38 protein-coding genes, 9 tRNA genes, 8 pseudogenes, 1 CRISPR repeat array and 1 riboswitch (2 of these 57 cut by a window edge) are annotated in these 57,671 nt (G+C 36.4%); of the genes and pseudogenes, 47 read left to right on the forward strand and 8 right to left on the reverse strand.

Annotation, left to right across the window (positions count from 1 at the left end; translation table 11 throughout):
- The 10 genes from NSQ41_RS01025 to NSQ41_RS01070 all read left to right on the forward strand — a co-directional run.
- Positions 1 to 14, forward strand: a tRNA-Asn gene (locus NSQ41_RS01025); it begins 61 nt to the left of the window's first position.
- Position 15: 1 nt separating this feature from the next.
- Positions 16 to 88 (forward strand) — tRNA-Thr (locus NSQ41_RS01030).
- Between the two features lie 88 nt (positions 89 to 176).
- Positions 177 to 251, forward strand: a tRNA-Glu gene (locus NSQ41_RS01035).
- A 1-nt stretch (position 252) separates the two neighbouring features.
- A tRNA-Val gene (locus NSQ41_RS01040) sits at positions 253 to 328 on the forward strand.
- 95 nt (positions 329 to 423) lie between these two features.
- Positions 424 to 496, forward strand: a tRNA-Thr gene (locus tag NSQ41_RS01045).
- A 12-nt stretch (positions 497 to 508) separates the two neighbouring features.
- Positions 509 to 593, forward strand: a tRNA-Tyr gene (locus NSQ41_RS01050).
- A gap of 108 nt (positions 594 to 701) precedes the next feature.
- Positions 702 to 776, forward strand: a tRNA-Gln gene (locus NSQ41_RS01055).
- A 351-nt stretch (positions 777 to 1,127) separates the two neighbouring features.
- Positions 1,128 to 1,203: transfer RNA gene (locus NSQ41_RS01060), tRNA-Lys, on the forward strand.
- A gap of 5 nt (positions 1,204 to 1,208) precedes the next feature.
- Positions 1,209 to 1,280 (forward strand) — tRNA-Gly (locus NSQ41_RS01065).
- A gap of 509 nt (positions 1,281 to 1,789) precedes the next feature.
- Positions 1,790 to 2,008 carry a 2-hydroxymuconate tautomerase family protein gene (locus NSQ41_RS01070; RefSeq protein ID WP_066251730.1) on the forward strand — a complete coding sequence of 73 codons (219 nt, stop codon included), beginning with the start codon at positions 1,790 to 1,792 and terminating at the stop codon, positions 2,006 to 2,008.
- A 77-nt stretch (positions 2,009 to 2,085) separates the two neighbouring features.
- Here the strand turns inward: NSQ41_RS01070 and NSQ41_RS01075 are convergent, their stop codons facing one another.
- Positions 2,086 to 2,871, reverse strand: coding sequence for a MerR family transcriptional regulator (locus NSQ41_RS01075; protein WP_339198323.1), 786 nt, complete (start codon positions 2,869 to 2,871; stop codon positions 2,086 to 2,088).
- Between the two features lie 304 nt (positions 2,872 to 3,175).
- Here NSQ41_RS01075 and sigW point away from each other — a divergent pair, with 304 nt between their 5' ends.
- From sigW to NSQ41_RS01150, 15 genes and pseudogenes are all read left to right on the forward strand, one after another.
- Complete coding sequence (gene sigW, locus NSQ41_RS01080) at positions 3,176 to 3,739, forward strand: RNA polymerase sigma factor SigW (RefSeq protein WP_063388712.1); 564 nt, start codon at positions 3,176 to 3,178, stop codon at positions 3,737 to 3,739.
- Between the two features lie 14 nt (positions 3,740 to 3,753).
- Positions 3,754 to 4,356: an anti-sigma factor gene (locus NSQ41_RS01085; protein WP_311066747.1), complete on the forward strand. Its 603-nt coding sequence runs from the start codon at positions 3,754 to 3,756 to the stop codon at positions 4,354 to 4,356.
- A 156-nt stretch (positions 4,357 to 4,512) separates the two neighbouring features.
- The gene (gene cdaA / locus NSQ41_RS01090; protein WP_063388714.1) at positions 4,513 to 5,331 is read left to right on the forward strand and encodes a diadenylate cyclase CdaA; all 819 of its coding nucleotides are present in this window, start codon (positions 4,513 to 4,515) and stop codon (positions 5,329 to 5,331) included.
- On the forward strand, positions 5,324 to 6,682 hold the full coding sequence (locus tag NSQ41_RS01095; RefSeq protein WP_339210777.1) for a CdaR family protein: 1,359 nt from the start codon (positions 5,324 to 5,326) through the stop codon (positions 6,680 to 6,682). Before cdaA ends, NSQ41_RS01095 begins: the two co-directional genes overlap by 8 nt.
- A gap of 29 nt (positions 6,683 to 6,711) precedes the next feature.
- Complete coding sequence (gene glmM / locus NSQ41_RS01100; RefSeq protein ID WP_339198328.1) at positions 6,712 to 8,058, forward strand: phosphoglucosamine mutase; 1,347 nt, start codon at positions 6,712 to 6,714, stop codon at positions 8,056 to 8,058.
- Between the two features lie 597 nt (positions 8,059 to 8,655).
- The gene (glmS, locus tag NSQ41_RS01105) at positions 8,656 to 10,458 is read left to right on the forward strand and encodes a glutamine--fructose-6-phosphate transaminase (isomerizing) (protein ID WP_130158663.1); all 1,803 of its coding nucleotides are present in this window, start codon (positions 8,656 to 8,658) and stop codon (positions 10,456 to 10,458) included.
- Positions 10,459 to 10,636: 178 nt separating this feature from the next.
- Complete coding sequence (locus tag NSQ41_RS01110) at positions 10,637 to 11,683, forward strand: YaaC family protein (protein ID WP_339210778.1); 1,047 nt, start codon at positions 10,637 to 10,639, stop codon at positions 11,681 to 11,683.
- A 56-nt stretch (positions 11,684 to 11,739) separates the two neighbouring features.
- On the forward strand, positions 11,740 to 12,561 hold the full coding sequence (locus NSQ41_RS01115; protein WP_339210780.1) for a TnsA endonuclease N-terminal domain-containing protein: 822 nt from the start codon (positions 11,740 to 11,742) through the stop codon (positions 12,559 to 12,561).
- The gene (locus NSQ41_RS01120) at positions 12,558 to 14,405 is read left to right on the forward strand and encodes a Mu transposase C-terminal domain-containing protein (protein WP_339210783.1); all 1,848 of its coding nucleotides are present in this window, start codon (positions 12,558 to 12,560) and stop codon (positions 14,403 to 14,405) included. Before NSQ41_RS01115 ends, NSQ41_RS01120 begins: the two co-directional genes overlap by 4 nt.
- A 36-nt stretch (positions 14,406 to 14,441) precedes the next feature.
- A complete protein-coding gene (locus NSQ41_RS01125) occupies positions 14,442 to 14,705 on the forward strand; it encodes a hypothetical protein (RefSeq protein ID WP_339210785.1) in 264 nt (87 codons plus the stop codon).
- Positions 14,698 to 16,302 carry an ATP-binding protein gene (locus NSQ41_RS01130; RefSeq protein WP_339210787.1) on the forward strand — a complete coding sequence of 535 codons (1,605 nt, stop codon included), beginning with the start codon at positions 14,698 to 14,700 and terminating at the stop codon, positions 16,300 to 16,302. Before NSQ41_RS01125 ends, NSQ41_RS01130 begins: the two co-directional genes overlap by 8 nt.
- Positions 16,303 to 16,313: 11 nt before the next feature.
- Positions 16,314 to 18,217 (forward strand): annotated as a pseudogene (locus tag NSQ41_RS01135) (TnsD family transposase).
- A complete protein-coding gene (locus tag NSQ41_RS01140) occupies positions 18,189 to 19,751 on the forward strand; it encodes a Tn7-like element transposition protein TnsE (protein WP_339210789.1) in 1,563 nt (520 codons plus the stop codon). Before NSQ41_RS01135 ends, NSQ41_RS01140 begins: the two are co-directional and overlap by 29 nt.
- A gap of 235 nt (positions 19,752 to 19,986) precedes the next feature.
- On the forward strand, positions 19,987 to 21,921 hold the full coding sequence (locus NSQ41_RS01145) for a DUF87 domain-containing protein (RefSeq protein WP_339210791.1): 1,935 nt from the start codon (positions 19,987 to 19,989) through the stop codon (positions 21,919 to 21,921).
- A gap of 3 nt (positions 21,922 to 21,924) precedes the next feature.
- Complete coding sequence (locus NSQ41_RS01150; protein WP_339210793.1) at positions 21,925 to 23,307, forward strand: hypothetical protein; 1,383 nt, start codon at positions 21,925 to 21,927, stop codon at positions 23,305 to 23,307.
- Between the two features lie 169 nt (positions 23,308 to 23,476).
- Here the strand turns inward: NSQ41_RS01150 and NSQ41_RS01155 are convergent, their stop codons facing one another.
- Entirely contained in the window at positions 23,477 to 24,319 is an 843-nt protein-coding gene (locus tag NSQ41_RS01155) for a DNA adenine methylase (protein ID WP_339210794.1), read from the reverse strand.
- Positions 24,320 to 26,176: 1,857 nt separating this feature from the next.
- On the opposite strand from NSQ41_RS01155, the gene NSQ41_RS01160 reads away from it, so the two are divergent.
- The 16 genes and pseudogenes from NSQ41_RS01160 (at position 26,177) to NSQ41_RS01235 (ending at position 42,528) form a co-directional block, all read left to right on the forward strand.
- Complete coding sequence (locus NSQ41_RS01160; RefSeq protein ID WP_063389610.1) at positions 26,177 to 26,500, forward strand: hypothetical protein; 324 nt, start codon at positions 26,177 to 26,179, stop codon at positions 26,498 to 26,500.
- Positions 26,497 to 26,853 carry an IS66 family insertion sequence element accessory protein TnpB gene (gene tnpB, locus NSQ41_RS01165; protein ID WP_063389611.1) on the forward strand — a complete coding sequence of 119 codons (357 nt, stop codon included), beginning with the start codon at positions 26,497 to 26,499 and terminating at the stop codon, positions 26,851 to 26,853. The genes NSQ41_RS01160 and tnpB overlap by 4 nt, the downstream gene beginning before the upstream one ends.
- Before the next feature lie 59 nt (positions 26,854 to 26,912).
- Positions 26,913 to 28,490 (forward strand): IS66 family transposase, encoded by a 1,578-nt coding sequence (locus tag NSQ41_RS01170; RefSeq protein ID WP_339211585.1) that lies wholly within the window; start codon positions 26,913 to 26,915, stop codon positions 28,488 to 28,490.
- 69 nt (positions 28,491 to 28,559) lie between these two features.
- Positions 28,560 to 29,050: direct repeats of the CRISPR family, unit length 28 nt; unit sequence TTCAATTCCTCATAGTTAAGATAAAAAC.
- Positions 29,051 to 29,580: 530 nt separating this feature from the next.
- Positions 29,581 to 31,344 carry a DNA/RNA non-specific endonuclease gene (locus NSQ41_RS01175; RefSeq protein ID WP_339210796.1) on the forward strand — a complete coding sequence of 588 codons (1,764 nt, stop codon included), beginning with the start codon at positions 29,581 to 29,583 and terminating at the stop codon, positions 31,342 to 31,344.
- A 1-nt stretch (position 31,345) separates the two neighbouring features.
- Positions 31,346 to 31,756, forward strand: a complete 411-nt coding sequence (locus NSQ41_RS01180; protein ID WP_144598442.1) for an immunity protein YezG family protein — start codon at positions 31,346 to 31,348, stop codon at positions 31,754 to 31,756.
- Positions 31,757 to 32,317: 561 nt separating this feature from the next.
- The gene (locus tag NSQ41_RS01185; protein WP_094244858.1) at positions 32,318 to 33,445 is read left to right on the forward strand and encodes an IS110 family transposase; all 1,128 of its coding nucleotides are present in this window, start codon (positions 32,318 to 32,320) and stop codon (positions 33,443 to 33,445) included.
- 623 nt (positions 33,446 to 34,068) lie between these two features.
- Positions 34,069 to 34,845 (forward strand): annotated as a pseudogene (locus NSQ41_RS01190) (recombinase family protein).
- Between the two features lie 158 nt (positions 34,846 to 35,003).
- Complete coding sequence (locus NSQ41_RS01195; RefSeq protein WP_339210798.1) at positions 35,004 to 36,239, forward strand: IS110 family transposase; 1,236 nt, start codon at positions 35,004 to 35,006, stop codon at positions 36,237 to 36,239.
- 65 nt (positions 36,240 to 36,304) lie between these two features.
- Positions 36,305 to 36,655 (forward strand): annotated as a pseudogene (locus NSQ41_RS01200) (hypothetical protein); the annotation flags it as partial.
- Positions 36,656 to 36,664: 9 nt separating this feature from the next.
- A pseudogene (locus NSQ41_RS01205) lies at positions 36,665 to 37,155 on the forward strand (SMI1/KNR4 family protein).
- Positions 37,156 to 37,313: 158 nt separating this feature from the next.
- Positions 37,314 to 37,769, forward strand: a pseudogene (locus NSQ41_RS01210) (transposase); the annotation flags it as partial.
- A 64-nt stretch (positions 37,770 to 37,833) separates the two neighbouring features.
- A complete protein-coding gene (locus NSQ41_RS01215; protein WP_327856369.1) occupies positions 37,834 to 38,121 on the forward strand; it encodes a polymorphic toxin type 35 domain-containing protein in 288 nt (95 codons plus the stop codon).
- Between the two features lie 2 nt (positions 38,122 to 38,123).
- Complete coding sequence (locus NSQ41_RS01220) at positions 38,124 to 38,558, forward strand: hypothetical protein (RefSeq protein ID WP_339210800.1); 435 nt, start codon at positions 38,124 to 38,126, stop codon at positions 38,556 to 38,558.
- Between the two features lie 445 nt (positions 38,559 to 39,003).
- Positions 39,004 to 39,165, forward strand: a pseudogene (locus NSQ41_RS01225) (IS110 family transposase); the annotation flags it as partial.
- A 520-nt stretch (positions 39,166 to 39,685) separates the two neighbouring features.
- Entirely contained in the window at positions 39,686 to 40,060 is a 375-nt protein-coding gene (locus NSQ41_RS01230) for an immunity 22 family protein (RefSeq protein WP_339210801.1), read from the forward strand.
- Between the two features lie 344 nt (positions 40,061 to 40,404).
- A riboswitch (cyclic di-AMP (ydaO/yuaA leader) is annotated at positions 40,405 to 40,548 on the forward strand.
- 144 nt (positions 40,549 to 40,692) lie between these two features.
- On the forward strand, positions 40,693 to 42,528 hold the full coding sequence (locus NSQ41_RS01235) for an APC family permease (RefSeq protein ID WP_339210802.1): 1,836 nt from the start codon (positions 40,693 to 40,695) through the stop codon (positions 42,526 to 42,528).
- Between the two features lie 1,712 nt (positions 42,529 to 44,240).
- Here NSQ41_RS01235 and NSQ41_RS01240 read toward each other — a convergent pair.
- The 4 genes and pseudogenes from NSQ41_RS01240 to NSQ41_RS01255 form a co-directional block, all read right to left on the reverse strand.
- Positions 44,241 to 44,429, reverse strand: coding sequence for a hypothetical protein (locus NSQ41_RS01240; RefSeq protein WP_339210803.1), 189 nt, complete (start codon positions 44,427 to 44,429; stop codon positions 44,241 to 44,243).
- Between the two features lie 329 nt (positions 44,430 to 44,758).
- The gene (locus NSQ41_RS01245; protein ID WP_165381913.1) at positions 44,759 to 44,929 is read right to left on the reverse strand and encodes a hypothetical protein; all 171 of its coding nucleotides are present in this window, start codon (positions 44,927 to 44,929) and stop codon (positions 44,759 to 44,761) included.
- A complete protein-coding gene (locus NSQ41_RS01250; RefSeq protein WP_327856013.1) occupies positions 44,922 to 45,194 on the reverse strand; it encodes a hypothetical protein in 273 nt (90 codons plus the stop codon). The genes NSQ41_RS01245 and NSQ41_RS01250 overlap by 8 nt, the downstream gene beginning before the upstream one ends.
- Positions 45,195 to 45,321: 127 nt before the next feature.
- A pseudogene (locus tag NSQ41_RS01255) lies at positions 45,322 to 45,820 on the reverse strand (DUF4372 domain-containing protein); the annotation flags it as partial.
- A 259-nt stretch (positions 45,821 to 46,079) separates the two neighbouring features.
- Between NSQ41_RS01255 and NSQ41_RS01260 the strand changes: the two are divergent.
- From NSQ41_RS01260 to ssuD, 6 genes and pseudogenes are all read left to right on the forward strand, one after another.
- A pseudogene (locus NSQ41_RS01260) lies at positions 46,080 to 46,502 on the forward strand (transposase); the annotation flags it as partial.
- 151 nt (positions 46,503 to 46,653) lie between these two features.
- Positions 46,654 to 47,079: a MerR family transcriptional regulator gene (locus NSQ41_RS01265; protein WP_063386472.1), complete on the forward strand. Its 426-nt coding sequence runs from the start codon at positions 46,654 to 46,656 to the stop codon at positions 47,077 to 47,079.
- A 106-nt stretch (positions 47,080 to 47,185) separates the two neighbouring features.
- Positions 47,186 to 48,511, forward strand: coding sequence for a hemolysin family protein (locus tag NSQ41_RS01270; protein WP_339210805.1), 1,326 nt, complete (start codon positions 47,186 to 47,188; stop codon positions 48,509 to 48,511).
- 303 nt (positions 48,512 to 48,814) lie between these two features.
- Complete coding sequence (locus tag NSQ41_RS01275) at positions 48,815 to 49,777, forward strand: sporulation protein (protein WP_063386548.1); 963 nt, start codon at positions 48,815 to 48,817, stop codon at positions 49,775 to 49,777.
- Between the two features lie 1,862 nt (positions 49,778 to 51,639).
- Positions 51,640 to 52,281 carry a LysE family transporter gene (locus NSQ41_RS01280; protein ID WP_311066759.1) on the forward strand — a complete coding sequence of 214 codons (642 nt, stop codon included), beginning with the start codon at positions 51,640 to 51,642 and terminating at the stop codon, positions 52,279 to 52,281.
- 900 nt (positions 52,282 to 53,181) lie between these two features.
- Positions 53,182 to 54,306, forward strand: a complete 1,125-nt coding sequence (gene ssuD, locus NSQ41_RS01285; protein WP_063386476.1) for an FMNH2-dependent alkanesulfonate monooxygenase — start codon at positions 53,182 to 53,184, stop codon at positions 54,304 to 54,306.
- A 458-nt stretch (positions 54,307 to 54,764) separates the two neighbouring features.
- On the opposite strand, the gene NSQ41_RS01290 is transcribed toward ssuD, so the two are convergent.
- Complete coding sequence (locus NSQ41_RS01290; RefSeq protein WP_339210808.1) at positions 54,765 to 56,141, reverse strand: amino acid permease; 1,377 nt, start codon at positions 56,139 to 56,141, stop codon at positions 54,765 to 54,767.
- 1,469 nt (positions 56,142 to 57,610) lie between these two features.
- Positions 57,611 to 57,671: the 3' portion of a LysR family transcriptional regulator gene (locus NSQ41_RS01295; RefSeq protein WP_339210810.1), read on the reverse strand. Its footprint extends 782 nt past the window's final position; only the last 61 of its 843 coding nucleotides appear in the window; its start codon lies beyond the right edge, outside the window; its stop codon occupies positions 57,611 to 57,613.

Consider the following 57,671-nt stretch of genomic DNA (forward strand, 5'->3'; position numbering starts at 1 on the left):
TGCCTGCGGAGCCATGCTTCCATAGCTCAGTTGGTAGAGCACTTCCATGGTAAGGAAGAGGTCACCGGTTCGAGCCCGGTTGGAAGCTTTTCAAAAGCAAATCTTTTCTTGATTTCTATCTATGCCATGTGCTAAAATGTCGAATGTCGGTTGTCATTAAGTTATGAAAATGAAATGGCCCGTTGGTCAAGTGGTTAAGACACCGCCCTTTCACGGCGGTAACACGGGTTCGAATCCCGTACGGGTCACCATGGAGGATTAGCTCAGCTGGGAGAGCACTTGCCTTACAAGCAAGGGGTCGGCGGTTCGATCCCGTCATCCTCCACCATGTACTAAACAAGCTTTTCTTAAGCAAGTTTAATGAGGCTGGCATAACAATTTAAACAAAGGTAAAAACTGAGTGTGATTTAAAGTATTTATTGCGCCGGTGTAGCTCAATTGGTAGAGCAACTGACTTGTAATCAGTAGGTTGGGGGTTCGATTCCTCTCGCCGGCATTTTTAATAATCGGAGGGGTAGCGAAGTGGCTAAACGCGGCGGACTGTAAATCCGCTCCCTTAGGGTTCGGCGGTTCGAATCCGTCCCCCTCCACCATGCCGAAGAATGTTATGAAACATTGAAATCACATTAAACAACAAATTGTTGTATAAAGTGATTTTTTTATTGGTACAATATAATTAGTCAAGAGATGAATGGTGATATTGGGCTATAGCCAAGCGGTAAGGCAACGGACTTTGACTCCGTGATGCGCTGGTTCGAATCCAGCTAGCCCAGCCATTTATTATAAAAAGACAGTTCATGTCTGTTCTTTTTTTTGTAAAAATATTAGATAGAAAGTAAGATTTAACTAGATTTTACAAAGGGCGAAGCCTCGTCGAATAGGCGACGAGTTGTCCCGACGCATCTAACATCCTCGAAAAATCAGGAAGAGGAAGGGACATCTGACAAATGAAAAATGGATTAGAAGAAAAAAATTTTATGAGCCATTAGCTCAGTCGGTAGAGCAACGAGCAAGGCTTCATCGAATAGGCGACGAGTTGTCCCGACGTATCTAACATCCTCGAAAAGACCGGAAAAGGAAGGGACATCTGACAAATTTTAAAATGGATTAGAAGAAAAAAATTTTATGAGCCATTAGCTCAGTCGGTAGAGCATCTGACTTTTAATCAGAGGGTCGGAGGTTCGAATCCTCCATGGCTCACCATTTGTGCGGAAGTAGTTCAGTGGTAGAACACCACCTTGCCAAGGTGGGGGTCGCGGGTTCGAGTCCCGTCTTCCGCTTTTAAATTCAATAGGGAAAATTTTATAAAATGAGATGAACTTAATTCCTGACAAGAAATTGTCAGGATTTTTTTATTTGAAATGTTACTAATTCTTCGATTATATCTAATCCTCGCTTTTGAATCTCAAAATAATGATATGTAGGAGCATTCTCCTTTTTAGTCCCATAACAGCCTTTTAAATTTGGATATACCATTGAAGGCGAATTGTATTTTTCCTTTTAGTATTGGTAATGCGGTTGTTCCGAAATGGAACCATGACCTAAATGATTTTTTGGTTGATTTTAAAAATTAGTCTCTTTTCCAGAAGATTGTTGCTGTAGAGGATGATTTGTGTAAAACATTTTGCATACAATGACTGCCCAGCAAAGGTTTTTACGGGTGTTGTGACGAAGTATATCGACAAACTTCTGTCTTGTTTCATTTTTTGAAATAGCACAGATCCGGATGAGGACGAATAAATTTCGACACCATTTATAAATTCAAACGGCTTAAAGGAGTTGTGATTCGATGCCTTTTATCAACGTAAAGCTGGCTAAAGGAAGAACCGCAGAACAGAAACAGCAGTTTACTGAGGCAATAACAAAAGCAGCAGCGCAAATACTAAACGTGAAAGAAGAATGGGTTACAGTAGTTTTCGATGAATATGAAAGAGATAATTGGGCTTCCGGTGGAACACTTCACTCGATAAAATTTGGGGAAGGTTTCGGGAAAATGGGAGCTGAATGAATATCCATCATCCTGTAATTCAAAGATAAAAAATGACCTCCCCAATTGGAAAAGGGGAGGTGAAGTTTTTTTATTTGCTAAAGTCGGTCAATATTTTCATCTTGGAGAAGCCCAGCTTTCATCGCATAATGTTCCATCACTTGTTGAAGCCACTCCTCTTCCTCCTGTGTAAATGGAGATGGCAATTTATTTTCAATAGTTTTAATTTCAGCTTCATCTAAATTCCCGATAGCACTAATTAATTCTTTTCCGATAAATTCTAATATTGTTTTCATATATTTTTCGACTAACGCTTCTACCTCAGGATCATCGACAGGTCTTCCTGCCAATCTTTTTGTTTCTTGGGATAATTGGATGTATTCTTTGTCAAGGGAGATCATTACCTCTTCAGGCTGATCAAAAAGCTTTTCAGCTACTTCTTTTGACGTATAATGTTCTAACCATTTGCGCTGTTCTTTTTCTGTTTGTATGCTCTGAATAAGACTCATTAAAACATTGCTATCCACTTCTTTTTCTTCTTCTAAAATCGTGAGAATTCGTTTAATGGCTTTGAGCACTTCTTCAATATGTTCCTTTCGTTCTTCAAGCGCTTCTTTTTGGAACTGTAAAGTTTCCTTTAAGTTTAAATCGAAGTTGGTTTCATTCATTAACTCTTTGATTTGTTCTAAACTGTATCCTAAAAATTTAAGACTGACTATTTTTTGAAGTGTCAATACATCATGAGCAGAGTATAATCGGTGTCCAGAACGAGGATTTTTTTTCGGTTTGAGCAGTCCAATTTGATCATAATAATGCAATGTTCGGATTGTTGTTCCCGTCTTTTTAGAAAATTCGCCAATCGTAAAGTAAGACTCTTCCTTCACTTTAACATCGCCCCCAAAACACTTATCTTTATAAACCTATTGTGATCATAATACCTAACGCGGCGTGAGGTGCAACCCCTCTGAAAAAATTTGTAATGTCATTTTTCATTATGACAAGTTGGACGTTTCTTTATAAAAAGCCCAGAAATGGGAATAAGAAAGGTTTTTGCTACAAAAGGAAAAAATTTTTCTTGCAGATGAAAACATAAATTCCTAAAATTTGCTAGAATAGATTTATAAAAAAATGAAACCTTTGGGGAACGAATTCGTATCATGATGTACCCGCAACTGCGGAGGTAGAAAAATGGAAGAATTTATAAATAAAAAGATCAAACAAATTAAAAAAGGCGACCAAAATGCATTTGCAGAAGTTGTTGAATTATATAAAGATAAAATTTTTCAACTTTGTTATCGAATGCTGGGAAACGTCCATGAAGCTGAGGACATAGCACAGGAAGCATTTATAAGAGTGTATATGAACATCCATTCATTTGATATGAACAAAAAATTTTCTACATGGATTTATCGGATTGCAACCAATTTATCGATTGATCGTATTCGGAAAAAGAAGCCGGACTATTATTTAGATGCAGAAGTTGCGGGGACTGATGGCTTAACAATGTACTCCCAAGTATCATCTGATATTGCAATGCCTGAAAAAGAAGTTGAAGCAATTGAACTGCAAGAAACGATTCAAAAAGAAATTTTAAAACTGCCGGATAAATATCGATCAGTCATCGTATTGAGATATATTGAGGAGCTATCCTTGCAAGAAATCGCAGAGATATTGGAACTTCCAGTCGGAACAGTTAAAACAAGAATACACCGGGGACGGGAGGCTTTACGCAAACAATTAAGGCATTTGTGATTGGGGTGAGTAAGATGAAATGTCCTAAGCATGTAGAGGAGATGATCCATAAGTATTTGGACGGGGATTTGCATGAGGATGAAGGCCGTGAGTTAAAAAAACACTTGCAATCTTGTGAGGATTGCAAGGCACATTATCAAGAATTGGAAAAAGCTGTAGCGTTTGTCAAGAGTATCTCACATGTTGAAGCACCGACAGATTTTACGCAAAAGGTGTTAGAAAAACTGCCGAAAGAAAAGCGTACGGTCTCAACTAGACGCTGGTTCCGAAATCATCCTTTCTTTTCAGCCGCTGCACTATTTGTTATTCTAATGACTGGAAGTTTATTTGCTTCTTATGAAGAAAGCCAATTCAGCGTAACAAAGTATGATAATTTGGTTGTTGACAACCGTACTGTTATTGTGCCTGAAGGAGAAACGGTGAAAGGTGATATTACTGTTAAAAACGGTGATATTAAAATAGAAGGAAAAGTTGAAGGAAATGTAACGGTGATTAACGGAGACCAATATTTGGCTTCTGCCGGTCAAGTTACCGGAGAGGTTGAGGAAATAAACGAATTGTTTGAGTGGCTGTGGTATGAAGTAAAATCGACTCTGTCAGAGGTTTTTAAACAATAGGCCATCTTTAGTAGGATGGTCTATTTTTATGTTTAAGTGCATTTAGGAAAAGTTATGATATAATAAAGTGGAATTTTGATTAGAGAGATTTTCAAACCTAGAAGTTTGATTAGAATAGATCAATCGCGATTTGATGAACTATTGGAGGAAAACAATATGACCTTAGGGGATTTTTCTCTTTTGCATTACCTCATAGATGTCATTGATATTCTCCTCGTTTGGTTCGTTATCTATAAATTGATTATGGTGATTCGTGGAACGAAAGCTGTTCAGCTTTTAAAAGGAATTATCGTAATCATTATCGTTAGAGTGTTAAGCCAATATTTAGGCTTGAATACTTTGCAATGGTTAATGGACCAAGTGTTGATTTGGGGTTTTTTGGCTATCATCATTATTTTCCAGCCGGAGTTTCGCAGAGCCCTTGAGCAATTAGGAAGGGGACGTCTATTTGCAAGGGCAGCTAGCCAGGAAGATGATGGGCAAACAAACATGACCGAAGCAATAGCAAAAGCTGTTGAGTATATGGCGAAAAGGAGAATCGGTGCTCTCATTTCGATTGAACGAAAAATAGGAATGGAGGATTATGTTGAGACCGGTATACCACTAAATGCCCATATTTCTGCTGAACTATTAATTAATATTTTTATCCCCAATACCCCTTTACATGATGGTGCAGTTATTATACAAAAAGATCAAGTGTCCGCTGCTGCCTGTTATTTGCCGCTTTCCGAAAGCCCGTTTATATCGAAGGAGCTGGGCACACGCCATCGCGCTGCAGTGGGAATTAGTGAAGTAACCGATAGTATAACTATCATTGTTTCTGAAGAAACAGGCGGTATATCGATTGCCAAGGATGGTGAGCTGCATAGACATTTAACTCCAGAAACGTTAAAGGAGATGCTCTTGGCTGAGTTTAACCGTACGAAAGCTGCTTCCTCTAGCCGCTGGCAATGGAGGGTGAAAAAGAATGGATAAATTAATGAATAGCAACTGGTTTATGCGCATCATTGCATTGTTGCTAGCGCTCATGCTATATGCTTCAGTGAATATAGAATCGCCTGCTTCGAATAATGAAGAAAAATACAATATATTTCGGTCGCCATCCACAACCGAAACAGCTACAATTACAGATGTGCCCGTAAACGTATACTATGACGACCGTGCATTTGTTGTCACCGGTATTCCCCAAACCGTCACCGTTACGATTGAAGGGCCCAAAAGTATTGTCACTACGACAAAACAAGTCAAGGACTTTGAAATTTTTGCAGATTTAACGGATTTATCCGTTGGCACGCACAGTGTCCGTTTGAAACATAAAAACTTGTCTGACCAATTGGAGGTTGACATTGATCCGGCTGTCATTACAGTAGGTATTCATGAAAAGGTATCTGAAAATTTTCCGGTTGAAGTGGATGTTATTAATAAAAACAAAATGAAGGAAGGCTACATTGCGGAGCGTCCGATTGTTAAACCGGACAGTGTAAAAATTACAGGCGCAAAAGAGCATATTGATGCTGTAGCTGTTGTGAAAGCAACAGTAAGTTTGGAAGGTGCTGATGGAACAGTTGTACAGAAGTCAAAAGTGACAGTATACGATGCAAATGGGAACATCCTGCCTGTTACAATCGAACCGTCAGCGGTTACCGTAACAGTGCCGGTAGAAAGCCCAACGAAATCGAAATCTGTACCCTTAAAAATCAAAACAACAGGAAAGCTTTCTGATGGACTGAGCATATCATCGATTCAATCGATCCCTAGCCAAGTGACAATTTATGGTCCAAAGGATGTGCTAGAGCAAATAGAGTCTATTGATGATGTATCTGTCGACTTAAGCAAAATCAAAGAAAATGCGACAGTTGAAGCTGATGTTCCTGCTCCGGATGGAGTGACAAACGTTGTCCCGAATAAAGTTCAAATTAAAATAGATATTGAAAAACGAGAAGAAAAGACGTTTAAACAGGTGCCGATCAAAGTCATCGGTTTAGGAAACGATCAGGAAATTGAATTTATTGATCCGGACACAGGAAAGCTGGATGTTGTTGTGCGAGGAAAAGACAGTGTTTTGAAAAACGTAAAAGAATCTGATATCGAATTGTATGTGAATGTTGCGGGGTTAGATGAAGGAGAACATGAAGTAAATGTGGAGGCCAAAAACCGTTACAACCTCTCGACAGTTTTATCGAGTGAAAAAGTGAAGATTCGCTTATCCAATAAAGAAAACTCGTTGGAAGAAGCAGATAATGAAAGAAGAAATCAAATAGAAGAAAATAACGATTCAGTTGAACCATCTGAACAGAAAAAGTCTGCTGAAGAAGCTTCAAATTAAGTGATATTTTTTAAAAGGAGCGATGATTCATGGGAAAATATTTCGGTACAGACGGAGTAAGAGGAGTTGCCAACAGTGAACTCACTCCTGAATTAGCGTTTAAAATAGGACGCTTTGGCGGGTACGTGTTAACAAAAGATAAAAATAGACCAAAAGTGTTGATTGGCCGGGATACCCGCATTTCAGGTCATATGCTTGAGGGTGCTTTAGTTGCCGGGCTTCTTTCCATTGGCGCCGAGGTAATGAGGCTTGGAGTCATTAGCACACCAGGTGTTGCTTATTTGACAAAGGCATTAGGAGCCGAAGCAGGCATCATGATCTCCGCTTCGCATAATCCTGTTCAAGATAACGGAATAAAATTTTTTGGCCCTGATGGTTTTAAGCTTTCCGATGAACAAGAAGAAGAAATTGAAGCGCTGCTCGATCAAGAAGAAGATAACCTTCCTAGACCGACCGGCTCTGATCTGGGGCAAGTGAGTGATTATTTTGAAGGCGTACAAAAATACTTGCAATATTTAAAACAGACGGTTGACGAAGAGTTCACTGGTTTACATATCGCTTTGGACTGTGCGCACGGAGCCACATCATCACTAGCTACACATCTTTTTGCCGACTTGGATGCAGATGTTTCGACAATCGGTGCATCTCCAAATGGTCTGAATATTAACGATGGGGTTGGGTCTACTCATCCAGAAACGTTAGCGGAATTTGTGAAAGAAAAAGAAGCAGATATAGGTTTAGCGTTTGACGGTGATGGGGACCGTTTGATTGCCATTGATGAGAACGGAAAAATTGTTGATGGGGATCAAATTATGTTTATTTGCGCCAAATATTTAAAAGAGCAGGGAAAGCTGAACGGGGACACTGTTGTATCGACAGTTATGAGCAACCTAGGCTTTTATAAAGCTTTGGAGGCAAATGGACTAAAAAGCGTTCAAACCGCTGTCGGCGATCGCTATGTTGTCGAAGCGATGAAGAAAAACAACTACAATTTAGGTGGAGAGCAATCCGGACATATTATTTTTCTTGACTACAATACGACGGGCGACGGTCTTTTAACAGCGATTCAGCTTGTCAACATAATGAAGACAAAAGGCAAAAAGCTCTCTGAACTTGCGAGTGAAATGAAAAAATTCCCGCAGCTTTTGATCAATGTAAAGGTGCAGGACAAGCAGGCTGTCATGGAAAATGAAAAAGTAAAAGCTGTTATAGAAGAAGTAGAAAAAGAAATGAACGGAAATGGAAGAATTCTCGTACGTCCTTCCGGAACAGAACCGCTCGTTCGTGTAATGGCCGAAGCGCCGACGGAAGATGAATGCCAGAGGTACGTGAAAAAAATTGTGGAAGTTATCAAAGCGGAAATGGGCGTTGAATGATGAAGAGACGGGGCTGTCCGGTAAGTCTCTAAAATAAATAAGTGGAGAAAAACAATGCGTTTTTCTCCACTTGCTTTTATTTTTCGATTTTTATCTGAAAGTAGCTGGCGGATGCCGGCTACTTTCAGGAGGTTGTGGGGAGGCAAGCTCCCTTTCTTTATTGAATAATCATTGTATCGAGAAAACGCTTGAAATCATATAATACAATATGGAAAGACAGAAATGAATTGACGAACTGCTTTTCCATATTGTAATATATAAATTGTTTTAGCACATTCTAGAATAGAAAGGTGGGCAGTTAGAAAATTTTTTATTGTAAAGCGCCTGGACTAAGCAGGAGCGGACATCTGCTTAGTTGACGAGGAGGAGGTTTATCGAAGTTTCGGCGGATGCCTCCCGGTTGCCTTCCCGTACAGCCGTAAAGTCACGTCTTAAAACAAAGAGGCGACTCTTTGCACAAAAAGACTGTGACATAACGGGATACATTTTACAAAACATGTGTGAGGGGACAGAGAAGCTTTGATGGCTGGAAAGAGATCTGTCCCCAGTTGTTCAGGCTTCTTTTGTCCCCTTTAAATGGGGAGGAAACTAAAGACTATGTGCGGAATTGTAGGATATATCGGACAACAAGACTGCAAGGAAATTTTATTGCGCGGTTTGGAAAAATTAGAATACAGAGGCTACGACTCTGCAGGTATTGCAGTATTAAACGGAGAAGGAACATATGTATTTAAAGAAAAAGGACGCATTGCGGAGCTTCGTGAAGGTGTGGACGCAAATGTTTCAGCTTCCATCGGAATTGGCCACACACGGTGGGCTACTCATGGAGCGCCTAGCAAAGAAAATGCGCATCCTCACCAAAGTGCATCCAAACGCTTTACACTTGTGCATAACGGTGTCATTGAAAACTATTTGCAAGTAAAGCGTGAGTATTTACAAAATGTTGAATTAAAAAGTGAAACGGATACGGAAGTTATTGTTCAAACAATTGAACAATTTGTCAACAAAGGTTTAAGTGTCGAAGAAGCATTTCGCCAAACATTATCCTTGTTGAAGGGATCTTATGCGATCGCTCTATTAGATGAAAATAACCGAGACGTGATCTATGTTGCGAAAAACAAAAGCCCTCTTCTTGTGGGACTTGGCGGAGACTTTAATGTTGTTGCTTCAGACGCCATGGCAATGCTGCAAGTAACAAATCAATTTGTCGAATTAATGGATAAAGAAATCGTTATTGTCACTCGTGATCAAGTGACAATCAAAAATTTAAACGGGGACGTAATAGAACGCGCTCCATATACTGCTGAACTTGATGCAAGCGACATTGAAAAAGGAACATACCCTCACTACATGTTGAAAGAAATTGATGAACAACCGCTTGTTATACGTAAAATTATTCAAAAATATCAAGACGAACACGATCAATTAAAAATTGATCAAGAAATTGTTCAAGCTGTTCATGAAGCGGACCGCATTTATATTATAGCGTGCGGAACGAGCTATCACGCAGGGCTTGTAGGAAAGCAATTAATCGAAAAATGGGCAAAAGTACCGACAGAAGTGCACGTTGCCAGTGAATTTTCATACAATATGCCGCTTTTATCAAATAATCCGCTGTTTATTTTCATTTCACAAAGCGGAGAAACGGCAGACAGCCGTGCGGTGCTTGTTCAAGTGAAGGAGCTTGGACACAAAGCATTAACTATAACGAATGTTCCGGGTTCAACTCTTTCCCGTGAGGCGGACTATACGCTGCTGCTTCATGCCGGACCTGAAATTGCGGTTGCGTCTACAAAAGCATATACAGCACAAATTGCGGTTCTTGCCATTTTAGCAGCTGTTGCAGCTGAAACAAAAGGAATCAAGCTTGATTTTAACCTATTGCAAGAACTTGCCATTATTTCGAATGCAATGGAAACACTATGCGGCCAAAAGGATGAAATGGAACAAATTGCCCGAGACTATCTTTTGACAGCTCGAAACTGCTTCTTTATCGGCCGTGCCGTTGACTATTACGTCTGCTTGGAAGGCGCGCTCAAATTAAAAGAAATTTCCTACATTCAAGCGGAAGGATTTGCCGGCGGCGAGTTAAAGCATGGAACCATTGCGTTAATTGAGAACGGAACACCGGTCATTGCTTTATCAACCCAAGAGCATGTAAACTTAAGCATTCGCGGAAATGTAAAAGAAGTTGTTGCCCGCGGTGCATATCCATGCGTTATTTCCATGAAAGGACTTGAAGAAGATGATGACCGTTTCATCTTGCCAAAAGTTCATGAAGATCTAACTCCGCTTGTTGCCGTCATTCCAATGCAGCTCATTGCATACTACGCTGCCCTTCACCGCGGCTGCGACGTCGACAAACCACGCAACCTAGCCAAAAGCGTAACAGTCGAATAAAGCAATTGGGCAGTGGATATGTGGCTGTCGAGTAATAAAAAAGTTGTTTAAATTATAAAAAAGTCGTTTAAAAAATAAAAAAGTTGTTTAAAAAAGCACACGTTATGGAGTAAAATGGAAGTGACTCCGAACGTGTGTTTTTTAATTTAGAGCGTCGAGATAACTGTGGGGTGGGCTAATGTCTCAGATAATTAGTTATAAAGGCAAAAACTTAACCTTACATAAAGCTATTAAAAGCCCAAATTTTGAAGGGAAAACGGTATTGGTTAATGATCCATGGGAATATGTGGAGATGTGGTTGAAGAGGAATAATCATAATGATGAAGCTTTATTTTATTGGCAACAATCTAGACAATTTTATGAAGCCTCCACTATGCTTCCTCTAACGTCTTCACCATTAACTACATACTATTGTTTTTTAAACGCTGTTAAAACTTTATTAATAGTTAAAAATGTTCCATTTTCTGATAGGCATGGTGTAAGTGGATGGAGTAAAAATAGTAAAGTGTCCTTAAGTAATGAATACATTAAAATTCAAACTGGAGGTATTTTACCTGCTCTGTGCAATTATTTAGATGAACCAGTGAATACTGCTGAGACTTATTTATTAAGAGATGTTTTATATAATTTGCCTTTTATTCATAGGGCCTATTGCCTTACTTATACGTCTACATCTACAAAAGAGTTGTTTATCCCTATTAGGAAGGCATTTTTTGTGAAAAAGAATGGTTCGTCAGAAAGTTGGTTTTCTGCAGAAATAGATCCTAAGTACGCTAATGGTCATACATTAAAAAAAGTAGCGGAAAATTTTGAAAGAGATCCAACTTTTGAGAATGCTTTTGTAGTAAGGACTAAAAAAAGATTCCGGTGGAGAAGAGACGATCCAAACAAGTTGAATAAATTGGTTACTTTCCATTGTAAAATCCGAAAGCAAATTCATTATATAGCTGGAATGTCAAGATTATGGTATATCAAACGCGAAGGAATTGATGGAGTTATTTCACGAAATCCAATGAGCCTAACCTTTGCAGGGATGCATAGATTAAGTGAGTTATCAAGATACGAACCAGTAGTTTTATCAAAACATCTTAGTAGCCAACATAACTGGTTACTTTCAGAATTTATTAAAAATGCTCCCTACCAATTTATTGATCACATTGCTTCTGAAATAACTGGTGAAGAATTTATGTCTCCCGGTATAGTTACGAGGAGAGATTTGTTATAGCAATTAATATTTAAAAAATCGAATATCATCGGTTAATCTTTAGGAGGTGTTTTAAAATGTCCAAGCGTCAAACTTGCTGGACAGAGAAAAAAATTACTCGTTACTATAAAGAAGGTCGTGGCCAGGGCGAGTTATCTAATTATACGCCTTGGCTAACGATTCAAGATGTTCCTTCAGGTGGACGAGCCCATCGTGTTAAAGGTTGGACCACAAGTCGAACACATCACCTCCTATCTGATATGGAATATAATTATTTTTGCTTACTCGATTGGGCAGATGAAGTTATTGATATTAGAGAACAATTCCCTCTACCACGTGATGTGACGCTTCCCATCGCTGAGGAGAAAAACATAAAACACCCCATAGATCCCGCAACACAGACCCCGATTGTAATGACGACAGATTTTCTCATCACGGTACGAAAAGAAAAAGAAATTATTTACTTTGCCAGAACAGTAAAAGAAAATAAAGAATTAAATTCATCAAGGGTTATCGAAAAGTTTGAAATCGAAAGAGAATATTGGGTAAAACAAGGTGTAGACTGGGGTATCGTAACAGAGAAGGAATTACCGAAAGATGCAATAAATAATATCAAGTGGATACATTCAGCTTACTATTTACCAGAAGATTTAGATACAAAATCACTTCATTTACTATATGACGCACTATCACAAAACGATATGCCGATACTTCACCTATTAAAAGAATTCGATGAAACATTTAAATTGGCAAATGGTAGTGCTTTATCTATGTTCAAATATATGCTTGCACACAAGATTATCAAAACAACTATAACCAAAAAAATAGATCTAATGTCCAACACAACGATTCTTGAATTTTCGCCTAACTTTATAACAGAAAAGAGGTGGGCTACTTGAATTTCTTTGTTAATGAACTACTCAAAAATCCTCTTAGTGGTGAAATATACCGTATTTTATGGATAGATGATGGGAATGTAGTAGCTTATCTAATTGACATTTATGATGAAAAAGCTCTTCCTTTTAAACGGTTAATTCAAGAATTAACTGACGAAATTTTAGAGGAATCACTTATCAAAATAAAAGAAGATCCTTTTATGAGTTCAGGTATTCAAGATATTCCTGAAAAGTACATAGAGCTAAGAAATCAAGCTTGGAAAGTTATTGAAGAGATGGTTAATGATGAACCAGCCATATATGAAAAAAAACAACGTTCAAAATATATAAAGGATGCAATGGAAAAACATCAAGTAACCTATCCTGCAGTCCGTAAATATTTACGTAAATACTGGCAACGTGGTAAGAACATTAATGCTCTGTTGCCTGATTACAATAATTCAGGTGGGAGAGGAAAAGAAAAAGAAGCAGGTGTTAAAAAACGTGGTAGACCTCGAAAATATTCTTCCCAAGGAATAAATGTCGATGAACGAACTAAAAAAATTTTTCGGGTTGCGTTAGAAAAATACTATTTAACTTCAAAAGAAAATCGGTTGACTGATGCGTACAAAATGATGATTAAAGAGTTTTACGCTAAAGATATTTACATTGAGGATGGCGTAAAAAAAATAATTATTGAAGATAAAGAGAGTCTACCAACGTTAACACAGTTCCGTTATTGGTACAACAAAGAATATACAGTGCCAGAATCGACAATTGCTAGGAAGGGACGTAAAAAGTTTGATAAAGATTACCGGGCTGTTTTAAATACATCGCTTTCAGAAGTTCATGGTCCAGGTTCACGTTTTCAAATTGATGCAACCGTTGGGGATATATATTTAATTTCTAAATATAATCCAAACTGGATAATCGGACGACCAGTAATTTATTTAGTGATGGACGTTTTTAGTCGCATGGTTGTTGGAATGTATGTTGGCCTTGAGGGGCCTTCGTGGCTCGGTGCCATGATGGCAATGGCGAACACTGTAACAAATAAACAAAAATTTTGTTCTCAATATGGGATTGAAATATCAAAAGAAGAATGGCCAAGTGAACATTTGCCAGAAATATTGTTAGCAGACCGCGGGGAATTTGAAGGCTTTAATGCTGATCGCTTAGTAGAGGCTTTTAATATCCATGTAGAGAATGCAGCCCCTTATCGAGCTGACTGGAAAGGTGTTGTTGAAAAGCATTTTGATCTTATTCAGAAAAAAGTAAGGCCTTTTCTACCTGGCTATGTCGAGAAAGACTTTCAAGAACGTGGAGCTCGTGATTATCGATTAGATGCTGTCCTAACCTTGGAAGACTTCACTAAAATTCTTATTAAGCAAATTTTACATTATAATCAAAAGCACTTTCTACAAGACTATATAAGGGATGAAGATATGATTCGAGATGATGTTCAACCTATTCCACTTCATTTATGGAATTGGGGAATTAAAAATCGTACGGGAAAACTTAGATACCATCCTGAAAACCTTGTAAAATTACACTTAATGCCAAGGGATGACGCTACAGTTACACATAAGGGAATACGCTTCAAAGGTATTTATTACAGCTGCGAACGTGCACTGAAAGAATCATGGTTTGAGACAGCGAGACAAAAAGGCTCCTGGAAAGTGACTATCGCGTATGATCCAAGAAATATGACAAGTGTTTTCTTGATTGATCCTGATTCAACAAAATATGAAACATGCTATCTTTTGACACCGTCGGAACGTTTAAAAAATACAAGTTTAGATGAAATTCGTTATTTACAAGAATACGAAAAACAACTGAAGCATGATAATAGCCATCAGCAATTGTAAAAAGATATTGATTATATTTCGGAAGTTGAAGCTATTGTGAAAGAAGCAAAGAAGAAAAAAGAGCAGTTACAAGACAAAAGTTTAAGTAAATTGCAACGAGTCAGCTCTATTAAAGAACACAGAAAATTAGAAAGAGAAGAAATAAGAAAAAACGAAGTATTTCAAATTGGTTCAGAAGAAACACCTCACAAACAAGCTGATATTGTACCGATTAATAGGGGGATTGAGGTCGAAGAGAAATATGCCAGACCAAATGTAAGAGAATATTTACGGAGACGAAAGGAGAAGAAAGATGAGTGAATGGGGAGAAAAATTAAATGCTCAAGTAGCTGAATATAAAAAGCAAGATGTCATTGATTTTCAAGGAAATCCTTTAATTGAAGCTCTACCTCCTATTCTGTCTCCAGAAGAAGCTTTTGAAGCATTGAGTTATTATCCAGAATTTGATGAAAAAGAGCGTTTATTACCTACACATATTCGATATCATGCGATTCCAAGATTAACTCGTTTTTTCCAACCAGTTATGCAACATCTAGACTTAGAACAGAGATTTTCACGATTATTGAGGTATGGTTATGTGAGTAGAAATCCGTTATCTCCCAATTTTACAAAGAGTTTATCTGCGGCTCATCATTCACTTACAGGGCAAAAAATTAAGCACGATATACGCTCAACAGCCTCTAGTATTACTTTGATGGGGTTTTCCGGCATTGGAAAAACTACTGCTATTGAGAGGATTTTATCTTTATATCCACAGTTAATTATTCATAAGCACCCATTAAATATTACTCAAGTTGTATGGCTAAAACTGAATTGTCCACATGATGGTTCGTTAAAATCATTATGTATGGATTTTTTCTTGAAGATGGATCGTTTAGTTGGAACTAATTATTATGAACGGTTCGGTAGCAGAAGAAATTCTATCAGTTCCATGGTAACAAGAATGGGACAAATTGCTCGCTTGCATTGTGTAGGGGCCTTAATTATCGATGAAATTCAGCATTTATTAACAACTCGCGATAATAATTCAGAAAAGATGATGAACTTTTTTGTTACTCTGGTCAATGAGATTGGTGTACCAGTTATGATGATTGGTACAATGCGTGCAAAAAGTGTCTTGCAGCAAGATTTTCGTCAAGCCCGTCGTGGTAGTGGGCAGGGAGATATGGTATGGCAGCAAATGAAAAAGGATGATGACTGGGATTTGCTTATCGAAAGTATGTGGAATTATCAATGGATTAGGTACAAGACAGAGTTAACTGAGGAATTAAATCAGACACTCTATGAGGAAAGTCAAGGAATAGTAGATATCGCTGTAAAGCTATTTGCATTATCTCAAGGTCGAGCAATTGAAACAGGAGAAGAAAAAATTACACCTGCCCTCATAAGGAGAGTTGCAAAAGATGATTTGAAGCTCGTCCAACCGATGTTGAAAGCATTAAAAGACGGGCGTATTTCTGAATTAGAAAAATATGAGGATATTATGCCTATGGATATTGCGGAGTATCTACAATATCATCAATCGAAAATTGATTTAAGGGCTACCATACAAAAGAAAAAAGAATTGCAGGCTCTTAAACGAAGAGAAAGAGAAATTTCTAATCTTGAAAAAATAATGGTTGCATTGATGAATTTAGATATTGATCCTACATTAGCAGAAAAGGTAGCTTCAAAGGCCATAAAGGATTTGCCGGAAGCTTCACAAGCCGAGTTGATGGAAAGAGCATTAAGTTTAATAAAAGAACGGATGGAACCAAGTAAAAGCAAAGTAAATCAATCGTCAAAGAATACATTACGAGTCATCATCGATAAAGGTCGCAAGCAGAAGCTGTCAGCCTATGAATCATTACGAGAGGCAGGTTATATTAAAGCACCACTAGATGAATTTGTTATCTAGGAGGAAACTCCATGCTAAGTTACTTTCCAACCTTATATAACGATGAACTTTTGTATAGCTGGTTTGCACGATATCATATCCATTCGTCTAATATTAGCCCTAAGCAAACGATGAAAGATTTATATGGGAAGACGAATATCGTGGCTGTTCCTGATTTACCAACAAACTTAAACGTTGTTTATGAAAAATTGAGGAATTTCCAAGTACCCGACGTAGCTCAATGGATAAAGAAGCACACATTATTTCGTTATTATACAACCTTTGCAACATCAGAGATAAAACACAAAGTATATAGGGCTATGGAAAGTGGTGAACATTCAGGAGCTATCCATATGATGACAGGGATAATGGCAAACGCTATTAAGGAATGGACTTATTTTCGTTTTTGTCCTCGATGTTTTCAAGAGGATATAGAAACTATAGGTGAGTCGTATTGGAGAGTCTCTCATCAATTACCTGGTGTGTATATGTGTCTTAAACATAATCAGTATTTATGCGATTCTTCTGTTTCATTCCGTGGAAAAAATAAACATGAGTTTATTGCAGCATCTCCAAGTAATTGTATTAGGTTAGGAGTCAAAAAGGTATTTTCAGAACGTACAGAGAGGTTTTTTCAAATTCTAGCAGAACAAAGTGTAAAGCTTATTCAAGGAGATTTTCATTTCACATGGGAGGGTATCCAATCATCCTATCGCTATTTATTACAACGACATGGATACGCAACGATTAATGGAAAAGTTAATCAGCAACTGTTGGCTGAGCAATTTACATTATTTTATGGTGAAGAATTTTTAGAAGCCATGCAGTCCTCTGTTGATATTTTGAGTGAATCCTGTTGGCTCAAAAGCATAACACGCAAACATCGTAAATCTTTTCATCCTATTCGCCATTTATTGCTTATTTATTTTCTGGGAGAAGAAATAGATACCTTTTATCAATATGCTCACAAGGAGTATAAGCCGTTTGGCGAAGGACCTTACTTTTGCTTAAATCCTGCTGCCAAGCATTATAAACAACGAGTGATTCCCAATGTTAAAACAACTTTTGTACAGACACAAGAAGACCTGTTGGCACATTTGAATGCACGTGTGGATTTATCTATTCCCGCCGGGGACCGGATAAGAGTGAACAAGATTTATATAAAATTGGTCGCATCAAGCAGTATGGACAAGTATGGTTGGATAAATTACATCGCATGATACATGTTGAAAAATTGAGTTATTATGCAGCAGCAAAAGAATTGCAATGCGATATTATGACAGTTATTAAGTATGCGAATAAAGGAAAGCCAATAATAACAGATAACAAGCTAGATGAGTTAGAATTAGTGAAATCTAAAAAACAGAAGGAATGGATGAAACTATTAAAGCAACATCCCAATAAATCAGTTACGCAGATTAGAAGTATGGAACCTGCTCTTTATGCTTGGCTTTACCGACATGATCGGGAGTGGTTGAAAAACCATTTACCTAAGCAGCCTAACAGGCAGTCATCGCATTTAAAAATTAATTGGTCTGAAAGAGACGAAGAAGTTCTTAAAGAAGTCAAATTAGTTATAAAGAAACTTAAAAGTGCTGATAAGCCTATCTATATTAATAAAAGTCGAATAGGTAAAGAAATTCGAAAGTTATCGCTACTAGAAAAACATTTGGATAAGCTACCTAAAACGAAGGAATATATCCTTCAACAAATTGAAACGAGAGAACAATTTCAGATTCGTAGAGTAAGATGGGCCTGTCACTATTTGTTCAGTAAGAATGAATCAGTTATGGAATGGAAAGTAAAACGGTTGGCCGGTTTAAAGGGGAATGTTGCAGAAAAGGTACAACAAGCTATTAATGATGAAATCATAAAGTATCAGCAGCTAAGAGTGGAAGGTGATATAGGTGGTAAAAATCAGACCATGGCCCTTTAATCAGCAACAAGTCGTATCATTACAATGGTTTGGGAATGTCAAACAGGGAAAAGACCAGCAGTGGTATTTACAAGCAGCTTTTAAAGAATCAAAAAAATGCCAGATCCTTGAGTTACCTATAGGTGCATTTCCTCTATTAAGATTAGGACAATTTTACAGAGACGGCTTGCCTCTATCAACGCAAAAAGCAGGGAGTTACAATCAAGTAATGATTGAAGATTTGGGAAAAGGCAAAACGATAAAGGCGATTGACGCTTGTAAAAAATTTGGTTACTTCTTATACAAGATGCCCGAACTAATCCATCAACATGTTTGGTCCTTTTCTTCAAACGGAATAACATATTATGTTTCACATGCAGAGCTTATACGTGCCTTATATGTTAAATACAAGCTTTTAGCTAACGCACTGTTGAGACCCAATGGATTAGATTTCCTTATCAATAATGTCCATTATCTAAATTCGCAAACAGTGTTTATAGAATTAGCCCATGAAATTCCTTCCACAATTGTTACTAATGAATTTGTTCATTACATGGCTTGGTTATATTTAAACGATGAAATTAAAAAATCTTTTTGTTCCGTTCAAATTAATGCTTATAGCTATGCGGCAAATCAAAATGTCTCATATGGTATTCCGTTAGAGATGGCCGTCCCATCCATTCAGAATACCAGGATTGCATATAGAGGGATACAGCAACAAAATGAGGTATTGATATTAGAATTGCTTGGGATTGATAATATAACGCTTCCTGTGTTTCAAATCCAATACAGTCACAAGTCTATTAAGAGAAATGTTTATACGAATGCTCCCAAAAAGACGAGGATTTCACAGAAAAATGGAGATACAGAATATGTATTAAACGAAAAAAACGGAAAGCGATCAAAAGAGGATACTCATCAACTAGTCATTGAACAAGAACCCACTCAATTCGCTTTCCGTCATTCAGTCGTCATTAAAAGAATATCAAAACAAGCGCAGAAAGTGAACAAGGGAAATGCCTATATTTCAAATAAAGGTCGTGGCGAAGCTACTCAGCAGCAGATTGTTGGAGTAGATGAATCCATTTTTGGTGGAACGGTTGCCCCCATTGAATTTCGAACATTGGAAATCGCTGATTCCATTGCTAACTTTGGTTTGGAACAGTTTTTTGAGATGATTCAACGTTTATCTAAAAGCTATCCTTATCTATCAGTTTCTGTAAATGTAGTATTTCTGCCACTAGGAAGAAAATTTTCTCGGTTGCCGGACGGAAGAAGGCGTGTTTGTGCCATTGCTAGAATAGTGAACCTAGGCAAAATTTCATACGTACTTGAGGTGGCAGTTCCTGATAATCGTTCCATCTCAACTTTGATTATCCCATCGGTTGGGAGCTTATATAAAGATGAGTTACACATTCACAAGCTGCTTCGAAACCTTGTTTATAGTAGTGGAAGTTGGAGTAATTCATTTTTACAAACGATTCACCATATGAAATTAAAGCACATACGAGAAACAACTCTAAGTTGGGCCAATAGATTAAGTAAGCACTTGTGAAACGATAATAAAACAAAATGGAGAAAATATCACTAACAACTATTAAAGTAAAGTGATGAAAATGGAAGATAAATTTAAAAAATCTATGTTGTATAAAATTTTCCGACCTTTAACTTAAAAGAGAAAGTTTATATAATTATAAATGGAAAATAAGTCCAATAAAGGAAGGTATAATAAAATATGGTGAATTGTTAAAAATTAGAGAAAAACTATTTTTATAGAGGAGTGAATCAGTATGGAAAATCAATTAAATGAAATGTTATTTAAAGATGATTTATTTCAATTACTAGAAGGTGCGGTTATGGTTGGTTATTCAATTAACTTAAATTATTCAACTATGACTATCTTGACAAATGATTATTGGAAAAAGATAGCTAAAGGGATTCCACATAATAGTTTTTTAATAGCAACAGCTATAAATACTGATAACTTGAGTGCGACTAGTGAAATAGATGAAGAAATAATATTGTTACGTGTTACTTCAGAATATGAATTACCAAATAGTGATGTATGGCTAGAAGCAAAAATAGATAAATTTAAGAATTTACAATCATCTACTAATTTAAGCTATGATGAATTTTCCCAAAATGAAATGCAATATTCAGGGCTAGAGTGTAGAGTGCTTGGTACCTTTTTTAAATCGGATAATGGAAGTTTAAAATTTGGTTCTGACATAGAAAATTATTATGGTACCCAGATCTTAAAAGTCTATAAACCATCTTATAGAAGTTTAGAAAAAATCATTAATTACGGTGTTGGTAATAACTATGAAAATAAAGAGGAGATTGGAGAACTTAGATTTACATCAAGCAATAGGTTGCAGAGCAGTGACAAAAGAGCAAAAGTTTATGTAGATCCTAATGACTTTATAGCGAGACGAACCGCAATGTTTGGAATGACTAGAACAGGTAAATCTAACACAGTGAAAACACTAATTAAAGCAATCAGTAAAATTGCTGAAAATAGAAAAATGAACATTTCCCAGATTATTTATGATATAAATGGGGAGTATGCAAACATAAACGTTGATGATAAAACATCTATAGCGAGTGACTTAAAAAATGCGTATATTTTCTCTTTAAACACAAAAATTAGAAATAAATCAAATAATGTAGAAGTATTACAGTTTAACTTTTTTGAAAATCTAGAATTAGCACATGAAATTATTGTAAGTTTAATGAGGTACGGTAATCCTTCTAAATCAACCGATATCGAATCGTTTTTTAATATGGATATCAGTTCATATATGGAAGATAATATAGAAGAAGGAAATCGCTCTTTGGTTAACCGTGCTAAGTGGATTAGAGCCACTTACAAATATATATTATATAAAATTTTAGATGATGGGATAAAAGAAAGATTTCAAAATCCTTTTAGTCAAAGTATACTAAATCAATTAACAAAGTTTGAAGGAAATGATAATTTTAATAAGCTTATAGATTCGAAAATATCGTACGACCAGCTCGGCGAAATTCTAGAAGCTATTCATCGGCATAGAGACAAACTAACTACCTCATCCGGTAATAAGGTATATAAGGATGATTTTGAAACATTACTAAATATCGCAGTAAAAAAGAATTCTAACGGCCAGTCTTTTTTAGGATATGTACATCTTAAAAAATTAAATCCGAAGGCGTATCATAATCGAAATAGTGAGAATTATATAGCAAAGATATGTAACATGGTGAAAGAAGGGAAAACAATAGTACTAGATTTATCAATTGGTAGTGAAGAAATGAGAAATCTTATTAGTGATAAGATAGCGAGAACAATCTTTAATAAAAATATGGAGATGTATACTGAAGGAAAAGAACCATATTATGTGATTTTCTTTATCGAAGAAGCACATAACTTGATAGGAAGGGATATGGATTTGAAAGATACTTGGCCAAGAATCGCAAAGGAAGGCGCCAAGTATAAAATAGGATTAGTATATTCTACACAAGAACCGTCTTCTATAAACAAAAACATATTAGCAAATACTGAAAATTGGTTTGTTACACATTTGAATAATGAGGACGAACTAAGGGCTTTATCCAAGTTTTATGATTTTGCTGATTATAAAAACTCATTATTAGCAGCTAAAGATGTTGGATTTTCACGGGTTAAAACTTTATCACATAATTTTGTTTTACCAGTTCAGATTAAGTTATATGGGAGTGATAAATAAAAAATGCCATTTAATCGAGAAAAGGCAAATAAGTTTTCTCATGAAAGAATAATTAATAACCAGGTAATTAAGGAAAAAATCGACCAATATAGAATAATCTGTGATATTGACAAAGATAATAATGTACGAAAAGAGGTTCAGTTTCGATTTCAACAAAATGAAATGGGTAATGTGAGAAAGGTTGATTTTATTTTTACTATAGACAGCTCGTTTACAGAACTCCCATTAAACGATGATATACCTTCTGCAAAGATGGGCATAGTGAATTTTAGCTCAAATATTATTAATTTAAATAAAAAGTCAGATATATATGACAAAAGTGGATTTATTAACCCACAAAAATACAATGAAATTTATAACTCAAATATATTAACGTTTGTTTGCCCCACGTTTAATTTAGTTCCTAAGGAAGATGATAGCCTAAGTGTAGTAGATTCTATAAGAAAGGAAATCTATGATTTTTACTATAATAATAGTCCTTTCAATTCTGTTAAATTAATTGAATCATTATTTAATGTTATTCGAGAGGCTAACACTAGTCTGAAGCTAAAATGTAGGAACCAGAAGTGTAAGTCGAATGACAAGACTTTAAACAGAAAGGATATAGGAATATTAGTCGATTTGGATAAAGTCCATATTGAACCTTTTAAATGCGAGCACTGTGGTAATATAATGTATTTAACTGATTATCTAAGGTTACATGAAGCTATAGATGAGGAGTTTGGGCATAGTACAGTATTAACAAGATTTGCCCAGGTAACTGAACATTTAATTTCTATTAATTTAATTGATACACTTATTAAACATAAGTCATGGAACTTGTTAACGAATACAGCGTTTATAATTGACGGTCCTTTAGCTATTTACGGGGAGCCAGCGAAAATTCACAGAAGTCTGTTAAGATATTTACACTACATCTCCGAGAAGTTAGAGAATCCAATTATATACTTTGGAATCATAAAAAGTGGAAGGCTAAAAGACCACTTTACACTTTTAGAAAAAAAGATTGAATTAGAACAAAACAGTTTTATGTTAGTAGATGATAGCTATAGATTTAAATATATTCAAAAAGCACCGGAAAATAATCAGTATTTTGGGCAAGAGGTATCTTTTGGACAAGACTTTTTATTTTATTCGAAAGGTAAAAAGAGATTTGTGGTATCTATGTTATACCCTATGAGGAATAAGGATATTAATTTTAAAGAAAACGCTTTTGACTATAGAAACTATAATAATCTTAGTACAGTCCTTAATTTAATCAATGAGATAAGTATAGACTTGTACGAAGATGCTATATTACCATTAGCATTGGCCCATAAATACGCCGCAATAAGTCTAAATCCAGGAACAAACATATTAGAAAAGTTTATAAAAAGTAACCTCTAAAAAATTTAGAAAACGAATTATACTATATAAGTTCGGATTGAAAAACCGACATAGGTAAGGGCTTAAAATGGGCAAAAGGGCAAATACATATGTCGGAAAACCAATTTTTATTTATGTATGATGTAAAAGAATCTATTAAGTATATTTTTGTACTTAATAGATTCTTTTTTTAAATATTTCTAGGAATTATAATATTATTATAAAAGACAACTTCAGTGGCATTCCGCGCTTTCCCCGCAGTGTAAGTCAATTTGAAATATGTTTTTTTATAAGTCTTGTAAATTTGTTTTATCTCATCGCAGTTATCATACGTCATAATCCATCTAAAATCCTTTAAGTCATTATTAATGGAATGTGATAATGTAATATGATCCTCATGTGTATAAAAATTAACATAGAGTTCTTTTCCATTATTATAATAGGGAGGATCGAAAAATATAAAATAATTTTCGCTGTCAAAATTCTTTAATTGATTAATAAAATCTAGAGCATCAAGATTAGTCAATTCTATATTATTTTTATAAGCTGCGATGTTTTTAATAGTTGTAATTAGTACTTCTTTATTAAATCGACAGTCAATTTTATATTTACCTGTTTGTCTATAGCCGCCGATCGGTCCAGCCTTTAGAATTCCCGACCTGTTAGTTCGGTTGAGGAAAAAAGTGGAAAACCCTAGTTCAAATAAATCAACCGTATGCTTCCTATTTTGAATTTCTTTTTGTTTGTACCACTCTGAAATATTAATATCTGTTTCGATTATTTTTTGGCAAAAGTCATCTGTGTAATTTAAAATTGAATACCAAAAAGCAAAAATTGCTCTATCATAATCATTTAATATAATTTTTTTTACTTTATTATTAATCAGTAAAGAAATTGCTAACCCAGCCCCACCGGCAAAAGGTTCTACATAAGTGACGTTATTTATTTTATTTCGTTCTAATATGGATACCATTTTTTTGTAAAATTTGTTTTTCCCACCCGGATACCTTAGAGGGGAAGTTGTTCTAGACATAAAAATATTTACCTCCTTCCAACCTTTATATCATAAATTTAACATAATCTTACACTTCTTGAGTTAGTTGAAACCTGTTAATAGAATAGAAAATTTATAAATAGGGGATCAAAACGAATGTATTTTTCGTTGAAAAACAAAAATGTAACAAGGAGTGTGATTATGATATTTTTCTTTGTTTAAAACACTTTGGTTAAAAATCATGAATATAGAAATTCCATTTTCAATTACGTTAAGTATGATTCAAAACCAAAATAAAATACTTTCATTTGTCCTAACTTTTTGTTGTAAAAAATAGACTTTGATGATTTTCTATTCTTTCATAATGATACAGTAATAGAATAAAACGTAAAATGACCCCTCTTTAATAAATACAAATATCATTTCAATAAAATTGTCAAAATTGAAATGTTGTATGAATTGCAATGCTTTTTCCTGTTATATTTAAAGAACTTTCTTAAGACATCAATGAAAGAAGTAGTTTTTAAACAACTTTTTTATTATCCAAAATATGAGTTTCAAATGTTTACAATATATTTTTAAACAACTTTCTTATTATTATTTAGTTATTTTAATATGAAGAGATGTGGGTTGTGAGCCCTAAAATTAAACAACTTTTTTGTAATCTTACAGTGGCTTTGAATAAAGTCATACCGTTTATAAAAAATTGCACAGTTTTACCCCTTTAGATTATGATTGTCTAAAGGGGTGTTTTTATGTCCAAAAGAAGAACATCTAAAGCTGATTAAAGTAGATCGTGGCTCAGGTATAAGTTTTGATATTGGCACTGGTTAAACATTCAAGACGACCTTTACTAGATCGCTCTGCTCGTTTAAAGGGAATTAAAACGAATAACAGCACAGATTTAGAACGAAACCACTTTTATTTAACTGAATATTCTGATTTTCATCATTGATATTGGAGAACAGTTTCCTTTATTGCCGTTGGAAGAAACAATTGTCATTTCCAAATTGTAGTGCCCGGATTAAGCGATAGACCGTTTTCCACCCAGTAATTCCGTCTTCAGTCACTTCATTAAAACCAGCTCTACTGCCGTAGGTTTTATTCAGCCATCTTTGAACCTCTAAAACTCTTTCATCCATTCTTCTTTCTTTTCTATTAACTTACAATTCAATCTTATTTTGTTTAGAAAAGAGAAAAATATAGTAAAAATCTTTAAAAAGTAAGGAAAAATTAAACAATTCATTTAATTTTTTTTACGGTGATTTATAAAATTTTTGTAAAGTTATTACTAGCTCAAAAAGTTTAGTTTGTTTTCTGCAAGAAAAAAATACAGAGTGTTGCAGTATATCTTTATCAAAATTTTGAATAAATATACATATATGTATGTGATCTATCCATCAAGGGCTTGACATGGATTCTCTAACGAGAAGCGTGCTTAAATGAAATGTCAGAGAAACAACGTGAAATGTTGATTTATAGGGTGATAACTTCAAAGAAGGATTTTAGGAATAGTGGAACATATAAAAGCTTGATCAAAGATGCAAATATCGAGTATAAGTAAGCAATCCGAAGATTTTTCCGAGACTTTTCCGTCAGACTTTCTTTTTCTTCTGCCTAAAATCTCTATAATCCCTTTACCGATGAGATCTCAGACTTTCTTGGTCTTTTTCCTGTGTTGTTTCTCACGGTATAGAATCGACATTTGAAAATAAGTATTGCAAAAGAATGTTGAGACTTAAGGATCTAGATGTAACTAATGTTGAAAGCCCTCATTTCAAAAGTGGAACGAATACTTCTTCTATTAATTATTCGTAAGCGTCAAATACTCAGCACCTTCTAGTTGTGAATGTTACATGAGATAATCTCCATAGAAAAAATGCTGGAGGTTATGCTATGAATGATGCTGACAAAAGAATAGAATGGAAATCCAGGTATGATGCTTGGAAAACAAGTGGATTGAGTGCTTCTGAGTGGTCTCGCATCAATGATGTAAATATACATCAGATGTACTACTGGATTCGAAAGTTTCGAGAGGAAGAAATTTCTACGAACGAGCATCAATCAAAATGGTTGACGGTGGATGTCCAAGAAATCTCCTCCCATCATACGGGTCAGGAATCTGTCCTTATTCATTACGGTGCACTGTCCATCGAAGTACGTCCAGGCACCGATTTGAATCTACTTTCCGATGTAGTGCGTGTGATTCAAAATCGATGATATCTAACGCAAATTTTGAACGAGTGTACCTTGCACGTGGAAGCACCGATCTCCGGAAATCGATTGATGGTCTCGCAGTCATCGTCAAAGAATGCTTCGATTTGGATCCATTTTCCCCTTGTTTATTTGTTTTCTGTAATCGGAAAAGGGATAAACTTAAAATTCTACAGTGGGATAATAATGGGTTTTGGCTCCATTATAGAAGATTAGAAAGAGGAACTTTCAACTGGCCATCTGAACAAGAAGGAGTGCCGATGGATATCAGTCCTCGTCAGCTACGCTGGTTATTAGATGGCTTATCCATCGAACAAAAACAAGCCCATCCCACAGTGAAAGCACGCACGATTCTATGAAATTAAAAAACTTGAGAATCCGACTGGTCAAGCCGGATTCTTTTGCGTATACTGGAACTATGAAAAACATGGACATGAAAACTCAAGAAACAATTGAATACTATAAAGCGCGTAACGAAAAGCTTGAAATAGAAAAGGAAGCTTTGGAAGCGAAGCTAAAATGGTATGAGGAGCAATTTCGGTTAAGTCAACAACGTCGTTTTGGTTCTTCCAGTGAGAAGACCAATTCAGACCAACTGTCCCTTTTCAATGAAGCTGAAGCTACCGCAAATCCTGATGATGAAGAACCGACGATTGAAACCATTACATATACACGCAAGAAGAAGCGAAATCGTCGAGATGAAAAACTAGAAAACCTGCCTACTGAAACGGTGGAATACCGTTTGCCAGCTGAGGAACAGGTTTGTTCGTGTTGCGCTGGACCTCTACACGAAATGAGTACGCAAGTACGCAGAGAAATAGAAGTTATTCCAGCACAAGTAAAAGTGAAAAAGCATGTCCAATATGTTTATAGTTGTCGTCATTGTGAACGCCATGAAATAGAAACGCCTATTGTCACGGCGAAAATGCCGGCTCCTGTTTTTCCGGGAAGTCTGGCATCTCCATCGTCAATGGCTTATACGATGACGCAGAAATACGTTGAAAGTATGCCTTTGTATCGCCAGGAAAAACATCTGGAGCGATTTGGCATATTCATTTCCAGGCAAACTTTATCCAATTGGATTTTGTATGGAGCCGACACCTGGTTGAGTCCTGTTTACGACCGAATGCGTAACCATCTATTGAATCAGGATATCCTCCATGCGGATGAGACCACCTTACAGGTTCTTTCAGAACCTGACCGACGAGCGACTTCCAAATCATTTATGTGGCTTTATCGGACAGGACGAATGGGGCCTCCAATTGTTTTGTATGACTACCAGCGAACCCGTGCATCCAAACATCCTTTACGATTTTTGGAAGGTTTCCGTGGATATTTACATGTGGACGGGTATGCCGGTTATAACGGAATCCCTGATGTCAGTCTGGTCGGTTGTTGGGCTCATGCCAGACGTAAATTCACAGAAGCTTTGCAGGCTCTTCCTGAATCGGCTAAAACTACTCACGTTAAAGCCAAAGAAGGTCTTGCATTCTGTAACCAACTTTTCTCGATAGAACGGGATTTAAAGGACGTTAGTCCTGAAGAACGTTATAAGAAACGTTTAGAACGCAGCCAACCGGTATTGGAGGCTTTTTTGGCATGGCTTCATGAACAAGCCCCAAGAGTGTTGCCAAAAAGTGCACTTGGGCAAGCCATTAAATATTGTCGTAATCAATGGGACCGTTTAGTAGCTTTTTTAGAGGATGGTCGTTTAGAAATTGATAACAACCGCGCAGAACGATCCATTAAACCGTTTGTAATCGGGAGGAAAAACTGGCTGTTTAGCAATACCATAAAGGGGGCTAAATCCAGCGCAATCATTTATAGCATTGTGGAGACTGCGAAGGAAAACGGATTAAACCCATTCAATTATCTTAAATATTTATTTGAACAGCTTCCAAATATTAATCTGACTGACAAAGAAAAATTAGAACAACTCCTTCCTTGGTCCACAACAATTCCAGAAGAATGTCGTGTTCCTAATAAAGCTAAATAAACCATAACAATAGTCCACATCTAAAGGTAGGTGTGGACTATTTTACGCTTACAATTATTCATGTAAGGTTTCAATTCCTCATAGTTAAGATAAAAACGGTGAGTATTTTTGATCCACATCACAGATTCGCAAACTGAGTTTCAATTCCTCATAGTTAAGATAAAAACAAAATCGGTTCATCATTTTCATCCCAAGCATCGCAGTTTCAATTCCTCATAGTTAAGATAAAAACCGGTTCCACTTGCCACAACAGCTGCAGCTTTCAAGTTTCAATTCCTCATAGTTAAGATAAAAACCGGAGATGTCATCTATGAGTTCCCAGACGGTGAGATCGTTTCAATTCCTCATAGTTAAGATAAAAACGGCCAAACTTGGGTATTGGTCAGCGATGGGGGTTATGCTTCAATTCCTCATAGTTAAGATAAAAACGAAAATGAAAATACAAAAAATAAAGGAAGCATTGACGCTTCAATTCCTCATAGTTAAGATAAAAACTTTAATGAAGCCTTTTGTACGTGCTGGAATCTTTAGCTTCAATTCCTCATAGTTAAGATAAAAACCCCAAAAAACGTTGTTAAATAAGCATTTCATTTTTAATGCTTGACTGGTTATTTTTATTTTAACGAAAAGGGGAATTTTTATCAAACCTTTGATTTGCTTGGGCTCAATGAAGATTTGAAAGAGTCGTCGATCCCCGGGGATTTTTGCACGATTGGGGGTCGACGACTCTTTTTTATTTCCGTTTAAAACAGATTTCAAAGTTTGCCTGCCGACAATGAAATCCATGTTGTATCAACCATTTTACCTGACCCATCTGTTTTAATAAAGTAAACATCCGGCTCATTCCCTTCTCATTCAATTGAAGGAAGAGTGAGACCTATTTTTAACGTTTCATTCAGGAAAAATTGGTTTAGGTCCATTCGATCGGTTCCTACGATCTAAAATAAGAACATGATCTGAAAAATGATTGGTAGTTTTTACTTAAAATTCCCTTTTTTTCTTCCTGTTTACCAAAAGTTTCATATTTTCTCTTATAATGAAACAGAAAGCTGTTCCATATGTTGGAATCCATTTCGTTTCAATCGGAGGCATGAAGGCAGTGGATGTCAAGTATATCCCTTCTGAATGGGAAAAGACGAAGAAAGGTATTGGCGATCTGGTCGGTCTCGGTGTATGGGGCAAAGGCATGATTGATAAATTAAAAGATCTAAACGATCTTCTCGAAGACGTTCAAGCAGACATCGCCAAATATGACACAGACGGTGTCATCTCTTTCACCCACACAGACCGAAAAAAACAATATCAACAATTATATGAAGATTATCTCGTCTTGCACCGCTTTAGCAGCCGTGTCGGAGAGATTGTTGACCGCACCATAGATGATCTGTTTTATCAAGAGATCGATGCTTTTGTGGAAGCGATGCACAACTTATCCATATCAAAGATCAAAACGAAAAATCACATTGGTGCCAAAAAAACAGTTGTCGCTTCCGGAGCATACGGCACACAACAAACAATCGACGTGCCGAAAGCGGAAGTTGGACTGGAAGATCTGTTCAGTGGCAGCAACTACTATGCTAAGTTGATAGAACGGGAATACGTTTCATGGAAAGAACTGAACCCTAAAGCAAATTTTTCGAAACAAGAATATATACAAACAGCATTGAATTCCCGGGCTTTTCAGTATGAATCGATCAAAGATGGGCAGATGAACAAAGAATTTTGGGGACAAATAACGGCACTGGCTGTCATAGTAGGCACTTCCTTCATTTGTCCGCCAGCAGGGATGGCATTGGGGACAGCTTATGGTACACTGGAATTAAGTTCAGCCGTTTCCGGAAAAGACTGGATTTCAGGGAGAGAGTTGAAAACAGACGAACGAGTATTTCGTGGTGTCCTTTCTCCACTGGATATCGTCCCTGGCGTAAAGGGGCTTTCTAAATTCAGCAGCGCCGCCCGGTTCGCACCTCTTCTAGAAGCAATGGATCCCAAGCTATTTACAAGCTTGAAAGCTGGATTGCACCAGAAATCACAACGTGCCTGCGACCTGGTTGTCCATGCGGAAAACAGCATATTGGCCCGCATCAGGAGTGCCAAGGCATGGACGAAAGAAATGCCGCAGCATTTAAAAACCGGTGCGAGAAAAGGTTCGTTGCAAGTCGGTCGGTTCGTAGACAACGCCGCAACAAACTTAAGACACCTCCTGCCAAGCCGGCAAATGGGATTGGCCATAGAAGGGGTTGGGAATGTTAAGGTTCCGGTGGAGAATAAGATTCAAGCTTGGTTAAGTAAGATGGATGGGATAAATGTAGGCGGAAGTAAAGCAGGCAACGATGGCGTTGAACTTGGCACTAAGGGTACGGGTAATACTTCTAAAAAGTTAAGCTATGGAGAGCATTATACAAAAGTTGATGGTAAGAAAGCATTGAAACCTAATATTGAATATACAACCAAAGAAGGTTACCATTATAAAACTGATGGTAATGGAAGAATATCAAGTGTAGAAGCTAAGTTGCAACTTGGTAAAGCTGACCGGAATCCGTATGCACAAAGGACAGTTGGTAGGGAAGATAGATTATCAAATGATGATGGAGGACATTTGATAGCTAGTATTTTCAAAGGTTCAGGTGAAATTGACAATCTAGTACCGATGAATGCTAAATTAAATAGGAGTGAGTATAAATCGTTAGAAAACGCATGGAAAAAGGCGTTACAAGAAGGTAAAGAAGTAATAATTAATGTGAAACCCATATATGAGGGAAATTCAGTTAGACCAAGTGAATTTAAAATCAATTACACTATAGATGGAAAAAAATATTCAGATAGATTAACAAATTATACAGGAGGTAATTAAGTTGGAAACTAAAAAAATGGAGCAAATATATCAAAAAATTGCGAACACATTAGTTAAGATGATTCCAGAAGATTGGAGTAAGATTTATTTGTATGCTGAGTTAAGAGAAGGTTATAAAAAAGTTTTTTTCTACTATTATCCTGAAAATGGAGTGAAACCAGTGTATAGTCTTGACATAAATGATTTATTTTATGTCAATGAAGAAGAGTATGATGGGTTAGAAAATGATTTGTATAACTGTTTTTCTAAGTTACGTGAAGAATTTATAGAACAAGACCAAGAACCGTGGACAAACCTAACTTTCATTTTAGATAACACAGGTAAAATGAAGATAAATTATGGATATGAGGATATTTCTCACCTTTCTCCTGTAGAAAAACAAGAAAAATGGGAAGCTGAATATTTAAAGTAGAGCATTCTACTAATATGAAGTTTGAAATGCTTAGTTGAATAAGCATTTCAAACTTTTTTAAGGTATGCAATCTAAAAAGAAAGTTTTTAAATTGGGCAGAATGATGCCCCTTTAAAAGTCAAAAACTCATGAAGGCTGTACCATCATAGAGTTTTGTTTTAATACTAGGGTAAGATAATAAGAACGAGAATTAGGCGAGATGACATTTTTTAGACAGGAATTGTTATGACATTGCATAAGCAACAAATGAACGAGAGCGAACAAGTTCGAGGGTTTAAACATAACACTTGTCAAGAAATAAAAACATCCATGAGTAATTTTACTCCCCACCCATGCATGAAAATCCATCATTCCTTCCCATAATGGATATGAACGCAAACAGTTTTGAAAGACGTTCTCTTTAATGGTGGTTCGACCCTGTAATAAAAACTGTTTGAGTCCATTTGGTGTTCCACCCATTGTCAGCCCTTTTCGTGTGAAAAGGTGACTACGAACAGAAAAATGCCTAACGTGCAAATGGACTCCCTGTTTGCGAATTTATCGATGGAAGGAGTAAGAATCATGGATGTTCTTTATCATCGTTGTGCAGGATTAGATATCCATGCCGAAACAATTGTCGTTTGTGCTCTTCTTGGAGAGGAAGAACACGTTCAAAAGGAAGTTGAAACATTTCCTACTTTCACGAAAGACTTGTTTCGTCTTCTGAAATGGTTAGAAGATCGTGGTGTCACTCATATTGCGATGGAGAGTACGGGCGTTTACTGGAAACCTGTGTTCAATATTTTGGAAGATTACTTTGACATTACACTTGCCAACGCTCAGCGAATCAAAAATGTACCGGGGAGAAAAACCGATGTTTCCGATGCAGAATGGATCGCCAAATTGTTGCGTTACGGATTGATCGAGAAGAGTTTCGTACCTCCTGAGAACATTCGAGAATTACGGGATTTAACTCGCTTGCGCAAAAAATGGATCGGGCAGTTAACCGCGGAGAAAAACCGCATTCAAAAAGTGTTGGAATGTTCCAATATCAAGTTAAGTTCCGTGATTTCGGATGTATTTGGTGTATCTGGGCGAAAGCTACTGGAACGTTTAATGAAACAGGGATACATCGAAGAAACCGAAGTCGATGCTTGCATTCACAGGAGTATGAAGAGGAAAAAACAACAAATTCAGGATTCTCTCTTTGGTACATTGACCAACCATCAACTGTTCATGATTCGCCAATCGTGGAAGCACATCGAATCGTTGGAAAGTTTACTTCGAGACATCGAAGAACGAATCGACCAACTCTTACAAGTATACAAACAAGAGATGGAGCTTCTTGTGACCATACCGGGGGTCAAGAAGGAAACCGCTGCCGTGATTATCGCTGAAATCGGAGTCGATATGGGACAATTTCCAACGTCTCAACACCTCGCTTCATGGGCGGGAGTCGCGCCGGGAAATCATGAAAGTGCTGGAAAACGAAAAAGTACCCGAACGACGAAGGGGAATCCGCATATCAAATCGGCGTTATGTGAGGCGGCTTGGGCTTTGTCTCGATGTAGGAATCAACGTTTGGCAGCGAAATATTGGTCATTGGCGGCACGCAGGGGAAAGAAAAAAGCACTCGTTGCGATCGCGCACCGAATGCTTACCATCATTTACTGCATCATTTCTCGAAAAGAACCGTTTCGAGAGCAGTAAATAAATTAGTATAACCAAAAAGGTTCAGAAATATACGAGATACCTAAAAATAAGGTAGCTCTGCTTTCCTATTTCCTTTTTTTGGTCGTTAATAGGGTATCCAATTTGATTGTGGGGTATACCGCTTCAGCCATGGTTAATTGATTTTCACAGAAAAAGATGTCATACTGTCGATATAGAGTACATTAAACTTAAAACCTTAAAGAGATTGATAAATTTAGATAACGAATAAACTTAAAGCACTTGATTGCCTATTACAGGCGACAAGTGCTTTTTGCATTTTCGTATGAAATGTTTAAAAACGTCATATTTGAATTAAAAACTTATGAAGGCTGTACCATCATGGAGTTTTGTTTTAATACTTAGGTAGGGTGAGAAAAACGAGAAATAGACGAGATGACATTTTACATAGGAGAGATAGTTATGACATGGCATAGCTAACAAACTAACGAGAATGACAAAGCTCGTGGCGATAAACAAGGGGGAACGTAAAAAGGTGTTCGAAGACAGCGCTGGCCAATAAATTTTGGGTTGTATTTTTAATTGAGACGGTCGTATAATACTCGCTATTCGTTTAAAAAGCGTTACACAAATTAAAATTTATGTAACGGGAGGGTGAAAAGTTGAACGTTGTCGGGTATATACGAGTCTCTACACAAGGGCAAGCGAAAGACGGATACAGTTTAAAATATCAAGAAGAGGAAATCAAAGCATACTGTGAAGAGAATAGCTTGAACTTGGTACATATTTTTAGAGATGAAGGAATCAGTGGCGCAAAACTAAACGAAGAAGCACTAGAAATCGATAGGGTGAGCTTACAGGAGATGTTGGCTCATCTTGCGTCTACACAAATACAGTATGTGGTAGTGCTAAACACAAGTCGATTATGGCGGTCAGATATTGTAAAAGTACTGATTCAACGAGAACTGAAAAAATATGGTTGTGATATTAAAAGCATTGAACAGCCGTTTTACAGTATTCATAAAAAAGCCCCAAATGATTTCTTAGTAAATGGTTTGATGGAATTGTTAGACCAATATCAACGGCTTGAAATAGCACTCAAACTAACGAAAGGAAGAAATAAAAAAGCAAGGGAAGGAGGATATGCAGGAGGTCGGGTAACATTTGGTTACACTAAGCAAAAAGGCGAAAAGGAACTCAAGATACATAATGTTCAAGCAGAAGCAGTGAAATGAGTATTTGAGCTTAAGTAAAGATATAAGCATTGGTCTTTGTCTAGACTGGCAGAAGCATTAAATGACGAAGGTTATCGAACAACAAAAGGTAAACGATTTACGAAAGTACAAGTGAAACGGATTTTAGATCGAGAAAGATTTTACCAAGGGATTTACACATACGGACAAATACAAGCAAATGGTAAACATCAAGCAATAATTTAACAAATGAATTTAAAAAAAGTGCACATTTTCTTATAGGTTACCATGTAACGTTGAAAATGGATAGGCTTTCGTACCAATGCGCACCAGAAGGTGAACGCTCGAACTAAGGTTGCCGGCATTTTCATCTAATGATTGACAACTGAATCGGAGGATGAGCGATGCACAAAAAGCAGAGGTACTTGTATGTGGGTGTTGACTTACATAAACAGCATCACACGGCTGTCATCATGAACTGTTGGCAGGAGAAGCTTAGGGAAATACAGATTGAAAACAAGCCACCTGCTTTCTCTACGTTTTTATTAGAAGTGAATCAGCTCGCTGGTGAACAGTTAACACCTGTGTTTGGATTAGAAGATGTGGGAGGATATGGTCGAGCATTAGCGAAATATTTAATGGATCATGAACAAATCGTGAAAGAAGTGAATCCGGCTTTGTCGTTCGCCGAACGGAAAAGTCACATGACGACACAAAAAAGTGATAGCTGGGATGCAGAATGTGTGGCACGCATACTCGTCAACAAACTAGACCATTTACCAGATGCAAAACCGAATGACTTATATTGGTCAATACAGCAATTGGTGACAAGAAGAAATGCATTAGTCAAAGCACAAAGTGCTTTAAAAAATCAACTGCACATTCAATTGAGTTACCACTATCCAAGCTACAAAAAGTTTTTCTCAGAGGTGGATGGAAAAACGGCATTAGCATTTTGGGAACGATACCCGTCACCTTCATGTTTAGACGGAGTAAGTGTGAAACAGTTGACATGCTTTTTATTAGATGTCAGTCATAATACATGTTCAGTAAACAAAGCAAACGAAATACTAAAGCTTGTGAAAGAAGATGGACATACAATGAAAGAACATCAAGATACACGAGACTTTCTCGTGAGAAACATCGTGCAAGAGATTTCGTTTATAAAGCAGGGAATCGGCAAGGTGGAAAGAAAATTAAAAGAGTTAATGAGTTTACTAGATTTTCAATTAGAAACGATGCCGGGCATCGACCTCGTCACAGCATCTGGATTTATAGCAGAAATAGGTGACATCAGACGCTTTCCCAATGCTAACAAATTAGCACGATTTGCGGGGATTGCACCTGTTTACTTTGGTTCTGGTGGGAAAGGTAAGGAACAAAAAAGCAAACAGGGAAATCGGACGCTACACACTTTATTTTACAATCTAGCCGTACAGCAAGTACAAGTGGCAAAAGGAAGTAAATTGAAGAGGAACCCTGTGTTCCATGCTTACTACCAACGCAAGCTTAAAGAAGGGAAAACAAAGGGACAAGCATTGGTGTGTATCATGAGAAGACTTGTGAATATTATCTACGGCATGATGAAGCACAAAACAGCTTATCAAATGCCAAAAATGAAAGGGAATGAAGTAGTTTAATAAGGGTTTAGATAGGTTGTTTTTTATTTTTAACTTTTAAGATTACAACATAGGGTACGGGTAATGTTAGACCGTATGATGTCGTACCGTATCGTCCAAGCAATGCACCACTAGAAAATCACCATGGTATATTAGATGTCTGGGCTAAGCATAATGTACCAAACTATGTAAGTAGAGGTGCTGATACCCCTACAGTTGCTTTGACAAAAGCACAACATGATGTCACAAAAGCAGTATATAGACAATGGTTATACGAAAAAACCGGTAAAAACGTTGGAGGAAAAGTAGATTGGAAAACAGTTTCGCCGAGAGAAATGCAACAATTAACAGAGAGAATGTTCGATGCTGCTGGTGTTCCCCAGTCTGCTAGAAGAGGGTATTATCGTGCATTTCATCAATATATTTATCGGGAGTAGTGAAGAAAAATGAGGATTGAGAATTTAATTAATAAAATAAAAAGTTTAGGGGATTGTGTAGTTTATCCTCCAGCTGGTATTCCAAATGTGAGTACATCGCATATTTTACCTGATGATGTGTATAAGTTTTATGAGTTATGTGGGGGGGGGCGCTTTTATTTGAAAAGGCTGATTATTCCATTTTAATAGTCCCTCCTCAGGATTTTCAGTTAGCTAACCCTATTATTGTAGGGGAGTTATGTGAAGAAGATATTTCATCCGATTGGTATATCTGTGCAACGGATAGAAATGGAGAGTACATTACGATTGATTTGAATCCGGGTAGGCTCGGTAGGTGCTATGACAGCTTTTATGATAGGCATGGGGTGGTAGGAGAGTGTTCTATTATAGCGACTTCTTTTACCGATTTATTAGAACGATTGATAGAAAATAGAGGTAGACATTGGTACTGGCTACAAGAAGATTTTATACCGTTAGGTGATGCTTACGATGATTTTTAAAGCCATTTTTGAGAAAGGATGCTTCTCAGGATTCCTCCCCGGATTTAAAAAATTATATAAGGTATTTAACAATAAATTGAAAACCTTGACTGGCTATATGCCTTTCAAGGTTCTTTTTATTATTAATGGTTTCACTTAACAAGCAGGAAATGGCATTGGTCGAAGGAGAACTAAGAAAATTAATGAAATTACTCGATTACCAACTGGTGACAATGCCGGGGATTGATGTAGTGACAGCATCCGCCTTGGTTGCCGAGATTGGAGATATTCAGCGTTTTCCAAATGCCAATAAACTTGCTCGTTATGCGGGAATTGCGCCTGTACATTTTAGCTCTGGAGGAAAAGGAAAAGACCACAAAAGCAAACAAGGCAATCGAACGTTACATGCGTTATTTTATCAATTAGCGATACAACAAATACAAGTGGCAAAAGAAAGTAAAAAGCCAAGAAATCCTGTATTTTATGAATACTACCAACGCAAGCGAAAGGAAGGCAAAACAAAAGGACAAGCGTTGGTTTGTATCATGAGAAGGCTGGTAAATATTATTTATGGCATGATGAAGCATAAAACGGTTTATCAATTGCCGAATATAACAGAGCGAAAGGTAATTTAATAGGTGGTCTTTTTTTATAATAGCTTTTAAGATTACTACATAGGGTACGGGTAAAGTTAAGCTATTGCCTTCTTCTAAAGTACATGATGCAATAGGGAAACTTAACAGTAATCAGATAAAGTATATTATAAATGGAAGTAAAAAATCTAATCATCAATGGGAAAAACTTGTGCCTGATAAGAATTGGGGGAAAATAAAAGAAATTATCATCGATGTAATGCATAATGGTGCAGATATACCTTATAAATCTGTTTCTTCTAGAGTTAAAATGGTTAATGGACAATTGGTACAGGTGACATACAAAAAACTACCTGATGGAACAATAAGAATATCTGATGCGTGGGTGAAATAACTATGAAGGAAAAGATAAAGCAATTAATAACATCGGGTGATTTTCAAAAAGCAAAAGAATATATTGAGAATGAAGATAGAAATACTTTAAAGCAAGTTGTTCTTGAATTAGGATTCGATGAAGAGAGTATAAGTGCTTATTCATTTGTCTGTTATTTGATAAATAATAATGAGACTGCATATTATCATTACTTAGCTTCAGAGTTATTAAGTACTGCATTGTGCCATTTACCAGACGCTTACGCAAGTGCATTATACCATGCTAAAAGAGCAGTTGAATTAAGCCCTGAAGATGTTAGTTTGAAAGAACATTTGTTGTTATTCCATGACATTCCAGAAAAGTTAATTAGTAAAGAAGAAGCTAAAGCAATTGCTCAAGAAATATTAAAGATAATGCCAAATAGCGAAGCTGCAAAAAATGTGTTACACAATGCATAAATTTAAAGACCTTGAAAGAGTATTATGACTCTTTCAAGGTCTTTTTTATAGGGTGTGTAGTGCCGAATAACTCCCTTTGTAGTACAACATATACAAATAACCCTTGAAACTCCTGCATGATAATTTTTAGAATTGCCTTGTATGCACAGGATCACAGGATGAGTTTGAAAAAGATGTCCAATTTTATAATTTTCATCAACAATAAACAGCTGAAAAATCATCAGTTACTACCGTTTTTATCTCCCAAAAGCTTACCTTCGCTTTCTCCTTGCCTTTTGAAATTTTTTTCGCAACTTTTCCGCCCTTTATTCCGATTACTATAGCGCGAGCAGCTATGCCATGACCCAAAAGCATGACAGTTGGGATGCCCAATGTGTAGCGAATGTGTTAATCCGTCAATTCCCATATTTGCCTGATGTCATATATTTGTAAAGGCAGTAAAACTCCTCGAAATCCTGTGTTTTACGAGTATTATCAGAAAAAGCTAGCAGAAGGTAAAACCAAACAACAAGCGCTTATTTGCATTATGAGAGGACTTGTCAATATTATCTATTGTATGATGAAACACAAGACCGCTAATATCATGCCTGAACGGAAAGTCAGTTGATATAATGGGTGGTGGTTAGTGAAACTGCCACCCGTTTATAAAGTACATTTTTATAATTTCCTAAGGGTACTGTTAATCTTAATTCAGTTCCATCTGTAAAGAATGGTGAATTTAATAGATGGTTTAATTCACTAGCTCCTGATGAGTTTGATAAAGTATGGTCTGACCCTAGGTTAAGAAAAGCCATTGAAAGTAGACTTAGACATCCAGGTGGATTTCATGAGTGGCATTTAGTATCTCGAGCTCCTACTTTTAAACGGTGGGGTATAACAGCAGAACAAATTAAGGAATTAAGAACTGCTATAGAAGATGTGAAGTTTGTTAATCCAAAAGGAGTTCATGGCGGGAAGGGTTCTACGAAAGCTCATAATGAATTGTTAGAGATTATTGATTCTTCACCAGATTATGCAACATTTAAGAGACGACTCCAAAGTTGGGCTAATTATAGACTAGAAGGTGGAGTGGAATCTTTACCGGAAGGTCTTAGACCGTAAAAAAGCTAAGGAGGAGTATGAAGTATATGGAAAAGGAAGGATTTGTATCATTATTTATTGGCAACTCTAAGTCATATAAGGATCTTCAAAACTATATTTTGAATAGTTATACAGAAGATGGAGATTTACTACCTTCCGAATTTGAAAAAGACTTTAACATTGATTACTATAATGAAGATTTTAGAGAAGTAGAATTCTATGATGAACCATCGAATGATTTACGTGTTCTACTTGAAGGTTTTTCTTATGATGAGGAGATACTTCCAAAATTTATAGAGCTTTGCGGTGAGCGTTTAAATCAAGAAGCGAACTCAGTTATTTTACTTTATAACTTTCAATATAATGGAAATGTCAATGAAAAAAATCAGTTTAGATTTTTAGGAACCGTACAATATAAGTAATTATAAACACCTTGAATGAGTGTGCGACACTCTTTCAAGGTTTCTTTTTTTATTTTATAAGAGGGGTGAGTGCCAAATAAACCACTATTGATACAGCCTATACTCATAACCTACGGAACTTGGAAAGAAGCATTGATGTTTTATTCAGTAAATTTAATCAAAATTTTTTACAAAACTAGATAATTTTGTACACGAATAATAAAACTGTTTAAAAATATATAATAATTGTTTAAAAATCAGGGCGATATAAAAGTTTTAACGCCTTACCCATTTACATGGCAACGATTATTTGTCTCTTTACAATTTTTCATAAACTGAGTAAGATAATTTCTGTAAAATTGAATATGATTAAATCGCTGAATCCTTTTAAGGAGCGGGGGAACCATTTTGTAACGTTTTGTTACTTGGGGTGAATCCTTGAAAAAGGAGGGGCTACTCTCATAGTCCTAATCCGACAGCTAACCTCGTAAGCGTTTTGGGAGGGATGTAAGTTGAATGATGTCTTTTTGGCCACTGAGTACATCCTCAGTGGTTTTTTATGTTTATGAAGATGCACATAAAAGTCCATACAGTTCATCAAGCTATAAGAGAGGAAAAAGCCTAATACTTTTAAGAAAGAAGGAGTCTTGAAAATGGCTTATTTGAAACGGTTATTCATCGGTTCGCCAATGGAAACGAAACGATTGAAACATGAAAAATTACCAAAATGGAAAGCATTGGCAGTATTTTCTTCGGATGCATTGTCTTCCGTAGCGTATGCAACAGAAGAAATATTATTAGTATTGATGATATTAGGAACCAGCGTGTTTTTTTATTCCTTACCCATAGCTTTGGCGATTGTAGGGCTTTTAGTCATTGTGACTTTATCCTATAGACAAATCATTTATGCCTTCCCATCAGGAGGCGGAGCTTATGTAGTGGCAAGAGACCACATCAATACCACCACAAGCCTAGTAGCAGGCGCAGCATTAATGATTGATTATGTTCTTACGGTTGCGGTTAGTATTAGCTCAGCCGTTGCGGCTCTTACTTCTGCTTTTCCAGCATTGCTTACTTGGAAAGTGGAAATAGCCGTCGCTCTTGTATTATTGCTCATGATTTTAAATTTGCGGGGAATTACCGAATCAGCCACTGTATTTGCCTATCCAACCTATTTATTTATTATTTCAGTACTAGTTCTCATTATTGCAGGAGGATGGAAATTATATAATGAAGGATGGCATGGTTTTAATTATGCAAATCACGCTACACCTGAACATTTCTTCGCTAGTGGATACGGAGTGTTTATTTTATTAAGGGCTTTTTCATCCGGTTGTTCAGCAATGACAGGAGTGGAAGCCATTAGCAACGGTGTGCCATCGTTTAGACCTAACAGTTCCAAAAATGCTGCAATTACAATGGGATGGATGTCTTTACTGTTAGGCATCATGTTTCTAGGTATTACAATTTTAAGTGCAGGCTTCGGAGTGACTCCAGCCGAACATAAGACTGTCATTTCTCAAATTGGAAGTCACGTCTTTGGCAATAGCATATTATTTTATATTTTTCAGATGATCACCATGTTAATTTTAGTATTAGCTGCGAATACAAGTTTTGCCGGATTTCCGCAGCTTGTTTCGATTATAGCTACTGACCGTTATTTGCCGAGAAGTTTAGCAGCGCGCGGAGATCGTTTGGTGTTTTCCAATGGAATTATTCTCTTGAGTATTTTAGCGATCATTTTAATTATCGTATTCCATGGTAAAACACATTCTCTGATCCCGCTGTATGCAGTCGGAGTATTTCTTTCCTTTACGATCGGTCAATACGGTATGATTAAAAAAATATGGAAAGAAAAATCGAAAAGCAATATGGCCACATTGTCGATCATTATCACTGGAACAATTGCTACAGGATTAGTAACGATCATTACCGTTATAGCGAAATTTACACACGGTGCATGGTTAGTGATTGTAGCCATTCCATTGATCGTTGTCTTGTTTAACAAAATTCATGCTCATTATGAAACATTAGCTCAGCAATTAAAATTGGATAAAAGTGATCGGACTGAAACAAAAGAAATTGTGACTCCGAAGGTGATCATCCCGATTTCAGGCATTAGTAAAGTCGTTGATCAATCTGTACAATATGCAAAAAGTATTTCAGACGATATTACAGCCATTACAATTGTTTTTGCCGAAGAAGAAGAACAGAAAATACGCGACAAATGGTATAAGTTGTATCCAGATATCGAGCTGAAAATTATTTATTCACCTTATCGGACAATCCTTTCTCCATTATTGGATTACATTAATAAAGTAGAAAAAGAAACAAAAGGAGCAACCATAACTATTTTAATGCCGCAATTTATTGTGAAAAAATGGTGGCATACTTTACTTCATAACCAAACAGCGATCTTTTTAAGATTCTTTTTGATCCTGAAAAAAGACATCGTCATTGCAACGCTTCCGTACCATTTAAAAGAATAACATCTGGCTTTTGGCACTTGCTTAGGCGTTGTAAGTGTATATGAATCCGAGGATATATGTTCGAATTTCAAGAGCATATATCCTCTTTTTTCATACGTACATCTATCCGAATCGATTCTGTATGCGGTTATTCATAATTTGCCTCTCAATAACAGTTTTGATGTTTTTTGCAAGCAACAGTGTAGAGAATTGCAAGAAAAAATACATAGGCTTGTGTAAAAAGCAATCAAAGTTATCTCAAAGCCTAAATAGTCGTGTTAAAGCCTAAAAAGTCATGTTACGAGCCGAGCGAAATTCAGGGTTTCCCCGGCTCTTTTCTTTGAATCAGCAGGTTTGCAAAACGCGAAACTCCCTGATAAATCAGGCATTTCCCAGATTTTTTTACTCTGATATCTTTTCCAAAGCCCCATTCTTTCCCTATATTTTCTCCTGCCTGCCACACGACTTTAATTGCTGGTTTTGCCCCGTTTTTTCAAGTCCTCACCTCTGTTTTTCCATGAACCGTATTACGACTATAATTTCTATGGAATTTTTTGTGAAAGGGTGTAAAAAGGCTGAAAAGCCTTGTGGCTGTAAGAGCGAGAGGGGATTGGGGAAGGTGAGATGGGCGATACGACTTTATTTGCGAGGCACATCCGTTTTTGACATTTGTGAACAAAACAATTGGAAATACCTATTTCGTTTAAAGGAGGCCGGATCAAAAGCATTACCTCTGAATTTTTGGTCATTCAATCACCCGAAGAAACGGCGGAGGAAGCGAATCTGTTTTGGGCCAATGATCTCTCATACCGTGACCGAAGCGTGAATCTTTTGGAAGCCAGATCGAAACGGAGGGTGAGAAGAGCCGTCAATTTCTGTTTATAACGAACATCAGAATCACGAAAAACAATGCGGAAAAATTCGTCTTGGCGGGGCGAAGTCGCTGGAAAATCGAAAACGAGGGGTTCAACCACCAAAAGAACGGTTGGCACCATCTTGAACATGTCAATTGCTATAACTATACCGCAATGAAAAACCATTACTTGCTAGTGCAGATCGCATACATTCTGATTCAACTGTATCTCAACGGGTCCAAAATCCTAAGAAGCCTGAAAAAATCGGCAAAGGAAAAATCCTCGGATCTGTTGGAAGCGACTCGCACGCGCATCTTAACAGACGAGGATTTCCATCAATTAGGCAAACCGATCCAAATCGGTTTACCTAGATAATACTAGAATATCAAAGGATGTGATGCCCGAAAAGGACTTTTTGTCGTTATCCACAATTTAAAAAAAGAAATAAAGACATTCGGGTCGTTTTGACTGTAGAAGAGGAAAAAACAAATTAACAGAAAATTAAAAAATGTGGATAAGACATTTTACCCTAAAAAAGGGTGTGACATACAAATTTACTCCTCTGGTTTATAGGATCTGTCCGATTGCCATACTATTCGTTTTTGCTATAAATGTATGGAACGAACCAAACATTCCTTTCTATAAAAAGATGGTTAGCTTTTCTTTTGACTCTAAAATTTGCAGTTCTTCAAAGGGAAATAAACTTTCTTGTAGAATATAAATAAGACTTCCTCCTAATGGGTTTTTGTGGTTTGGTCACTTCAAGAATTCTACAAATTAGGGGTGAAGTCCTTTTTCCTGCTTTTAAATGCCTTATGACTCTAGGGACGAAAAAAAATGCAAAATCCTCAAATAAATTATCTAGAAGAAATTTTGAATTTAAATACTCTGAAAAAAGGAAATAGTTAAAAGTAGTGTTGATAGACTACCTGCAGATAAAAGTATAACGACCCTACCCTTATTTTTATTTCCGTTACTATCTTTGCGAGATTTTATAAGTTCAATACTCAACAAACTCCATATAACTATAGATGCTATACCTGTGATTAAAGTAAAATCTGTAGACACATTATTGCCTCCTCAAAATTTTAGTTTATTTTACCATATAATAAATAGGTAAATATATCTATTTTATGTATTATATGGTCTTTTGTGAACGTTAAACTAGAATAAACAGTTTTTCACAAATAAGATTAAACAATATTCAAATTAAGTAGGAGGGGGTGACTAGCCCCCGTCCTCTCACACCACCGTACGTACCGTTCGGTATACGACGGTTCAATCAAAATCATTGACGCAAGAATTCATAACGAGGTACATAGAGCAAAAAACGCAAATTTTGTACGCTAAGGGATTCTCTTCTCTCAGATGCTTTCATTTTAAACATCTCCCTAACTTCACTTCATATACACTTCGCATAAGTCGATTCGACCTCGTCCATGGACAAGCCATTCATGAACGGTATCAATACATTCATTCACTGTTTTATAAAGATCTCGCTCATCTCCAGATACCCCATAATCTTTCCTCAAACCATTTGAGTGATTATGTAACATTCGCTCAATCATCCATCCCTTTTCCTTTAAAAATATGTATATCGGAAGTCATGTAATCCCTTGTAGTCATCCTCGCCTTTTCAGCTTCACGTAGATAAGCTGACTTTAAGCTAGTGTATTTGATTGGAGAGATATAATCGATTTTGGGTCTATTTTGATTTTGTATCAATTCACGTATTCTCTCCTCATATTCAGGACGACAAGGTGTGACTCCAGGTCTTCCAGCCTTTGTTACACCTTGAGCTGTATTCACTGTCTTTTTATTTTTCACAGCCACCCAAAACAACCTTCCATTATTCTCCTGGATATTGGTTACACGCGTTGACGCAACCTCTCGTAAACGCAAGCCAAACGCCAACAGTAAATCCATTGCGATACGGGCGTTAGCTGACATACGAGTTTTAAGCAGTTGAATTAACGGCTTTTTCGGGGGAGAAAGCACCTTTTTCCATAAACACAAGAGGCAAATACAACTTGACACCAGCTTTTTTGCCCATTTATGATTGGTCAAATTAATTGATAATGTACTTGAATCAAGCATTTTTAACAGCATAACAAGTTTCGTATCATATGTTTTAGCATGAATTTGTGAGACTAAATCAAGGAAAAGCCTTTGAAATAGATCGGGGTTCATGTCGTTTAATCGCCTTGACAACTGAGAAATACTGTTCGAATCGAGGTCAATTTCTTTTTGAAGCTGGTCATTGAAAAGACAATCGCTTAACGCATGTAGACTTCGACTTCTTCTAGCTGCGCAAAAAGGAGTAATATTAGAAATGACTCAGTCGTTATTTTCTTCGTATAGTAATCTAATTTCATCGTTTTCACCAATTCCTCGAATAATTGAAGATTTATGGGTGAAAACCATTGCCCAAATGAAGTTTTTAGTGTAATCTTGTCCATGATATATGTCCTTTATTAGTGGATTTGGACGGGCTACCACCAGACTTATCCATTATAAAGGACTTTTTCTTTATGCAAAATAATAAAATTGAACATTTTAAGTATTTCTAATATTCAATTTAAATTAATGCAATACTAGTGAAATAATTTGATGATGTATAAAAGTTTGTGTAAAGCATTTTGCTAGACCAAAAGAAAAAAGGTAGGGTATTCTCTGATTTGACCAACAACACATTCCAGAGAAAGGAGAACCCTACCTATGTCTAAAAGTATACCGAATGTAGACTGGGTCAATCAACTGGAAAGTGCGATTCGCCAGTTTGTAAAGGAAAAATTAGAACTCATCATGCGTGAAGAAATAAAACATTTCCTCGAAATGGAACAGACTGGAACGTCAAATATGAGAAACGGCTACTATCAGCGAAACCTAGATACGCAATATGGCCGGATTGAAGGGCTTTTAGTCCCAAGAGACCGAAACGGGGAATTTCAAACGCAGTTGTTTCCCCCTTACCAACGCCATACCGGCTGGCTCGAGGAAGCTGTCATCAAGATGTATCAAAGTGGCATGAGTACACGTGAGATTGGCAAGTTTATTGAACGAATTTTAGGAAATGTTTATTCTCTTGCAACGATCAGTCGTATGACCGATGTCGTGAAGGAGGACATCGAGAAATGGCACACTGGTACCTTCAAGAATTTTGTGTAATGTAAGTCTGATCAGAAGAATAATTGTATAAAAATTTACAATTTTGTGAAGATCAAAGTATAACGTTTGACTGTACAGTTTGATTATAATATGATCTTATTAGAAGGGTAAAAAGGGGGTATAGATGGATGGGGTCGTCTATAAAATTGGTGAACTAGCAAGTATAGCAAATGTTTCTAAAAGAACAATCGATTATTATACAAAACTAGGCTTGCTTAAAGCAGAACGGTCCAAATCGAATTATCGATATTATGATTCATCTGCTCTAGAGGATTTAAAATTAATTGACCATTACAAAAAACTGAATTATTCATTAGACATGATAAAAGAGAGGCTAGAGTTGCATAGAAAAAAAACAGCAGCCGAGGAAGAACTTATTCTTAAACAAGCCAAAACAATTGCTGAACATATGAAATTATTGGAGGATGAAATTAAAGAAATTCATGATCTTTTAGGCAAATTGGATGATGAATGTAAGAAAAAGATTTCGAATCAATTGTCTCCACAGACGATGGCATTATTACAATCATTAATCATGTTTTTAGGATGATAAAGAGAGATCTATACAAGGGAATAGTGAAAAAAGCATAATTACTGTTGACATTTCGTTATTAGGAGGTGTAAGTCGTTCCTTTTTCTAGGGGAACGGCCGTAGTTTGGAAATATTTAATTTATTTATGGTTGCTGTATTAATTGGTTTCACAGCATTTTTCGTCGCTTCTGAATTCGCCATTGTAAAAGTCCGATCTTCAAGAATAGATCAGCTTATCTCAGAAGGAAATAAAAATGCTGTTGTAGCTAAAAAAATCATTTCCAATTTGGACGAATATTTATCAGCGTGCCAGCTTGGAATCACCATAACAGCATTAGGTTTAGGCTGGCTAGGAGAACCGACTGTTGAGCATCTTCTTCACCCCGTTTTTGAAAAAATGAATTTTTCCCCATATGTGTCTAATATACTGTCATTTGGAATTGCTTTCGCTGCGATTACATTTTTACATGTCGTTATTGGAGAATTGGCTCCGAAAACGGTAGCCATTCAAAAGGCAGAAGCTATTACATTATTAACAGCAAGACCCTTAGTTTTGTTTTATAAAATCATGTATCCATTTATTTGGGCATTAAACGGTTCTGCAAGGGGCATTATCCGTTTATTTGGCATAAAACCAGCTTCCGAACATGAGCTTGCACACTCAGAGGAAGAGCTGCGGCTTATTTTATCTGAAAGCTACAAAAGCGGCGAGATTAACCAAACGGAATACAAATATGTGAATAACATCTTCACGTTTGATGACCGGATCGCAAAAGAAATCATGGTTCCCCGAACAGAAATTGTTGCACTTGATAAAAATAAAACCATTAAAGAAAACTTGGAAATCATCAAAAAAGAAAAATTTACAAGATATCCGGTAATTGACGGAGATAAAGATCATGTTATTGGCCTTATCAACATCAAAGAGGTATTTACAGAAATCTCCTCTTACGATAGCTTAAATACCGAAAAATCCATAGATGATTTTGTCCGTCCAATTATTCAAGTCATTGAATCCATTCCAATCCATGATCTGTTGCTGAAAATGCAAAAAGAACGAATACACATGGCGATTTTATATGATGAATATGGCGGTACATCCGGTTTGGTCACAGTTGAAGATATTCTTGAAGAAATTGTCGGTGAGATTCAAGATGAATTTGATGAAGATAAAAAACCCATCATCCAACAAATAAATCATGATCGAGCTTTAGTTGATGGCCGCATCTTAATTAGCGAGATAAATGATTGGTTAGGGTTGAAAATTGAAGAAACGGATGTAGATACACTTGGCGGATGGATGTTAACTGAGCGTTATGATATTAAACAAGGGGAAAGTATTGAATTTGGACCGTACACCTTTCACGTAGTGGAAATGGCCGGGAACCATATTAAAACGATTGAGATTACTAAAATTGATAAAGGCTCGCCGGTTCTAGTAGAAGATTAATCATAATAAGACTTGGCGACAAGATCCCCCAGCTAGCAGAATACAAAAAAGTCTGCCAAAAGGTTTCGATATTTCAACCCACAGGGGATTACTGTAATCCCCAAAACGTCTTATAGTTGCGGCGAAAATAAAAATCTGTCATCCGCCAAATTCTTTTAAACGAAGCTCTCTAAATTGAGTTCACTCCTTCTAATGGTCGCATATCTCAAGCGAATCAGTATCATTAAAATTTAAAATAAGTGGAATGGGATGTCGTTTCTTAGAAAGAAAAATTTTTAAATAAATGGAGGGAGAATTTCAAAAATGCTTAAAAAATTTTTAGCGAAATTCGGTAAGGGAGCAGCGACAGTAGATTTACAATTCGAAAATCGTCCTTATCAGATTGGTGAAGTAGTACAAGGAGAAGTTGTCATTAAGGGAGGCGAAGTAGATCAACAGATCAACCAGTTGGCAGTTCAATTCATGATGACTGTTAGAGCAAAGAATGGCCAGTCTGTTTCACGGGAGGTTGAGAGGATTCCTTTAAACGGATCATTTGTAATTTCAAAAAAAGAAGAAAAACGCATCCCATTTAATTATCGAATTCCGCAAGCCTTGCCTTTATCTAGAGGCCCTGTATCTTATTATTTTGATACCCATCTTGATATTGAGGGAGGCGTAGATCGGACAGATATTGATTATATCACCATTGGAGCATCGAAAGAGATCCAATCCATTTTTCATGCTCTTTCCCGTTTAGGCTTCCGAGAAAAATCAACTTCAGGAAAGCTTGATCAATATGGGCAAGAATTTGAATTTTTTCCGACACAGTTATTCGCAGACAAAGTTCATGAATTAGAAATTCGTTTTGCTTATGTAGAAGAAGGAGTCAAAGTTTGGATGGAAGTGGAATGTCGATCTGGCTATGGAAAAATCGAAGCGAAACGAGAATTTGTTTTGACTAAAGAAATAGTAGAGAACGAAGACAAGCTGGTGTCCTCGTTCGAAAAATATATTGCAGAAGCAGTCCAGCAACCGGAATTGTATAAACAACCTTTTACCTATCCTACCTATCAGCCTCATCATAAAGGCAGTATGGCAAGCGGCATTGGAAGCATGGTTGGAGGATTGGCGATGGGTGTTTTAGGTGGTATGGTATTAAATGAACTAATGGATAACCTCGGTGTAGATGAAATGTTAGAAGATGCGGCAGAGGCCATAGGTTTGGACGAAGAGAATTTTGATTTAGCTGGCATGGATTTTGGTGATTTTTTTGATGAAAACTAATAAAAAAGCGTATTAACGGTCAGAAGAATGATTATTCTTTTAAAAAAACAATTTTATGTTTGATGGAAGAATCCATTTGATCAAGCTTTTTTCCAAATGGATTCTTTTTTATTTACGGTTCAATATTTGTTTGATATTTATAAACAAACTTAATTTTCATTAAGAACATAAATAACAACATTAACATGAATTTTATTAGTATCTAAACTTTTGTTTAAAAAACATATGTCATGGAGTAAAATGGAAATAACTCTAAAAGACTGTGTTTTATTTTAATGAGATAATCATAGCAAAGCATGAAATGCAAATAAAAATGATAAAAATTTAGGAAAGTTTTGAATAAACATTATCAGTAAAACATCGAATGATATACTCCCTTATAAAAATTACGCAACGATATGCTTCTTCTTCGAGGATACAATGGATTTTTACAAAGACATAGGTGCTGACGACAATTTAAAGTTGAGCTCTCTATTGTTCAACTAGAACAAGGGGCATTAAACATTTTGTTTTTTAATATTTAGCATTTTATCAATTAGCTAAGGGAAAATGACTACATAAAACTAAAAAGGAATGTTCATTTTGGATAATAAGAATAAAAAACTTAAAATTATTATTGTAAGCGCAATTTCAGCAACCATTCTTTGTTCAATCATTGTATTGGCTTCACTTTCTCCAATATCTAATTCAGGACCTAATGTCAATCAATTTGGAGACATCGGTATGTGGATGTCTATAGTTCTCATTCTTATATGCAATCCCTTTAATTATTTACAGTTTAGGGGTTGATGCATTTAAGTATGTAATGGTTGCACTCTGTGGTTTAGGTCTTCTAATAGGGATGGCTGTTATATTTACTACTATTTTATTTATATTTACTTCTACAACTAGTATGATTTTATATGCTTTATTATGTCTTTCCGTTTTATATATTATGTCAAATATAATTTGGATTTTTATTACCTTTTCAACTAGTAATAAAAGCAAAAACACAATTCTTCAATAGGCCTTATTATGCAAATGAGAAGTACAGGAACGGTCCGATAAATTCTAAAATGAAGCCAGTAGAGAAAAATAGTTGTTTTTCTCCGCTGGCTTTTGTAATTTTTCGATTCTTGTCTGAGTTGAAAATGCGGACCCATATTTTCAGGATGCTGTGAACTATTGCCACAATTCCAAACTCGCCCTCCTGCAAGGATCATCTGCAGATCACCCTTGATGTGTCTGAACATTTTTTTACTTCGACTTTGAGTCGAATGTAAAAAAATCACATCTTTCTTCCTGCGTTTTAGGAACTGCTATTTCTTTCATTTTTCTTTGAACCAACTGGTCAAGTAAGTTCCAGAGAAAGGTGCAATCGTGGAACGACTTGAATATTATGGACTTTTCAAGCAGGGGTCGGAATGTGCATTATACGACCAATGCGATCGAAAGAAATTCGGAAATAGTTGAAATCGATGGGCATTTGAGCAGTTTAGAAATCGTGGGGAAAAGTTGTATATTTGATGATATAATACTTTCATGAAAAATGGGCAGAGCAAAAGTAGAGAGGAGTACCGAAGCAAAGGAAGTCTTTCAGCAAATGTTTGGTAAATGTTGCAATGAACCATTATTGCAAAAAGGCCATACAGGAGACTTAAAATTTAGCCGCATTGTGTGAAGAAAACAGCCCTCTATTCTAAATTTCCATCAGAGGTACTTTATTTATCTTGCATTATACAAAATTATTGACGTTACCGAGTCGGTATCATTACAATAAAAAGGTTAACTTTTCCATTTGTCCTGCCTGACATATTTATTTTTTAAAAACTGTTCCTTATAAACAAAAAATTATTTTCAAAATAAGTTAGGAGGCTATATAAATGGAAATATATTTGAAATACTTTTTAATGGGGTTAACGATTGCTTTACCGATAGGAACCATCACAATTGAAATGACTAAACAAGGGATTAAACATGGTTTTTTACATGGTTGGGCGGTGGGGTTAGGCGGGATGACAGTTGATTTTCTTTTAATTATTGCCATTTATTTAGGATTGGCTCCCCTATTATCGGCCCCTTTAATACAAATTCCATTATGGCTGCTAGGCGCTGTTTTTTTATTTTATTTAGCTTATGATTCGATAAAAAATGCAAATCACGATATGACAATGATTGGCGAACCAACTTATAAATCGATTGGAAAAACATATCGAAATGGTATATTTGTTGCAATCTCGCCAAGTAATTTAATTTTTTGGATATCAATTTTTGGTGTAGTGTTGACAGATTCATTTTCTCAAGCGAATACAGCTGATTTTTTTATTACTGCATTAGGAATCTTATCAGGAATATTGGTACATGACATTATACTTCTTACTATCATTTCGGTTACACGAAAAGCAATGAATAAAAAAGCAATAATGACTGTTTCGATTATTGCCGGAATTTTGTTGTTTGGTTTCGGTTGTACTTTTCTCTATAAATTTTTCATAACATTACAAGCGAACTATCCGTTTTGGTAGGTGCAAATAAATAATGACATTAGTGTAACAGGTTCGAATTGGATCGAAATTGAAAAAACTGCATCTTCAATTTTAGTCCTTCCTTCTATCACGGAACGATATTTTTATTTGAAAAATACGCTTTCCTCGTGGTAATGAAACGGTGAATCATAAAGGAATTTCAGTTTCATTCGATAAAACATCATTAACACTTGAATCTAAAAAATCGGTGATACGGCAATAGCTCTATTTCCCATTAGCTCAAGGAAGAGCAATAGAAACACAGGAGAATCTCCTGAAGCGATGAAAGGATCAAGTTGAACAATTGAGAAAGAGTCATAAGTGTTTAACTCTTTGAGTCTCATACATTGCTTCCGGCAAAACAAACTTTAATACGATTCGCCAAGTATTTTTGGAGAAGTGCATTTTCTCCCTTAAAAAACACGTATTGATTATTCGGCTTGTTGCGTTTTTGCTTGTGCAACATTAAAAAAACAAATATTGGTTATTGACAAAACAAAAATCCAAGCTATATAATATCTAGTAATCAACTAGGAATACTATGTTTCGGTTGCGTAATTTTCGGAAATACATTCAGACGTTCCGTTCCCTTTGAAATGGAATATCTCATTCATGTCGAACAGCGAATTTACAAAGCTATCTGGATTTATTTGTTTATCAATTGGGCGATTCTTTAACCTTAGAGCATACCAGCAAAAGAAGCAAAATAATCACTGATTGGAAATCTGAGCATATCTTGCATGGATACATGATAAAGTCCAATAGCAAGCTGATGAAGTGATGACAATCATTAGTCCACCAGACCACTGGAGACTTCCTTTCATTTTTAAGGGAGTCTCCTTTTTTATTTTAAGCACCTCAAGACATATTTAATCGTCCATATTCAAGGAGGAATTATAAATGGAAATCTTTTGGTTTATTCCCACAAATGGCGACTTTCGTCAATTAAATCATCAAGAAGGTTCACGTCCTGCAACCTATAACTATTGCAGACAAATTGCACAGGCTGTCGATGATTTAGGCTATAGCGGCGTGTTAATTCCAACAGGAAAAACATGTGAAGAAGGCTTTATTGTCGCTTCAACGCTTGCACCCGTAACAAAAAATTTAAAGTATCTTGTAGCGGTGCGGCCAGGATTAATGTCACCGAGTTTTGCAGCACGCATGTCGGCGACATTGGATCGATTTTCTGACGGTCGGTTATTAATTAATGTGGTGGCTGGCGGAGATCCGGTCGAGCTTGCAGGAGAAGGTGTGTTTTTAGATCACGATGAACGATATGAGTTAACAGATGAATTTTTAACCATTTGGCGTCAATTATTTACAGAAGAAGAAGTTGATTTAGAAGGAGACTATTTACGAATTCGAGGTGGGCAATTGCCATACCCGACAGTTCAAAAACCATATCCGCCGCTATATTTTGGAGGATCTTCACCTGCTGCGATGAAGGTGGCGGCAAAGCATATCGATGTCTATTTAACATGGGGAGAACCACCGGCACAAGTGGAGAAAAAAATCAATAAAATGCGGGCGTACGCTGCTGCCCAAGGAAGAACAGTAAAATTCGGCATCCGGCTGCACGTCATTGTCCGTCCAACAGAAGAGGAAGCATGGGAAGCTGCCAATAAGCTCATTGAACATGTGGATGAGGAAACTATTGCGCAGGCGTTGAAAGTATTTAAGCGGATGGATTCGGAAGGCCAGCGCTTAATGACGAGTTTGCATGAAGGTGATCGTACAAGATTAGAAGTGAGTCCAAATCTTTGGGCCGGTGTTGGATTGGTACGGACCGGTGCAGGCACGGCGCTAGTAGGAGATCCTGATACGGTTGCTGCCCGTATGAAAGAATACGCTGATTTAGGCATTGAGACCTTTATTCTTTCAGGCTATCCGCATTTAGAAGAAGCCTATAGAACAGCGGAATTATTATTCCCGAAACTTCCAATTGATAAAAAGGATACTTCTCATCAGAAGACATTCCTTAGCCCATTCGGAGGAGATATCAAATCGGCTGTTGCGAAATAACAGGTTCATTAAACAATTTGAGGTGACAACAAGAGGATTGTGAAAACATTAATGAAAAGGGAGAAATCGTGGATAAAATTACCGGCGAAATGACCGAAGAGGCTGTTCGTCAACATTTAGACAGTATCGTTCCGAAATGATGGAATTAAGTGTTGCAGGTATTGAATAATTTGTTCCAAGTGTCATCGCTTCCTCGGCTTTATTATGGCTAATAGCCTGTAAACCTAATAAATGTAATTGAACTATTCAAAAATTTGCAGTCCCCCTTAAAAAGTTTTAAATGCAGCTTGAAAGATCGTTTGAAAATATAGACTCCTTTTCGAAAGATACCAGATCAAAACGAAAAGAGAACTCCTATCAGAGGTGGGGGCCTCTTAACGATTGATCAGGCGGTTAGAAAATTGTAAACCGCATTTTTAAAAGTAAGACATTCGATAGCGAACCGCTGTCCAAAACGATCAAGTCTCTTTCACTTCAGCTTCGTTTTGTCTTTTATTCAAGTTGGCAGAGTAATATGCAATGACTAAAATGGCAACCCAAAGCGGACCGACTATTAAGGCGATTCTTGTGTCTGGATAGTAGCCGAGCAGAATTGCGACAAATATGAGAAACGCTCCTGCAATGAAAGTGGATAACGGGTATAGCGGGGTTTTAAATTTGATATTTTTTTGTTGTTCAGGTGTAATCGATTTTCGGAATCGCCATTGTGCTAATAAAATAATAAACCAAGTCAATAAAGCACCAAATGTTGAGATAGATGCAATCCAAGTAAATACTTTAGCCGGTACTAAATAGTTGAGCAGAACTCCGAATAATAAAACGGCTGATGTAACCATAACCCCTCTAAAAGGAACGCCTTTTTTGTTTAATGTGCCAAATGCCTTCGGAGCTTGTCCATTATGGGAAAGGTTGTATAACATACGTCCGGAACTGAAAATTCCTGTATTACAGGAGGAAAGGGCAGCGGTTAAAACGACAAAGTTGATAATGCCTGCTGCGGCCGGGATACCGATTTTGTCAAAGGTTAAAACGAAGGGGCTTCCACTTGTCCCGATTTCATTCCACGGATAAATGGACAAAATGACAAACAACGCACCCACATAAAAAATTAATATACGAAGTAAAGTAGAATTAATGGCTCTAGGCAGCGTTTTTTCCGGATCTTTTGCTTCACCGGCTGTTACGCCGATCATTTCGATTCCTAGAAAGGCAAACATAACCATTTGAAATGACATTAAGACACCTTCAAGACCGTTAGGAAGAAAGCCGCCGTGCTCCCACAAATTGCTGATTCCTGTAGGAACTCCGTTATTGCCGAATCCGAACAAAATCATGGCTAAGCCAATAATAATCATAAAGATAATCGCAATAATTTTGATTAGGGCAAACCAGAATTCCAACTCACCGTAAGCACTGACTTGAAGAAAGTTAAAGCTCATCATGATGATTAATGCTGCCAGAATCCAAATCCATCGCGGAACCTCCGGAAACCAAAATTCCATATAGATTCCAACGGCTGTCAGCTCGGTCATACAAGTAATGACCCATACAAACCAATAATTCCACCCTGTAATATATCCTGCCAGATTACCAAGATAATCATTGGCGTATTGGCTGAATGAACCGGCAACGGGATGATGGACAGCCATTTCTCCTAACGCTCTTAAAATGAAAAATAAAATGATTCCGCAGAAAAGGTAGGATAACATTATACCGGGACCTGCCAGCTTGATTGAGCTTGAAGATCCTAAAAACAGCCCGACTCCGATTGCAGAACCTAATGCAATCAGTGTAATATGTCTTTCTTTTAAACCTCTTTGCAGCTGATTTTCCATGATCGTTCCTCCTTAAGTTTATAAATGAAATCCCTTTCAATGTTCTGTTGCGAAGGTCATCATATGTCAGATTTCATAATCGAAAAATTTAAGTTATTATTCCCCGCAACTCCTCTTGATAATCAAATTGTGACGCTTACATTTAGATTTGAATAAATTTTATCATACTATATTTCAATTTCTTTTTGTATAAAACGACAAATTTAGACGTTCAATTTGTTGAATGATACAAAGGAAAAATGTTCAAATCATTTTCCTTACTTCCGTTATTATGATCAAATAAACCTATAGATAAACTATTTAATTCAAGTTTTCCTGCCCTACTGGTTACAAACATGTAAGGCAAAATCGCGAATAAATACTCCGAGAAATCTGCCAATTCCTATTACAACCGGCTGGGAAATTGACAGATGTAATGAAGGCACGGTTTGTTTAAGAACAGAAAAAATAACAAAGTTCAAGTATTACAAGCAAGGCACTGTTGAAAAAGTGTAAAAAATATGAGTGAAACCTTGCTTCAAAAATTAATGTAACAAGTCAAACTGAATTTATTTGTGAAAATGTGCACAAAAAAAACGAGACAAGCACCTCAATTTTTGATAATACAAAAATAGCGGCAAGTCTAGACTTCAACCGCTTGCCATCCATCGAGAAAAATGCCAAAGATTCATTGACAAGGTGTTATATAGAGTACAAGCCATGTTTTTAAAATGTTTCGCTATTGGATGAGCATCACGATTTTGCTGTGACTATGAGAAAAGTGAAACAAACCTTTTATTGTCTATTTATTGCTTCTTGATTTTCGTTTACTCTAATTAGAGTGGCAGTATCCTGCCTCTTATTGCGATAAATAGTGCAGTAGCTAAAATGTAAAATAAACATGCTGCAATATTCAATATATTACCATTAATTTTGTTCAGAGTGGTGATTATATTTGGGAAATAGGAAATTCGTGGCAGTTTCCTTTCAAGATTAGAAAATGAAGCTGCATTTCACAAATACTGATTTAGGTAAAAATTGGTACAAAAGGAGAGGCAAAATTAAAGTTGTGTTGATCACACACGTAAAATATGAACAGCTGATCCAATTAATTAAAAATTCGAATTAAAAGATGTTAATACAATCTCTAAAAGGTTTTGCAAGGTTTGTGAATTTCATCCATCTAAAATTTTTTGCTTACTTGAATAGGCTGATAAGCTATAGATATTTAAGAGATGTTCCCTCTCCCGCATGATGTGGCCTTTTTACCGCTGTGAAGAAAAACAGAAACCCCATTGATTCTGAAACACGGTCCTCGACAGTTTTTCAAATAACAATTAGCACGTAAAAATTATTGGATCTGGCAAAAAGAAAAAATACCGAAAAATTTGAAATCGAAAGAGGAAAGGAGTCACTTATCAAAAGAAAAGAAAGCTATTTTATGAATTCAATCATTCATGATTTTCTTGAAAAAACTTGTTGCTTCATTTTTATAGAGTTAAAAGTTCAACAAATTTGTTAAAAGCTAATGTTTTGGCAAGTGACTTACGA

This window comes from Aeribacillus sp. FSL K6-8210, from assembly GCF_037963925.1.
GTDB classification, from domain to species: domain Bacteria; phylum Bacillota; class Bacilli; order Bacillales; family Aeribacillaceae; genus Aeribacillus; species Aeribacillus composti.

Coding starts and splice junctions, on each gene's coding strand:
- NSQ41_RS01070 (WP_066251730.1), top strand. CDS start 1,790: ATGCCTTTTATCAACGTAAAGCTGGCTAAAGGAAGAACCGCAGAACAG.
- sigW (WP_063388712.1), top strand. CDS start 3,176: ATGGAAGAATTTATAAATAAAAAGATCAAACAAATTAAAAAAGGCGAC.
- NSQ41_RS01085 (WP_311066747.1), top strand. CDS start 3,754: ATGAAATGTCCTAAGCATGTAGAGGAGATGATCCATAAGTATTTGGAC.
- cdaA (WP_063388714.1), top strand. CDS start 4,513: ATGACCTTAGGGGATTTTTCTCTTTTGCATTACCTCATAGATGTCATT.
- NSQ41_RS01095 (WP_339210777.1), top strand. CDS start 5,324: ATGGATAAATTAATGAATAGCAACTGGTTTATGCGCATCATTGCATTG.
- glmM (WP_339198328.1), top strand. CDS start 6,712: ATGGGAAAATATTTCGGTACAGACGGAGTAAGAGGAGTTGCCAACAGT.
- glmS (WP_130158663.1), top strand. CDS start 8,656: ATGTGCGGAATTGTAGGATATATCGGACAACAAGACTGCAAGGAAATT.
- NSQ41_RS01110 (WP_339210778.1), top strand. CDS start 10,637: ATGTCTCAGATAATTAGTTATAAAGGCAAAAACTTAACCTTACATAAA.
- NSQ41_RS01115 (WP_339210780.1), top strand. CDS start 11,740: ATGTCCAAGCGTCAAACTTGCTGGACAGAGAAAAAAATTACTCGTTAC.
- NSQ41_RS01130 (WP_339210787.1), top strand. CDS start 14,698: ATGAGTGAATGGGGAGAAAAATTAAATGCTCAAGTAGCTGAATATAAA.
- NSQ41_RS01145 (WP_339210791.1), top strand. CDS start 19,987: ATGGAAAATCAATTAAATGAAATGTTATTTAAAGATGATTTATTTCAA.
- NSQ41_RS01150 (WP_339210793.1), top strand. CDS start 21,925: ATGCCATTTAATCGAGAAAAGGCAAATAAGTTTTCTCATGAAAGAATA.
- NSQ41_RS01155 (WP_339210794.1), bottom strand. CDS start 24,319: ATGTCTAGAACAACTTCCCCTCTAAGGTATCCGGGTGGGAAAAACAAA.
- NSQ41_RS01160 (WP_063389610.1), top strand. CDS start 26,177: ATGAATGATGCTGACAAAAGAATAGAATGGAAATCCAGGTATGATGCT.
- tnpB (WP_063389611.1), top strand. CDS start 26,497: ATGATATCTAACGCAAATTTTGAACGAGTGTACCTTGCACGTGGAAGC.
- NSQ41_RS01170 (WP_339211585.1), top strand. CDS start 26,913: ATGAAAAACATGGACATGAAAACTCAAGAAACAATTGAATACTATAAA.
- NSQ41_RS01175 (WP_339210796.1), top strand. CDS start 29,581: ATGAAGGCAGTGGATGTCAAGTATATCCCTTCTGAATGGGAAAAGACG.
- NSQ41_RS01185 (WP_094244858.1), top strand. CDS start 32,318: ATGGATGTTCTTTATCATCGTTGTGCAGGATTAGATATCCATGCCGAA.
- NSQ41_RS01195 (WP_339210798.1), top strand. CDS start 35,004: ATGCACAAAAAGCAGAGGTACTTGTATGTGGGTGTTGACTTACATAAA.
- NSQ41_RS01220 (WP_339210800.1), top strand. CDS start 38,124: ATGAAGGAAAAGATAAAGCAATTAATAACATCGGGTGATTTTCAAAAA.
- NSQ41_RS01230 (WP_339210801.1), top strand. CDS start 39,686: ATGGAAAAGGAAGGATTTGTATCATTATTTATTGGCAACTCTAAGTCA.
- NSQ41_RS01235 (WP_339210802.1), top strand. CDS start 40,693: ATGGCTTATTTGAAACGGTTATTCATCGGTTCGCCAATGGAAACGAAA.
- NSQ41_RS01245 (WP_165381913.1), bottom strand. CDS start 44,929: ATGATTGAGCGAATGTTACATAATCACTCAAATGGTTTGAGGAAAGAT.
- NSQ41_RS01265 (WP_063386472.1), top strand. CDS start 46,654: ATGGATGGGGTCGTCTATAAAATTGGTGAACTAGCAAGTATAGCAAAT.
- NSQ41_RS01275 (WP_063386548.1), top strand. CDS start 48,815: ATGCTTAAAAAATTTTTAGCGAAATTCGGTAAGGGAGCAGCGACAGTA.
- NSQ41_RS01280 (WP_311066759.1), top strand. CDS start 51,640: ATGGAAATATATTTGAAATACTTTTTAATGGGGTTAACGATTGCTTTA.
- ssuD (WP_063386476.1), top strand. CDS start 53,182: ATGGAAATCTTTTGGTTTATTCCCACAAATGGCGACTTTCGTCAATTA.
- NSQ41_RS01290 (WP_339210808.1), bottom strand. CDS start 56,141: ATGGAAAATCAGCTGCAAAGAGGTTTAAAAGAAAGACATATTACACTG.